Origin of the sequence: Catellatospora sp. NPDC049609, from assembly GCF_040675365.1 — a bacterium.
Lineage (GTDB): Bacteria > Actinomycetota > Actinomycetes > Mycobacteriales > Micromonosporaceae > Catellatospora.
This window is the reverse complement of the sequence record NZ_JBFAOU010000053.1, coordinates 1-46,106: the sequence shown is the minus strand read 5'-3', so window position 1 is coordinate 46,106 and position 46,106 is coordinate 1. Positions and strand designations below refer to the sequence as shown.

The window sequence follows — 46,106 nt, the reverse complement described above, 5'->3', positions numbered from 1 at the left end:
GCATCATCGTGCTGGGCTTCGCCCTCATCTACCTGCTGCAGTTCCTTGGCAAGATCAGCATCGTCATCGTGCCGCTGCTGATCGCGATGCTGCTGACCGCACTGCTGGCGCCGGCGGTGCGCTGGCTGGCCCACATCCACGTGCACCGCTCGCTGGCCACCGCGATCGTGGTGGTGACGGGTCTGGGCGCGGTCGCGGGCACGCTCACGATGGTGATCAACCAGTTCGTGAACGGCCTGCCCGACCTGACCAAGAACGCCGCCGAGGGCATCCAGCAGATCCAGACCTGGCTCAAGAACGGCCCGCTGCACCTGACCGACCGCCAGATGGACAGCGCGCTCAACTCGGTCACCCAGACCATCACCACGAACAAGGACACCCTGACGACCGGCGCGATCACCACCGCCACGACGGTGTTCGAGGTGCTCAGCGGGCTGTTCCTGGTGATCTTCGCGCTGTTCTTCTTCCTGCGGGACGGCCGCGTCATCTGGCGCTTCCTGCTGCGCCTGGTGCCGGGTCAGGCACGCGAGCCGCTGGACCGGGCGGGCGTCGCGGCGTGGGGCTCGCTGGGCGCGTACGTGCGGGCCACCGTGCTGGTCGCGTTCATCGACGCGGTCGGCATCGGCATCGCGCTGGTGGCGTTGAAGGTGCCGTTCGCGCTGCCGCTGGCCGCGCTGGTGTTCCTCGGCGCGTTCATCCCGATCGTCGGTGCCACCCTGTCCGGCGCGGTCGCGGTGCTGGTCGCGCTGGTCACCAACGGCCCGCTCACCGCGCTGGGCGTACTGGCCGCGGTCATCGCCGTGCAGCAGATCGAGGGTCACCTGCTCCAGCCGCTGATCATGGGCCGGGCGGTGGCGATCCACCCGCTGGCCGTGATCGTCGGCATCGCGGCGGGCGTGGTGCTCGCGGGCATCGTCGGCGCGCTGATCGCCGTGCCGCTGATCGCGGTGTTCAACACCGCGATCCGCACGCTGGCCGGCCGCCCGCAACCCGAGCCCGACTCCGTGATCGTGAAGGCCCCGCCGGTCCCCGCCTCCTGATCCCGACGACGAAGCTCCGGGCCCGCTGTCGCGACAGCGGGCCCGGAGCTTCGCTCATCAGTGCTGCGGGGGGTACGGGTACGGCTGGGCGGCCGGGTAGCCGGGGTAGGCCGGGTACGCGGGCGCCACGGGCGGCGGCAGCACGATCGGGACCGGCACCACCGGCTCGGCGGGCGCCGGCACCACCCGGGTCACCCCGTCCGGGAACGCCATCCGGTACGTCGCGCCGTCGAAGAACGCCCGCGGCGTCTGCGGGTCCCGGCCGGTGAACACCGCCCGCGCGGCGGTGATCGCGTCCAGCAGGCCCCGCTCCTCCCGGGCGCTGCGCGCCTGCTGGTCGGGGAGCTCGTCGAGGCCGCGGTTCATGCCGTCGCGCACCAGGGCCAGCCGGGTCGCGGCGTACTGGAAGTCGCGCATGGCCTTGCTCCCGGCGTCGCCCGCGACCCGCTTGGCCCAGACCCGGGCCGCGTGCCGCCGTGACAGCGTGCCCAGCGCGGCCACCTCGGGCGGGGTGAGCCAGCCGGCGGCGGCGTACGCCGGGAGCACCTTCAGCGACAGCCGGCCCTCGCGGGCGCGCACCCACAGCGCGATGCCGATGGTCGCCAGGAACACCGGCACCATGACCGCGATGTAGCCGTACAGGAAGAAGAAGGGGCTGATCTCCGCGGAGAGGGTGGCCATCAGGTTCCACGACCCGTGCAGGATCATCGCCAGGAACAGCCCGCCCAGCGGCGCGCACCAGCGCACCCACCCGTTGGCCGAGCGGGCGGCGATGCCGATGCCGACGCCGGTCATCGAGGTGAACAGCGGGTGGGCGAAGCCCGAGATCAGGATCCGGCCCAGGAACATGCCGAAGACCAGCTGCGCGCCCGAGTACGGGCCCCACTGCTCGTTGCCCGCGTAGTAGCCGTGCCCGCCCAGGTAGAGGATGTTCTCCACCATCGCGAAGCCGACGCCGGACAGGCCGCAGTAGACGATGCCGTCGGTGATGCCGGAGATCTCCCGGCGGCGGAACCACAGGATGAGCAGCGGCCCGAGCGCCTTGCCGATCTCCTCGATGAACGGCGCGACCACCGTCGCGACGACCGCGTCGGGCAGCTCGACCAGCCCGAACCGGCCCGAGGCGAACGAGTTCACCAGCAGCGCCAGGCCGGTGGCCGGGAAGGCGCCCCACAGGAAGCAGCCCACCAGCAGCTTCGGCGGCTCCGGCTCGTACCGGTCGAGCCAGAGGAAGACCGCGATCAGCACCGGCACCGGCAGGATCGCGGCGACCAGGCCGATCGCGAACGCCTGCGGCCCGAGGTTCCACCCCAGATAGCCGAGCATGCCCAGGGCCGAGCCGCCGACCACGAGGATCGCCACGGCCAGCGGCAGCCAGCGCCGGACGCCGCGCGGCCGCAGCACCGGCTCCAGCGCCGGCGGCGGTGCCAGGTAGGGATGCTGCTGGTACGCCGGCTGCGGGGTCCCAGGAGTCGGGAGGTCGGACATGGCCGCAGCCTACCTCCGCTATGCTCGGCGGAAGGTCACGAGTGTCAGCCGCTCTCACATTCGCCTGCGTCAGCAGGGAGACATGTCGTCTCATGGAGAGCAAAGCCCCGGCTTGCTGACCGGCAACCCTCGTAGTTCGCGGTGGGGTGCCCCGGGTGATGACCGGGCCCAGCCCGTTGTCGTGCTGGGCAAGCGCGGACCCGTGAGCGACGCCCAGGGGTCCCCTGACCCCGGAGGTGTGCTCCCATGACCGCAGTAGCCCAGCGTCCCTGCAGCGCCGTCGAGGCGGCCCCCGTCACCCCGGTGCACGTCGCCGGCGCGGATCTGACCGTCCTCGGCGTGCCCGGCCACGTCAACCTCGACTACGCCGCGACCGCGCCCTGCCTCAAGGCCGCCGCCGACGCCGTCACCGAGCTGCTGCCCTGGTACGGCTCGGTGCACCGGGGCGCGGGCGCGCTGTCGCAGCGCTGCACGCTGGAGTACGAGCGCGCCCGGCAGACCGTCGGCGACTTCGTCGGCGCCCGCCCGGCCGACCACGTGATCTTCACCCGGAACACCACCGACGCGCTCAACCTGCTGGCGCACGCGCTGCCCGCGGGCACCACCGTGCTCACCTTCGCCGGCGAGCACCACGCCAACCTGCTGCCCTGGGCGAACGCGGTCCGCCTGCCGGTGCCCGACTCCCCCGACGCCGCCGTGCGCTACCTGGCCGCCGCGCTGACCGAGCTGCGCCGCGACGACACCGAGCGGGAGATCCTGGTCGCGGTCACCGGCGCCTCCAACGTCACCGGCGAGCTGTGGCCGATCGCGCAGCTGGCGCTGATCGCGCACCGTTTCCGGGCCCGGATCGCGCTGGACGCCGCGCAGCTCGCCCCGCACGTGCCGGTCGACCTGTCCGCGCTGGACGTCGACTACGTGGCGCTGTCCGGGCACAAGCTCTACGCCCCGTTCGGCGCGGGCGTGCTGGTGGGCCGGGGCGACTGGCTCGACGCGGCCCAGCCGTACCTGGCCGGCGGCGGCGCCACCAGCGGCGTCGGCGACGCGACCCACGACGTGCGGTGGACCACCGGTCCGGCCCGGCACGAGGCCGGCACGCCCAACCTGCTCGGCGCGGTGGCGCTGGCGGCGGTGTGCGCGACGCTGGAGGCCGCCGACCGCTACGCGCTGCACGAGGAGGAGCAGCGGCTGCTGGCGAAGCTGCGCACCGGCCTGGCCGAGCTGCCCGACGTCGCCGAGCTGCGCACCTTCGGTCCCGACGCGGCCCGGATCGGCGTGGTGTCGTTCGCCGTGCGCGGCCGCGACTCGGCCGAGCTCGCCCAGCGCCTGGGCCGCGAGCACAACATCGGCCTGCGCGACGGCCTGTTCTGTGCCCACCCGCTGGCCCGCCGCCTGCTCAGCGAGGCCTCGGTGCGGGCCGGCTGGGACGGCGCCCCGGCCACCGCCCTGCGCGCGAGCATCGGCCTCGGCACCACCGACGCCGACATCACCGCCTTCCTCACCGCGCTGCGCACGATCGTCTGAGGAAACGGTTCGGCCGGTGACCCGTCAACGGGTCACCGGCCGAAACGGCTTCAGGTGCGGGGTCAGTGCGCGGTGTCGTCCGTGATCGTCACGCGGCGACGGCGCGCCAGGAGCAGCAGCACCGCACCGGCGAGCACGACCGCGCCGCCGACGCCGGCCACCAGGCCGACGTTGGCGCCCGTCACCGGCAGGCCCGCACCGGGGTCCGTGCTGGGGCTGGGGCTGGTGCTCGGGCTGGGCGCGGCGGTGCCGACCTTGATGACGACCTTGGCCGTGTCGTTCTCCGGGTTGCGGTCCTTGCCGACCGAGGTGATCACCTCGGCCAGGCCGTCGTTGCCGACGGCGGCGTCGTCGATGCGCACCAGCAGGTCCCGCTTGAGCGTCCGGCCGGGCTGCAGCTCCGACTCCCAGCCGCAGGCCAGCTCGGTCTCGCCGGTGTAGGTCCACGGCGGGCCCTCACCGGAGCGGTCGATGCAGCTGCCGACCTCGGGCGCCTGCTCGGGCGCGACGAACGAGGTGCCGGACGGCGCCTTGATGTAGAACATCGGGCCGGTGCTCGCCTCGCCGATGTTGGAGACCTTGACCGTGATCTGCACGACGCTGCCCACCGGGCCGGTCGCCGGGGTCACGGTGATGGCCTGGTCGACCGAGACCGGGGCGCCGATGTGCGCCGCGAAGGCCGCGTCGTTGTCGCCCTCGTCGATCTCGACGGCCTCTTCCGCGTCCGCCATGGACTTCTTGAGGACCTTCTCCAGCAGCAGCTCGCGCTCCTGGTCGGTGACCTTGCCGACGACGTCGAACCCGGTCGCGGGCCGCGCCTGCGCCCAGTCCGGCACGTCCTCCACCAGGGTGCGGGCCTTGGCGCTGACCAGGCCGCCGGGCAGCGCCGCCGGGCCGTCGAAGTAGAACTGGTTGACGGTGACCGTCTGCGGCAGCTCCGGGAAGTACATGCCGCCGGGCGGGATGATCGCGTCCGGGTCGGAGCAGGTGAGGACCTCGGTCGCCTGCTCCTCCACCTCGCAGATGCCGTACGGGTCGTCGAAGCTCACGTACGGCGGCAGCGTGATGGTGAAGTCGACGCCCTTGACGAAGCGGCCGCCCTCGTTGGTGACCCACCACATGAGCTCGGTGGAGTCGCCGGGGCTCAGCGGGACGAGGCGGTTGTCGTCGTCGTAGCCGGCGCTCAGGTCGAACGCGAACGACTGCAGGTCGGCGCCGCTGTCCACGACCTCGACGGCCACGGTCGCGGTGTTGTTCGCCGGGTTGACGTCGCCGCTGCTGGTGCTGAACGTCGCGGTGAACGAGCCGGCCGCGCCGACCTTGCCACCGGTGTTCTCCAGCAGGACGGGCAGCGACAGCGACTCGCCGGCCACGAACACGGGGCCGTCGACGCAGGTCACGACCTTGCCCGAGACCTCGCAGCCGATGAACAGCTCCGGCACGAAGTCGACGCGGGTGGTGTCGAGGCCGCTGAAGTCGAGCTTCAGGGCGACGTTCGCGGCGTCCGCGGTGCCGACGTTCGCGGCGTCGAGGCGGAACGCCTTCATCGGCGCGTCGACGGCGATCTTGCTCGATGCGATCTTCAGCGCGAGGTCGGGCCCGTCGGCCGCCTGGGCCGGGCCGGCCAGCACGGCCGAGAACCCGCCGCCGAGCAGCACCGAGGCACCCGCCGCAAGGGCGGTGCGCAGCTTCATTGTTCCCCCGAGGGTGGTGGTGAGAAGTGGATCAGCAGCGCACGATACGCACCGCGCCGATCACCGCTCAACCGGCCGATCGGCCCATGCCGGGTCGGTCGGTCCTGCCGACGGACCGTCTCACCTGCCGCTCGGCGTCCTCCCGGGACAGCCCGGCCGCTCGGAACAGATCAGTGGCAGTGGACCTGACCTGAGCGAAGACCACCTCGCCCGAGAAGCCGAGACCCGACTCGTGGGCGTCGCGGGCGCTGCGCAGCGCCCGCACGGAGGCGTCGCGGCTGCGTGCCGGATCGGCCGCCTCGGCCAGCTCGCGGTCCAGCGACGACACCGCGTCGGCCAGCGCGTGCACCGCGTCGACCAGCGACGCGGGCACCGGCTCGCCGTCGCGGATCATCGACACGATGCGGCGGACCAGCACCCGGCTGTTGCGCAGCGCCCGCGCCAGGTGGTCGGCCGCGTCGATGTACGCGGCCAGCAGGCCGTGCTTGCCCCAGTGCAGCGGCGCGACCGTGGCCAGCTCCTTGCCCGCCTTCAGCGACTCCCCGAAGGCCCGCAGGTGCGACTCGGCCTCGCGCATGCGGTCCAGCGCGTCCTGCGCCGCCGTCGCGTCGCCGTGCGCCAGCGCGTCGGCGGCGTCGTTCAGCCCGTCGGTGAGCGCGTCCATCAGCGGCCGGACCGCGCGCTGCACCTCGGTCAGCGGGTTCAGCGGCAGCAGCAGGGCCATCACCACCAGCGCGATGCCGCCGCCGACCACCGCGTCGACGAACCGGCTGAAGTAGTAGTCCTCGCTCAGCGGCAGGAGCGTGGCGACCAGGATGCCCGACGAGGCGGCCTGGCTCACCAGCGACGCCGACCCGCCGATGAAGATCGCCAGCGTGATCGCGAGCAGCACCACCAGCGACACCTGCCACGCGCCCCGGCCGATGACCAGGATCAGCAGCTCCCCGAGCAGGATGCCGACCGCGTTGCCGGCCACGATCTCGAACGCCCGGCGCATCCGCTGCCCGACCGAGATCGCCAGCGTCACCACCGCGGCGATCGGCGCGAAGAACGGCTGGATGTGGCCGAGCACGTCGTGCGACACGTACCAGGCGAGCCCGGCCGCGACCGCCGCCTGCACGGCCAGGATCGTGCTCGCGCGCACCCGCCGCACCCGGTCGCGCAGCGTCACGCCGGTACGTCGGCGCAGCTCGGCGGCGTCCATAGAGCCCACTGTGGCGTACCGCACGGTCCCGGCCGGGCGGATGCGCCAAGATTTGAAGATGCTGACCGCCGACCGGTTCGTCACCACCGCCCGCGCCGCCGGTGCGGCCGCGCCCGACCGGGTGCTGGCCGACGTCGGCACGGAGCTGCTCCACCGCTGGTCCGAGCCGCAGCGCCACTACCACACCGTCGACCATCTGGCGTTCTGCCTGGACCGCGTCGAGGCCGAGCCGGTGGTCGCGCTCGCCGCGTGGGGCCACGACGCGGTCTACGACCCGACGGCCGCCGACAACGAGGAGCGCAGCGCCGTGCTCATCGGCGAGCTGCTGGCCGAGTGCGAGATCCCGGCCGCGACCGTCGCGGAGGTCCAGCGCCTGGTGCGCCTCACCGCCGGGCACGCGGTGGCCGCGGGCGACCGCGCCGGTGCCCTGCTCGCCGACGCCGACCTGGCCATCCTCGCCGCCCCCTGGCCGGACTACGTCCACTACGTCGCCGCCGTACGCGCCGAGTACGCCCACGTCCCCGACGACCTGTGGCGCATCGGCCGCAGCACCGTCCTGCGCTCCCTGCTCGACCTGCCCACCCTCTACCACCACACCCCCCACCTGGAGTCCCCCGCCCGCGCCAACCTGACCCGCGAACTCTCCTCCCTCACCCCACCCGGTTGATCATGATCAACCGAGGAAGGTGGGGAGGGCGGGGCGGGGAGCGGTGAGGTGTTTGGGGCGGCGCAGGCCGGCGGCGCGGAGCAGGCGGGCTATGTGGCGGGAGGTGGTGGGCTGGGCGCCGAGCCAGATCGCCACGGGTACGCGCTCGCTGGGGATGTCGAAGTGGTCGCGGTCGAAGCCGCGGCGCGGGGCGCCGAGCAGCTCGGCGAAGACGTGCAGCTCCGCCAGTGACACGTCGCTGACCAGGTGTGCCCACAGCCGGCCGTGCGCGGGCCAGACCGGGCTGTCGACATAGATCACGTGTCCACGCTAGCGTGCGGAGGTGACCTTCCTCGACGAGCTGACGGCCGCGCTCGGCCCGGACCGGGTGATCACCGATCCCGACCTGCTGACCTCCTACCGGCGTGACGAGGCCGACCTGTGCGCCTCCGGCATGCCACTGGCCGTCGTACGCCCCGAGGAGACCGCGCAGGTCGTGGCCGCGGTCACCATCGCCGCCCGGCACGGGGTGCCGATCGTGCCGCAGGGCGCGCGGACCGGCCTGGCCGGCGGCGCCAACGCGGTCGACGGCTGCCTGGTGGTCTCGATGCTGGCGATGAACCGGATCGTGGACATCGACCCCGCCAACCGGATCGCGACCGTGCAGCCGGGCGTGGTCAACGCGGTGCTGGCCCGCGCGGCGCGGGCCGAGGGCCTGCGCTACCCGCCGGACCCGGGCTCGTGGGAGTCGAGCACCATCGGCGGCAACGTGGCGACCAACGCGGGCGGCATGTGCTGCGTGAAGTACGGCGTCACCACCGAGTACGTGCTCGGCCTGGAGGTCGTGCTGGCCGACGGGCGCGTGCTGCGCACCGGCCGCCGCACCCCCAAGGGCGTCGCCGGATACGACCTGACCAGGCTGTTCGTCGGCTCGGAAGGCACCCTCGGGATCATCACCGAGATCACCGTGGCGCTGCGCCCGGCCGCCGAGGAGGCGCTGACCATGGTCGCGGTCTTCCCGACCACGGCCGCGGCCGGCGACGCGGTGAACCGGATCTTCGCGGCGGGGCTGGCGCCGAGCCTGCTGGAGCTGCTCGACCGGGTGCACCTGGAGGCGCTGGAGGCGTACCGGCCGATGGGCCTGGACACCAGCGCGGCGGCGCTGCTGCTGGCCGCGGCCGACACCGGCACCCGCGCCGCGGCCGACCTGGAGGCGATCGCCGAGCTGGCGCGCCAGGCCGGCGCGGGCGAGGTGTGGCAGGCCACCGACGCGACCGAGGCGGCCGAGCTGCTGCAGGCCCGCCGCCTGGCACACCCGGCGATGGAGCACCTGGCCCTGTCGCTGTACGAGCACGGCGGCCTGATCATCGACGACATCGCGGTGCCCCGCACCCGGCTCGCGGAGCTGCTCGACGACATCGTCGAGATCGCGGCCAAGCACGACGTGCCGGTCGGCGTGGTCGGCCACGCTGGCGACGGCAACCTGCACCCGAACATCGTGGTGGACCGGGCGGATCCGGCCAGCGTCGCCGCGGGCCAGCGCGTCTTCGACGAGATCATGGAACGTGGCCTGGCCCTGGGCGGCACCTGCACCGGCGAGCACGGCGTCGGCCTGCTCAAGCGCGACTGGCTCGCCACCGAGCTCGGCGAGGTAGGCGTCGACGTCCAGCGCGCGATCAAGTCCGCCCTCGACCCCACCGGCCTCCTGAACCCCGGCAAGGTCCTCCACTGACCCATCCCACGCCCGCTCCCTCGTGTCGCAACTCGTAAAGAGTCGCGGCCTCAGCATCGTGCCGTGGCCCCGACTCTTCAAGAGTTGCGGCAGGAGGCGGGGCGGCCCGCAGGGCCGCGGGGCGGGTCAGACGGCGGTGAGGCGGGCGGCGTCGGCGGCGGCGTCGTCGGGCATGCGCTGGGACTCGCGCTCGGCGTCGACGCGGGCCAGGTACGCCGCAGTCTCGGCGTCGACGGTGGCGGCGTCCCAGCCGAGGGCGGGGGCCATCAGCTCGGCGGTGCGGCGGGCGGTCTGCACGCCGCGGTGCACGGTCTCGATGGAGATCCGGGTCCGCCGGGCCAGCACATCCACCACGTGCCGCGCGCCCTCGTGGCGGGCCGCGTACACCACCTCGGCGGACAGGTGCTCGGGGGCGCCGGGCAGCGGCTCGGCCAGGGTGCGGTCGGCGTCGATCAGCGCCAGCAGCTCGGTGGTCAGCGTGCCGTAGCGCTCCAGCAGGTGCTCCACCGCACCGGCGCTCAGCTCGTGCCGGCGGGCCAGGTCGGCGCGGTCGCGCCACATCGCGTCGAACCCGTCGGCGCCGAGCAGGGGCAGCTCGGCGGTGCCGCTGTGCCGCACGTCGCCGAGCCGCCGGACGGCCTTGTCCACCACGTCCTGGGCCATCACCCGGTACGTGGTGAACTTGCCGCCGGCCACCAGCAGCAGGCCGAGCAGCGGCTCGACCACGGCGTGCTCGCGGGACAGGGCCGAGGTGGAGTCGGACTCGCCGCGCAGCAGCGGGCGCAGCCCGGCGTACACACCCTCGATGTCCGCACGGGTCAGCGGCCGGTCGAGCACCTCGTTCACATGGGACAGCAGGTAGTCGATGTCCTTGGCGGACGCGGCCGGGTGGGCCCGGTCCAGCTCCCAGTCGGTGTCGGTGGTGCCGATGATCCAGTGCCCGCCCCACGGGATGACGAACAGGACGCTGGACGCGGTCCGCAGGATCAGCCCGACCTCGCCGGTGATCGCCGAGCGCGGCACCACGAGGTGCACGCCCTTGGAGGCGCGCACCCGGAAGCCGACCCGCGCGTCGGGCAGCCACGACGACACGTCGTCGCTCCACACGCCGGTCGCCGCGATCACGGTCTTCGCGCGCACGTCGAACTCGTCGGTGCCGTCGCTGACGCGTACCCCGGTCACCTGGCGCGCCTGCCGCAGCAGGCCGACGGCCTTCACCCCGGTCACCACGGCCGCGCCGAGGCTGGCCGCGGTGCGGGCCACCGTCACCACGAACCGGGCGTCGTCGACCTGCCCGTCGTAGTAGCGGATCGCGCCGGTCAGCCCCTCCTCGCGCAGCGACGGGAACAGCCGCCGGGCGCCCTGCTGGGTGAGGTGCCGGTGCAGCGGCATGCCGCGCCCCCCGCCGACCAGGCCCGCGAACGCGTCGTAGAGGGCGACGCCCGCGCCGTAGTAGACGCGGTGCCAGGCGCGCTTGGCGACCCCGGCGAGGCCGGGCGTCTCGGCGGGCAGCGGCACCAGGAACGGCACCGGGCGCACCAGGTGCGGCGCGAGCCGGGTGGCCAGCAGGCCGCGCTCCCGCAACGCCTCGTGCACCAGCGGGAACTCGAGCTGCTCCAGGTAGCGCAGGCCGCCGTGGATCAGCTTGGAGGAGCGCGAGGACGTGCCCGCGGCGAGGTCGCTCGCCTCGATCAGCGCCACGCGCAGGCCGCGGGAGGCGGCGTCCAGCGCGGCTCCCGCGCCGGTCACTCCACCCCCGACGACCAGCACATCGAACTCTTCTTCGCGGAGCCGGCGCAGGTCGGCGGCGCGGCGCTCGGGAGAGAGAGCGCCCGCGGCGAAGCGTGACACGCTGCGGTCTCGCATCCCATCAAGGTACCGTGCGGCTGTGCTCCCAGACGCTGACCGGCAGGGTGTTCCGTCCCATATTCCGCCCCTGGAAACCTCCGGTGCGGCGACGACGCCGGCCGATGCCGGGCCGCCGCGCGCATCGGCCGGGCTGATCGTCGCCGCCGTCCTCGTCGGCGTCTGGGCGGTCGCCGTCGCGGTCGTCTCCCAGTTCGGCGTGGTGCTGACCGGGCAGGTGCTGGGGCAGCTCGGCCTCGACCTGCCCGGCCTGGTCTGGCCGCTGATCGGCCTGCTCGCCCTCGCGCTGGTGGGCATCCCGGCCTGGCTGCTGGCCCGCATGCCGCGCCATCCGGGGGTACGCGCCGTAGGCACCGCCTTCGGCCTGGGCGCCCTCGTGCTCGGCGCGGGCAGCGCGCTGCGCCTGATCCCGGCCTCGGCCAACGAGCTCTACCTGCTGGCCTACGCCGTGCTCGCGGGCGCCGCCGCGTACGTGCTGTACCGGCGCACGGACGGCGCCGGGGCCTTCGGGCCGACCGTGCCCGGGGCGCTGGGCTGGGCGGTGCTCGGGGGCGTGCTGGTGCTGGCGCCGTTCCTGTGGTCGGGGGCGCTGGGCGGGCTGACCGAGTCGCTCGCGGCGCTGCTCGCCGCGGCGGCCGCGGGTGCGCTCGCGATGACGATCCTCGCCCCGCTGTGGCGTCACTTCACCGGACGCGGCAGGCCGACGCTGGTGCTGGCGGGCGGCCTGGTCGCCGGGGCGGCGCTGGCCCTGGTCGCGGGCGGCACCGGCGCGTCCGGCGTGCAGATCCTGCTGCTGCTGGTGCTGCCGCCGCTGGGCTTCGCGGTCGCCGCGCTGGCCCCGGCATCGCCGCGCGGCTGGACCACGCTGACGCTGGTGGCCCTGGCCGCCTTCGGGCCGGTCGGCTTCGTCGACCCCGACGAGATGAACCTCGCCCTCATCGGCCGCGACGTGCCGTTCTACGCGCTGCTAGCGGCACTGATCGCCTGGCTGGTGGCGCTGGTCGTGGGCGCCGCGTACGGCGTGGGCCTGCTGCGCACCGAGCACCCGTCGTCCGCGGCGCACCGGGCCGGGGCCCCGGTCGGCTGGACCGGACCCGGCGTCCCGGTGCAGCCGCAGCAGCCGCTGCACGTGGTGCCGCGTACCGGCGGGCGGACGCTCGCGGCCGGGCTGGCGACCGCGGTCGCACTCGGTGCGGGTGCCTACTACCTGTCCACCGGGCAGCCCGGGTTCTTCGGCGACCAGCTGTTCGTGGTGCTGAAGGAGCAGGCGCCGCTGACCGGGCTGCCCACCACCACCGGGCTCGGGCCGGGGCGCGACGAGCGGGTGAACGCGGTCTACCGGCGGCTGGTCGAGCACGCCGACCGCACCCAGGCCCCGCTGCGCACCGAGCTGGACCGCTGGGGACTGGACTACCAGCCGTACTACCTGGTCAACGCGATCCTGGTGAACGGCGGCCCGGAGACCCGGATATGGCTGGAGGCCCGCTCCGACGTCGACCGGGTGCTGACCGACCAGCGGCTGCGCCCGCTGCCCGCGGAGGTGCCGGTCGAGCACGGCGACGAGCAGCAGGCGCCCACCGTGCCGCAGTGGAACCTGCGCATGGTCGGCGCACCCGACCTGTGGCTGCGCGGCGTCACCGGCAAGGGCATCGTGGTCGGCTCGTCGGACTCGGGGGTGGACGGCACGCACCCGGCGCTGGCGGCGAACTTCCGCGGCGGCGACGACTCGTGGCTGGACCCCTGGTCGGACAGCCGCACGCCGAACGACCACAACGGACACGGCACGCACACCACCGCGACCGCGGTCGGCCGCGAGCGGGTCGGCGTCGCCCCGGACGCGCAGTGGATCGGCTGCGTCAACCTGGAACGCAACATGAGCAGCCCGTCGCTCTACCTGGACTGCATGCAGTTCATGCTGGCGCCGTACGCGCACGGCGGGAACCCGTTCACCGACGGCCGCCCGGCCCGCGCGCCGCACGTGCTGAACAACTCGTGGGGCTGCCCGCCGCTGGAGGGCTGCGACTCCACCGTGCTGCGGCCCGCCACCTCGGCGCTGGCCGCGGCCGGGATCGCGTTCGTCGCGGCGGCCGGCAACACCGGCCCGGCCTGCGGCTCGCTGGACACGCCACCGGCCACCGATCCGGCCTCGATCACCATCGCGGCGGTGGACGAGAACCGCACCGTCACCGGCTTCTCCAGCCGCGGCCCGGCCGGCGGCAAACCGGACCTGTCGGCTCCGGGCGCGGCGGTGCTGTCGGCGATGCCGGGCGGGACGTACGCCCGCCTGAGCGGCACGTCGATGGCGACTCCGCACGTCAGCGGCGTGATCGCGCTGCTGTGGTCGGCGCACCCGGAGCTGGTCGGCGACCTGGCCCGCACCCAGCAGCTGCTGCGCGAGTCGACGCAGCCCGCGCTGATCGCGAACGCCCCCGCGCCCTGCGACGACGAGGCGGCCCAGGCGGGGGCGGGCATCGTCAACGCGGCGGAGGCGGTCGTGGCCGCCGCCGGGTAGGCTCGGCCCTCATGATCACCCCGTACGAGTCGCACCACCGCGCCGCCGTGACGGACCTGCTCACCCGCTCCCTGCTGGAGGAGGACGCGGTGGAGTCGGCGGAGCTGGTCGCCCTGCTGAGCGGTTCGGCGGGTTTCGTCGCGACCGACGGCGACGCCCCCGACGCCGAGGTGGTCGGGGTGGCGCTGGCCAGCACCGGGCGCAAGGACCCGGCGGTGGGCCACCTGGACCTGCTCGCCGTGGACCCGGCCTTCCGGCGGCAGGGCATCGCCCGGCAGCTGCTCGGCGCCGTGGAGGACCTGCTGCGCTCGCGCGGGCTGAGCGCGGTGCGGGTCGCCGGCAACCCGCCCACGCACGCCTGGCCCGGCGTCGACGTCCGCTACACCCCGGCCCTGTGCGCGCTGGGCGCGCTCGGGTACGCCCACGACCGGACCGCCTGGAACATGACCGCGGAGCTGGTCGAGGGGTCCCCGGCGCTGCGCGAGACGCGTACCGCGCAGGAGCGGCTGGCCCGCTCGCACGTGGTGGTGCGCGCGGCGACCGCCGACGACCTGCCGGAGCTGCGCCCGATGATCCTCGCCGAGTGGGGTCCGGCCTGGGCCGCCGAGGTGGAGCGGGCGGTCGGCGGGGCGGGCGGCTGCCACGTGGCGCTGCGCGAGGGGCAGCCGGTCGCGTTCGCGGCCTGGGGCGGGTGCCGGCCGAGCTGGTTCGGGCCGATGGGCACGCTGCCCGCCGCGGCGGGCCTGGGCATCGGCGGGATCCTGCTGCGACGGTGCCTGCGCGACCAGGCCGAGCGGGGCATCACCCGGGCCCAGATCGGCTGGGTCGGCCCGGTGCCGTTCTACTCCGGAGCCGCCGGGGCGATCGTCGAGCGGGTCTTCTTCCTCTTCCACAAAGCACTATAAGATGCGCTTTTTTCTCATTTAAGACTAAGTTCGGGATTTTCTGGGCACGATGAGGGTGTGGCAACCCCAGCGAGCCCCATCGCGGAACCGCACGAGACCAAGGGCGCGGCGATCCTGGTCGCCGCCGCGGCCGCGGTGGGCGGCTTCCTCTTCGGGTACGACACCGCCGTCATCAACGGCACCGTGGACGCCCTGCGCGACACCTTCGGCCTGAACCCGGTGGCCCTCGGCCTCGTGGTGTCGTCGGCCCTGCTGGGCTGCGCCGTCGGCGCGTGGTTCGCCGGGCCGCTGGCCGACCGGCTGGGCCGGGTCCGGGTCATGCTGATCGCGGCCGCCCTCTTCCTCGTCAGCTCGATCGGGTCCGGTCTCGCGTTCGGCGCGGTAGACCTGACGTTCTGGCGGGTCATCGGCGGCTTCGGCGTCGGCGCGGCGAGCGTCATCGCGCCGGCGTACATCGCCGAGGTCTCACCCGCCCACATCCGCGGGCGGCTCGGCTCGCTGCAGCAGCTCGCCATCGTCAGCGGCATCTTCGTCGCCCTGCTGGTCGACTACCTGCTGGCCGACGCGGCGGGCGGCGCGATGGAGCCGATGCCGTGGGGCGGCGCGGCCTGGCGCTGGATGTTCGCGTCGGCCGCGATCCCCGCCGTGATCTACGCGGTGCTGGCCCTGCAGATCCCCGAGTCGCCGCGCTACCTGGTGCGCCGGGGCCGGCTCGCCGAGGCCCGCAACGTGATCAAGCGGCTCATCGGCGGCGACGTCGAGAAGCGCATCATCGACATCAAGCGCACCGTGGCCGGCACCACCGAGAAGGTCCACCTGAACGTGCTCAAGGGGCCCCGGTTCGGGCTCCAGTCGATCGTCTGGGTGGGCATCCTGCTCTCGGTGTTCCAGCAGTTCGTCGGCATCAACGTGATCTTCTACTACTCGTCCGCGCTGTGGGCGTCGGTAGGCTTCAGCGAGTCGGACTCGCTGCTCATCACGGTCATCACCAGTATCACCAACATCGTCACCACGCTCATCGCCATCGCGCTGGTCGACAAGGTCGGCCGCAAGCCGCTGCTGCTCGTCGGCGCCGCCGGCATGGTGCTCACGCTGGGCACGATGGCCTGGTGCTTCTCCACCGCCGCGACGACCGTCAACGCGGCCGGCGAGACGCTGACCACGCTCAGCCCCGACGTCGGCAAGGTCGCCCTGGTCGCCGCCAACCTGTACGTCGTCGCCTTCGGCATGAGCTGGGGCCCGGTGGTCTGGGTGCTGCTCGGCGAGATGTTCAACAACCGGATCCGCGCCACCGCGCTGGCCGTCGCGGCCGCCGCGCAGTGGATCGCGAACTGGCTGATCAGCACCACCTTCCCGGCGCTGTCCGACATCGGCCTGAGCTTCGCCTACGGCCTCTACGCCCTGTTCGCCCTGCTCGCCTTCTTCTTCGTCTGGCGCGAGGTCCGCGAAACCAAGGGCCGCGAACTCGAATCCATGTGACCCCGCCCCGCCCGCCCCACCCACGGCGCAACTCCTAAAGACTCGCGCCAAAACGGGGCCCGAAGGCCGCGAGTCTTTAAGAGTTGCGGCAGGAGAGCGGGGCGGGGCGCGGGACGGGAAAGGCCCCCGAGCGGAGCTCGGGGGCCTTTCCCGTCGATCACGCTGAGTGCATCAGCGGTACGGCTTCCGATCCTGAGGGGATCAGAAGTCCATCTCGCCGCCGCCGGGGCCGGCGGGCGCAGCGGCCGCCTTCTCCGGCTTGTCCGCCACCACAGCCTCGGTGGTGAGGAACAGGGCCGCGATCGAGGCCGCGTTCTGCAGCGCCGAGCGGGTCACCTTGGCGGGGTCGAGGATGCCGGCCTTGAGCAGGTCGACGTACTCGCCCGTGGCGGCGTTGAGGCCCCAGCCGGCCTCCAGGTTGCGCACCTTCTCCACCACGACGCCACCCTCGAGGCCCGCGTTGACGGCGATCTGCCGCAGCGGCGCGTCGAGCGCGACCTTCACGATGTTGGCACCGGTGGCCTCGTCGCCCGAGAGGTCCAGCTTCTCGAACGCGGTCTTGCCGGCCTGCACCAGAGCCACGCCACCACCGGCGACGATGCCCTCCTCGACGGCCGCCTTCGCGTTGCGAACGGCGTCCTCGATGCGGTGCTTGCGCTCCTTGAGCTCGACCTCGGTGGCCGCGCCGACCTTGATCACCGCGACACCGCCGGCCAGCTTGGCCAGGCGCTCCTGCAGCTTCTCGCGGTCGTAGTCGGAGTCCGACTTCTCGATCTCGGCGCGGATCTGGTTCACCCGGCCGTTGATCTGGTCGGCGTCACCGGCGCCGTCGACGATCGTGGTCTCGTCCTTGGTCACCACGACCTTGCGGGCGCGGCCCAGCATGTCGAGGCCGACGCTGTCGAGCTTGAGGCCGACCTCCTCGGACACGACCTGGCCACCGGTCAGGATCGCGATGTCCTGCAGCATGGCCTTGCGGCGGTCGCCGAAGCCCGGCGCCTTGACGGCGACGGACTTGAAGGTGCCACGGATCTTGTTGACGATCAGGGTGGCCAGCGCCTCGCCCTCGACGTCCTCGGCGATGATCAGCAGCGGCTTGCCGCTCTGCATGACCTTCTCGAGGATCGGCAGCATGTCCTTGACGTTGGCGATCTTGCCGTTCACGATCAGCAGGTAGGGGTCCTCCAGGACCGCCTCCATGCGCTCGGGGTCGGTGATGAAGTACGCCGAGTTGAAGCCCTTGTCGAAGCGCATACCCTCGGTGAGCTCGAGCTCCAGACCGAAGGTGTTGCTCTCCTCGACGGTGATGACGCCTTCCTTGCCGACCTTGTCCATCGCCTCGGCGATGATCTCGCCGACGGTCGGGTCAGCCGCGGAGATCGAGGCGGTGGAGGCGATCTGCTCCTTCGTCTCGACGTCCTTGGCGAGCTTCGACAGCTCCTCCGCCACGGACGCGACGGCGGCCTCGATGCCGCGCTTCAGGGCCATCGGGTTCGCACCGGCCGCGACGTTGCGCAGGCCCTCACGGACCAGGGCCTGGGCCAGGACGGTCGCCGTCGTCGTGCCGTCACCGGCGACGTCGTCGGTCTTCTTGGCGACCTCCTTGACCAGCTCAGCGCCGATCTTCTCGTACGGGTCCTCGAGCTCGATCTCCTTGGCGATGCTCACACCATCGTTGGTGATGGTGGGGGCGCCCCACTTCTTCTCGAGCACGACGTTGCGACCCTTGGGGCCGAGCGTCACCTTTACGGCGTCAGCGAGGACGTTCATGCCCCGCTCGAGGCCGCGGCGCGCCTCCTCGTCGAACGCAATAATCTTGGCCATAACGGCGTTGTCCTCCTGGACAATTCCGAGGTCGGACGGCTGGCCCGCGACGACCGGCTGCCACCATTCGGCAGCCCCGCCACTCCGACTTCTGGTCTCGTGTTGGCACTCACGCGAGGAGAGTGCCAATCACCTGTTTAGCACTCTCGCCACCCGAGTGCAAGCGAACACGGGATGATCACAACCTTTCGGCACCCCGTTCACCGAGAGGTGATCGCATCCGCCGCGGTCCCTGCGGCCGGGCGGCGGCGGGCACCCCGCGGCGCGGGACGGGACGGTCAACAGCGCATCGTCGTCCCACGAGGCGGCCCCGAGGCTCAGCACAGCCAGGCGACCAGGTCGTTCGTGTCCACGCCGCGTTCGGCGGCGAGGCGCTCGGCGTACGTGATGAGGATGCCGCTGAACAGCAGCATGGTGAGCGGCACCTCGACCAGCGCGGCGAGGGCGGCCGCGGTGAAGGCCAGCGGCGCGGCGGGCACCACGCCCAGGGAGCCCGACAGCCACTCGCCGATCCCGGAGATCATGGTTTCGACGAACGCCGAGGCGAGGATGGCCAGCCCGAGCAGGAACAGCCGCGCGGCGGTCGGCCAGAACGCGGCGTGCAACAGCCGGAACGACGACCCGACCGGGTTGCCGCGACCGAACAGATACGCCGGGCCGACCAGCGCCGTCGCCATCGCCAGGTACGCGTAGACCAGGCCGGTGGGCACGAGCCCGAGGTACTCGGCGCCGCCGACGCAGCACATCGCCACGGCCAGCACCGCCACGCCGACGAGCACGTAGGCGACCACCTGGTAGGCGGCGAGGCCGAGGAAGCGGCGCAGCCCGAAGCGCAGCGACTGCCCGATGGAGACGGTCAGGCCCGCGGCCTGCCGGGTCGCGTGGTGGGTCGCGGCGGCGTACCCCAGCATCTGCGCCGGCAGCACCACCACCAGGTAGGCGAGCACGGTCGCGATCAGCACCCCGATCACCCGGCGCTGGTCGCCGTAGGTGACGAGCCGCCGCAGGTCCAGCGCGTCGAGGCCGATCGAGCCGCCCAGGGTCAGCGCGCCGAAGGCGATCGCGGGCAGCGCGTGGGTGAGCAGGAAGATCGTCGCGAGTGGCCGCCAGCTGCGGCGCAGCACCATGCCGATCCGGTGCGCCCAGCCGCTGATCCGCTGCTCGGCGGGGTTGACCAGCGGGTCGTCCGCCGCGGTGAACGCCGGCGCGGCCTGCCGGTACGCCTCGTCGGGCGGCAGGAAGCCCTGGTCCGGAGCCGGCGGGCGGACGGTGCCCGAGGGATCGGGCGTGGGGTCGGCGGGGCCGGGTGCGGGTTCGGACATCGAGGCTCCAACGCGGATCAGGGGCCGCTCAGTCTGGCACGCCGCCGGGTCCCGCCGCCGCCCCGGCAGCTCGCGGGGCCCGGCAGCTCGAAGGGCCCCGATCCGGTGGGATCAGGGCCCTTTTCGCATTGCTCAAGCTTTGATGGCCAAGCGGTCAGGCGATGACCCGGACCTTCTCAGCCTGGGGGCCCTTCTGGCCCTGGGCGATCTCGAACTCAACGCGCTGACCGTCGTCGAGCGCCTTGTAGCCGTCCATCTCGATCGCGGAGAAGTGGACGAACACGTCCTGCCCTCCGTCGACCGCGATGAAGCCGTAGCCCTTCTCGCTGTTGAACCACTTGACGGTGCCCTGTGCCACGGTGCACTTCCTCACTTCTGTAAAGCTGGGTGGCCTTGCCGGCCCACCCCCGGCTGGTGTTGTCAGCCGTCCTCGCACGCTACACGAGCACCGGTGCCCTCGCACAGCCCCAAAACGGACCTGTAGCGCTTCCATTACAGTTCGACAGTCGGCAATCTGACCATGCGTACCCTCTTGCGCGTGACCGGTTGGGGCATACCGGGGTTACGTGAAACGTGGACAACCGCCGCCGCCCCCTCACCCACCGTCTGCCGGGCACCGTCATCCCCCTGATGGCGACCACTCTGTGCGCCGTCTGCCTGCTGATCACCGGAGCGGCGATGCAGTGGGTGCTGCACTCGGGCACCGGTGCCGCGCCGGCCACCGCACCCGGGCCGGGCGGCCGGAGCACCCGCGAGGATCCGGCCGCGGCGGTGTCGGCCACCCCGGTGCAGCTGCGGCTGCCGCCGGTGACGCTGGACGTCGACGGCTTCGCCAGCTGGGCGCTGCTGGACCGGCGCACCGGGGAGATCGCCGGCTCGGCCAACCTGGACGCCCCGAGCGACACCATGTCACTGATCAAGGTATGGCTGGCCGCGGACTTCCTGCGCCGCACCGACTACCCGGACCAGCGCAGCCTGAACCGGCTGATCATCATGATCCGCGACTCGGACAACAAGGCGGCGTACGAGTTCTACGAGCGCAACGGCGGCCGCGCGGGCATCGAGCGCATGGTGGACATCTGCGGGCTCACCGAGTCCGCGCCGTACAAGATCGACGGTTACTGGTCGAACACCGTGGTCTCCGCCCGGGACGTGGCGCGCCTGGGCGCCTGCCTGGCCGACGGCCGGGCGGCCGGACCGCACTGGACCGACTGGCTGCTGGAGCAGATGCGCCTGGTGCGCGGGGTGGGTGACTTCGGGCCGCGGGCCGTGTTCCCGTCCGAGGTGAAGGCGACGATCGCCATCAAGAACGGGTGGCTGCTGCGCAGCGAGGACAAGCTCTGGCACCTGGCGTGCCTGGCGGTGAGCGACCGGTGGTCGATGAGCGTGCTGCTGCGCTACCCGGCGCGCTACGGCTTCGACCACGGCCGCGAGCAGTGCGCGGCGGTCGCCGAGCAGCTCAAGTCGGCCCTGCCCTGAGCCGGCCCGCCTCGGGACGACGCCGGCCGCCCGGCATGACCGTCGCGGCAGCGATCCCGCCTTGGCTGAGACCCAGGCGTTGAGAGCTGAGCCCAGGCGTTGAGAAGGGCACCTTCCTATACGCACAGCGTTAAGAAGGTGCCCTTCCTTTCGGGTCAGGCGGGGCGGCGGGACTGGACGATGCGGAAGCGGTTCGCCACGAACGCGCCGTCGGTCAGGGCCGCGTTGGCCGCCGGGTTGGCGCCGGAGGCGTGGAAGTCGGAGAAGGCCGCCGACTGGTTGACGAAGATGCCGCCGGTGAGGTTGGCCGACAGGTGCACGCCCACCTCCATCGCCGCCTGCTCCACCGCGTCGAGCACGGCCTCGTCGGTGCTGTAGACCGCGGCGGTGATGGCGCCCTTAGCGCCCACCGTCTCCCGGAAGATCTCGATGCTGCGCGCGGTCGAGTCGGTGGGGACGGCGAAGGTCACCGGGCCGAAGCACTCGCTGCCGTAGCCGTCGGTCACCTTGACGATCATCGGGGTACGCACCACCGCGTCGGCGTACGCCGGGTGGGCCAGCTCGGTCGAGTCGAGCACCACGTCGCCCAGCTTGCGGGCGGCGTCGATCCGGTCGAGCACGTCGTCGTTGACGATCGCGCCGGTGAACTCGACCGCCTTGGCCGGGTCGGCGGTGATCGCCCGGACCGCGTCGGCGACCCCGGCCACGACCTCGTCGAAGCTCTTGTGCCCGGCCTCGGTCTCGATGCCGCCGGCGGGGATGAGCAGGTTCTGCGGGGTGGTGCACATCTGGCCGCTGTAGAGGGTGAGCGAGAAGCCCAGGTTGCGGCACATGCCGGCGAAGTCGTCGGTCGAGTCGACGACGACCGTGTTCACCCCGGCCTTCTCGGTGTAGACCTGCGCCTGCCGGGCGTTGGCCTCCAGCCAGTCGCCGAAGCCGGTGGAGCCGGTGAAGTCGATGATGCGGATCTCGGGCCGCAGCGCCAGGTCGGCGGCGACCGGCGCCTCGCGGGTGTCGACGGCGAGCTGCACCGTGTTCGGGTCGAGCCCGGCCTCGGCGAGCACCTCGCGGGCGACCTGCACGGTGATGGCGAGCGGCAGCACCGCGCGCGGGTGCGGCTTGACCAGCACCGGGTTGCCGGTGATCAGCGAGGCGAACAGGCCCGGCCACGAGTTCCAGGTCGGGAAGGTGTTGCAGCCGATGACCAGGCCGATGCCGCGCGGCACGACGTGGTACGTCTTGGCCAGCGTGTCCGCCTTCTTGGTCCACACCACGGAGCCGACCTGCCGGGTCTGCTCGGCGTAGCCGTACGCCACCGCCTCCAGCGCGCGGTCGAGCGCGTGCGGGCCGCCGGCCTGGAAGGCCATCACGAACGCCTGGCCGGTGGTCGCGTGCACCGCGTTGGCCAGCTCGAACACCCGCTTGTGCAGCCGGGCGAGGATCTCCAGGCACACCCCGGCGCGCACCCGCGGCCCGGCGTCGCGCCACGAGGGCAGCGCGGCCTTCGCCGCGGCGATCAGGGCGTCCGGGCCGGTGCGGGGGTATCGCACGTCGAGCGGCGTGCCGAACGGCGAGCGCTCCGGGGCGACCCACTCGTCGGCGGGCTGGTCGAGCGGGAAGTCCCTGCCGAGCAGGGCGGTGAAGGCGGCCTTGCCGTCGGCGGCGGCGGTCTCGCCGTACACCTTCGGGCTGGGCGACTCCGGGTACGCCGACCAGTAGCCGCGCTCGGTGATCGCCCGCAGCGCGCTGTTCAGCAGCTCCTCATGGGTGGTGAAGAGGTCCGTGGCGGTAGCAGTCATGCCTCTCATCATGCCCGACGGGGTGAGCGGAGCCACAGTTGAACGTGTTCAAGTCTTGTGTCAGCATGAGACGACAGCAAGTTGAACACGTTCAAGTGGAGTGGACATGGACCCGAAGCTGGCCGTGTACCTGGCCTACGCGGCCGTCACCCTCGGGCTGACCCTGTGGGTCGGCCACACCCTGCACCGCCACGGGCAGGCGTTCCTGCGCGACGTGCTGCCCACCGGGGAGCTCGCCGCCGCCGTCACGAGGTTCCTCGTGGTCGGCTTCTACCTGCTCAACCTCGGCTACATGGCGATCGCCATGAAGACCTACGGCGAGGTGACCGGCCCCGTCGACGCGGTCGAGACGCTCGCCACCAAGATCGGCATCATCATGCTGGCCCTGGTCGTCGTGCATCTGTGCACGGTGCTGCTGCTCGGCCGGCTGCGCCGGCAGATGCAGGGCGCCGCCACCGGCCCGGCGCGGGCGTACCCGGTCGCCGCCCTGCCCCAGCAGCCCGTCACCCAGCAGGCCGAGGCGACCCCGCGCCGCCTGACGCCCGCCGCGTGAGCCGCCGCTAGCGTGGGCAGCGTGAGTCACACCGACAACGGCCCGCCCCCCGCCGTCACCACGACGGCCCGGGGACGGGCCGCGGACACGTCCCGGGGCGAGCAGACCCGCCAGGCCATCGTGGCCAGCGCCGTCCGCCTGTTCGGCGAGGTCGGGTACGAGAAGACCACGATGCGCGCCATCGCCGCCGACGCCGGGGTCTCCGTGGGCAACGCCTACTACTACTTCCCCGCCAAGGAGGCGCTGGTCTCCGAGTTCTACCTGGACCTGCAGCGCGAGCACCTGGCGCGGGTCGAGCCGGTGCTGGCCTCCGGGGCGTCGTTCGGCGACCGGCTGGCCGCGATCCTGCGCGAGGGCATCGCGGTGTGGTCGCCGCACCACGCCTTCGCCGGGAGGTTCATCGGCATCGCGGCGGTGCCCGGCTCGCCGGTGAGCCCGTTCAGCGACGAGTCGGCCGAGGCCCGCGCGCTGGCGACCAGCATCTTCCAGCGCCTGGTCGACACCACCGAGGTGAAGATGGATCCGCAGCTGCGCGCCCGGCTGCCGCAGCTGCTCTGGCTGGCCCAGCTCGGGCTGGTCGTGTACTGGGTGCACGACGGCACGCCGGGCCAGCGCCGCACCCGCAAGGTGGTCGAGCTGGCCGTGCCGTACCTGGAGTACCTGGTCGGCGCGTCCCGCCTGAAGATCTTCAAACCCCTGACGACCCGCGGCCTGACCCTGCTCGACACGCTCTGGCCGGCCGGCTGATCAGCACTTGCGGGGCTTGGCGCCGTCGATCAGGCGGACGTACGCGTGGGACACGTAGATGCCATCGCCGACCCGGTTCCACAGGTCGGTCGTGCGTACCGTCCCCTTGACCTTGTCGCCCTTGACCTGGCACCGGATCGGCAGCTGGGCGTGCTCGCCCGCGCCGCCGCGCAGCGAGGACTTGACCCGGGGCGCGGAGCGCACCCGCAGCCACTCGCCGTCGGTGTCGACGACCCCGCGGTCGCCCTTGCCGGTCCACAGGTAGGTGACCTCGACCCAGTCGTTGTCGTCGAGGTCGAGCCCGTCCCAGAAGGCGCCGTCGGCGATGTCGATGCCGGCCGGGTTGCGCACCTGGCGGCCGAACTCGTCCTCGCCGTCGTTGTGGTCGTCCTGGTACGCCGCCTGCGCCTGGGGCTTGCCGCGGGGCAGCTCCTCCCACATGTGCCGGTCGTCGGCCCAGTAGTCGTCCTTGGTGTTCCACGGGCCGACGTCCCACACCGGCAGGAACACGCAGCGGTCGTTGCCCTCGTGGCAGACCCGGACGCTCTTGTCGCCCTCGCCGCGCTCGGACAGCCCGCGCCACGACGGCAGCGCCGCGAACCAGTCCCGCTTGGCGACGGTGTGGCCGTTCGCGGTCTTCCAGCCGACCAGCCCCTCGCGGGTGGCGAAGACCTTCGAGACGAGGGTGCCGCCTGCGGGCGGGGCCGCGTCGGAGGGAGTGGTCACGAAGAGCGCCACCGGGACCATGCTGAGGGCTGCGATCAGGGACACGAGCAAACGAGGCCTCATGTCCCTGATCAACGATCATGTACCCGGCCGGGTGCCGGGCGAACGACCAGTCCGTTTTAGGCTAATAGACCCTTTTAGGCTGCCGGTTCGGCCGAGGGCTCCAGGTCGCGCTGCCAGTTCTGGAACGCGGCCACGGGCCGGAAGCCCATCTGCTCGTTGATGGAGATCATGTAGCTGTTCTCCGCCGCGTTGAACGTGTCGATGTGCGCGACCTGCGGCTCGGCCTCGCAGAAGAAGCGCAGGTTCTCGACCTTGACCAGGGCGCCCAGGCGGTGGCCGCGATGCTTCGGGTCCACGATGGTGATCTGCTGGAAGGCGTGCCAGGGCGCCTCGTCGCCGGCCGAGATGAAGGTCCAGGCCACCAGCTCGCCCGAATCCTCGTGCACCGCCCCGGTGTGGAAGGTCCGCCGCTCGCGGGCCGCCAGCACCTGCTCGATCCGGCGGTGGCGGGCCACGTCCGGCTTCTCCGGCTCCAGGGACAGGTCACCCATCGGCGCGTCGGCCATCAGCCGCGAGTCGAGGTAGGCCACCCGCTCGACGTGCTCGGCCGGGGCCGCGTCCCGCCACCGCACCACCCGATAGCCGGCCGCCTTGGCGCGCGCCGCCGACAGCATCCCGGCCAGCACGTTCTCGTCCACCCCGGCGACGTCCAGCCGGCGCTGCACCTCGGGCAGCGTGTTGCTGAAACCGAGTGCGGTCGCGAACGCCGGGCCGGCCTCGTCGGGCGCGGGCAGGTCCGGCAGGGACAGGCTGGTGCCGGTGATCAGCTTCGTGTGCCCGTGCTCGCGGGCATACTCCAGCATGCGCTCGAACAGCGCGCGCCCGATGCCCCGCCGGCGGAAGGCAGGCACGACCTCGATCGTGAAGGCGAGGCTGCGCTGGTTCTGCTCGGTCATCGCGGACGTCTCCAGCCGCGCCACCGGCTCGCCGTCCAGCCAGGCGAGGTGGTCCCGCACGATGCGGGCCGGGAGCCGATGCCTCTGCATCAGCTGCCCGGCCCGCTCGGTCCTCCGTGGGAAGTGCGGCGTCTCGTGGTCGTTCACCTGGTTCATGACCCGGACCCAGGCGGTGACCGAGGCGGCGTCGTCGGCGGTGACGGGCGCGATGTGAAGGCTCATGCAGGCCAGGGTCCCCGCCCCGCCCCGCCGGCGCACCCGGTTTTCGCTGGGCGAAGGTGAGGACAGGCGCCTTCCACCACGCAGAAGTGCCCTTCCGCTGCCTCAGCCGAGCAGGCCGGCCTCGCGGGCGGCCTTGAGGGACGGCTTGACGCGGTAGGTCGGGCCGACCAGCTCGGCGACCGCGTCCAGGGTCTTCAGGCCCTCGCCGGTGTTGTAGACGACGGTCTCCAGGGTCGGGTCGAGCTTGCCCGAGGCGACCAGCTTCGCGGTCACGGCCGTGGTCACGCCGCCCGCCGTCTCGGCGAAGACGCCGGTGGTGCGCGCCAGCAGCCGGATCGCGTCGCGGATCTCGTCGTCGGACGCGTAGTCCATCCAGCCGCCGGTGCGCCGCACCGCCTCCAGCGCGTACAGGCCCGCGGCCGGGTCGCCGATGTTCAGCGACTTCGCGATGCCGGTCGGCTTCACCGGGGTGATCACGTCGGTGCCGGCGTGCAGCGCGGTGGCGATCGGGTTGCAGCCCAGCGACTGCGCGCCGAACACCTTCCAGCCGCCCTCGGGCGCGACCGCCAGACCGGAGGAGACCAGCTCTTCGAACGCCTTGTCGACCTTGGTGAGCAGCTCGCCGGAGGCCATCGGGATGACGACCTGGGCCGGGATGCGCCAGCCGAGCTGCTCGGCGACCTCGTAGCCGAGCGTCTTGGAGCCCTCGGCGTAGAACGGGCGCACGTTCACGTTCACGAACGCGGTGTCCTCGAACTCGTCGGTCTCGACCAGCTCCGAGCAGAGGCGGTTCACGTCGTCATAGGAGCCCTCGATGGCGACCAGGTCCCCGCCGTACACCGCGGTGGTGATGACCTTGCCCTGCTCCAGGTCCCACGGGATGAAGACGATCGACGGCACCCCGGCGCGGGCGGCGTGCGCGGCCACCGAGTTGGCCAGGTTGCCGGTCGAGGCGCAGGCGTAGCGGGTGAACCCGAGCGCCTTCGCGGCGGTCAGCGCCACCGACACCACGCGGTCCTTGAACGAGTGCGTCGGGTTGGCCGAGTCGTCCTTCACCCACAGCGGGGCGCGCAGGCCGATCTCGGCGGCGAGCGCGTCGGCGCGCACCAGCGGCGTCAGGCCGGGGTCGAGGGTCACCCGGTCGGCGGCCCGCTGGCCCGCGGGCAGCAGGCCCGCGTACCGCCAGATGTTCTTGGGCCCCGCCTCGATCTGCGCGCGGGTCACCGTCGCCAGCGCGTCCGCGTCGTACCAGACCTCGAGCGGGCCGAAACACTCGTAACACGCGTGCTGCGCGACGAGGGGGAAGCGGGCGCCGCAGCCGCGACATTCGAGCCCACGAGCGGGCGAGTCGACACCGAGCGGAGAGATGACGGCAGACGTCATGAGATGTTTCCTCTCATCTTCCCGGCGTCACCGATCTGGCCCGCCGGACGGAGTTGGCACCTGCCTTCGATGGTGGTTGCCGGAGCGTCGTCGGGCCGTGTCCCTCAGCTCCTCTGGATGAGGTATTCAGTTGTGCTTTGCAGTTAATCAGAACCCCGACCCGCCGGACCAGGCTTCTCACGCGATGAGACGCACACCTCACCCCACCACGCCGATCTTGCGGGAACTGCGGGTACGACACGCACCGATCGGGCACATCGGCCACAGTTCGCGCAAGATCGTCGCGATCATGGGCGGTCCGTCAGGAGACGACGTCCTTGCGGGTGAAGCGGGCGAAGGCCAGGGCGACGAAGACGGTGAAGTAGGAGATGGCGGCGATGGTGCCCTTGATGATGTCGTCGAACTGCATCGGGGTGGTGAGCAGGCCGAGATAGGCCTGGGCGTAGTGGGTGGGCAGCAGGTTGCGCAGCTCGCCGAGGGCGGTGATCTGGTCCAGTATGGACGACACGATGTAGAGCAGGACCGCGCCGCCGACCGCGCCCAGGGGGGCGTCGGTGAGGACCGAGAGCAGGAAGGCCAGGCCCGCCACGACCAGCATGTTGACGCCGAGGAAGCCGGCGGTGGCGAGCAGGCGCGCGACGCCCTCGCCCGGCGGGATCTCGGCGGCCAGGCCGGACTGCAGCGGGTGCCAGCCGTAGCGCAGGCTGCCCAGCAGCAGCGCGGTGCTCAGCAGGGTGAGCATGGCCAGCGCCGAGTAGCTCAGCGCCACCGCCAGCTTGACGCCCAGCAGCCGCGCCCGGGGCACCGGCACCGCGAGCAGGTAGCGCAGGCTGCCCCAGCTCGCCTCCGAGGCGACGGTGTCGCCGTGGAACAGCGCCACCACCACGACCAGCAGGAAGCTCGCGGAGACGAACAGCGCGAACATGGCGAAGTTCAGGCCGCCGGAGATCGCCGCGTCGGACAGCTGGGAGAACTGGCCCCGGCCGGAGCGGCCGTCGTCGTCCTCGCCGCCCAGCTCGAACGCGACCAGCAGGATGATCGGCAGCACCACCATGAAGCCCAGCGCGAGCTGGGTCCGCTTGCGCCGCCACTGCCGCACGAACTCCGTGGCGTAGGTCAGCGTCCGGCCGGCGCGGTAGCCCGCCGGCGCGCCGTCCGCCCGGACCGCGACGTCCTCGGTCTGCGTGCTCATGCCTTCTCCTCGCTTCGCTCGTCGGCGGCACGACAACCGGACGACATGATTCGCTCGCTGCGCTCGCTCATGCCCTCTCCTCGCTGCACTCGTCGGCCGCCCGGCGCACGTTCCCGCTCATCGGTCACCACTGCCCGCGGTCGAGTCGCCCACCAGGGCCAGGAACGCGTCCTCCAGGCGCCGCCGCGGCGTCACCCGGTCGATGCCGACCCCGGCCCGCACCAGCGCGGACACCGCCTCGGTCCGGCTGACCCCGCCGAGGTCGACCACGAGCGTGCGCTCGCCGTCGACCGCGTACCCGGTGACGCCGTCCATCCGGTCCAGGGTCTTGCTGGCCAGGTCGATGTCGGTCACGTCGAGCAGGGTGGTCGGGCTGTCCCCGACGATCTCGTCGACCCGGCCGGACGCCACCACGCGCCCCTTGTGCACCACGACCGCGTGCGTACACGTCTGCTCGACCTCGGCCAGCAGGTGGCTCGACACCAGCACCGCGCGCCCGTCGGAGGCGTAGCGCTGCAGCACCCGGCGCATCTCGGCGATCTGCGGCGGGTCGAGCCCGTCGGTCGGCTCGTCGAGCACCAGCAGCTCGGGCAGGCCGAGCATGGCCTGGGCCACGGCCAGGCGCTGCTTCATGCCGTGGCTGTAGTTCTTGACCTTGCGCTTGACCGCGTCGCCGAGGCCCGCGATGGCCAGCGCCTCGGTGAACCGGGCCTCCTCCCACGGGCGGCCGGTGGCGCGCCAGTACGCGGTGAGGTTCTGCTCGCCGGTCAGGTGCGGCAGGAAGCCCGGACCCTCGACCAGCGCGCCGATGCGCGACAGCACCGGGGCGCCCGGCGCGAGCCGGTGGCCGAAGATGAGCACCTCGCCCGCCGTGGCCTGGGTGAGGCCCATGAGCACGCGCAGGCTGGTGGTCTTGCCGGCGCCGTTCGGGCCGAGCAGGCCGACCACCTGACCGCGCTCCACCGTGAAGCTGATCTCGTCCACCGCGACGAAGTCGCCGTACGTCTTGCGCAGGCCGCGCACCCACAGCGGGGTGTCGGCGTGCGCGGCGGAGACCGAGTGGTCCACCCGCCGGTGCCGCCGCCGGGCGACCACGATGACCACGGCCAGCCCCAGCGCGATCAGCGCGAGCAGGCCGAGCAGCACGTAGAGCCAGAGCGTGTCGGCGGTCGCGATCGGGGTCGCGGTGACGGTGGGCAGGGTGACCGCGCCGCTCGCGCCGTCGCCGACCGCCACGGTGTACTCGACCGGCGCCGCCGGGCCGAGGTAGGACTGGTCCGCGGTGGCGATGACGACCCGCAGCCGGTGCCCCGCCTCGATCTCCCGCACGATGCCGGGCAGGGTCACCCGCACCGGCTGCGCCTGGGCGATGTCGGCGGGCAGGCCGGTCAGCCGGACCGGGGCGACCAGGCCGTTGCTGAGCGTGCCGCGGCCGTCGGGGTCGACGTCGTACAGCTTGACGAACAGCACCGCCTCGCCGTTCGGGGACGCCGCCTTGATGGTGACCTGGGGCGCGCCGACCACGGACACGGTCTGCTCCAGCGGCGCGGAGTCGAAGCGCGCGTGCTGGCCGGGCAGGTCGGTGGAGCCGACCCCGCTCACCAGGCTGGCCAGCGAACCCGCGCCGGGCAGCGAGGACAGGGCGGCCGGGGTGCCGTTCGGCGGGTTGGCGATGTTGCGCGGGCGGCCGGTCACCGGCACCTGCACGGTCTGCGCGCCGCCCACCCCGGGGTAGTCGGTGACCTGGTAGCCGGTCGCCATCTGGCCGCGGTCCACCGCGTCCAGGCCGGTGATCCGGGAGTACGTGAAGGTGGTCGCGGGCGCCTCGCCGTTGCCCTTGAGGTAGTGGTCGAACCACTGCGCGATGAGGTACTTCAGCCGGTCCTGGTCGGACTGCGGGCCGTCGCCGCCATCGTGGCCGCCGGTGAACCAGGCCACCCGCACCGGGGTGCCGTTCGCGGCGATGCCGCGCGCGTTGGCGTCGGCCTCGGTCAGCGGGAACAGCGAGTCGGACTCGCCCTGGATCAGCAGCGTGGGCGCCTTGATCTTGTTGAGCACCGTGGCCGGGCTGCGCTGCGACAGCAGCTCGCGCGCCTGGTCGTCGAGGCGGCCGGTGGCCGCCACGCGCAGGTACGCCGCGCAGACGTCCTCTGCCCAGCGCCCGCACTGCGGGTCGGCGGCCGTGCCGGACCCGCCGCCCGGCGCCCCGCCGGAGCCGCTGCCACCGGCGCCGTCACCCTCCAGCCCGTCGCCGGAGCCCTCGCCGCCGACGCCGAGGGCGTCCAGGTTCAGCCCGCCGCCGCGGCCGCCGCCCATGCCGGAGCCGAAGAAGATGCCGGCCCAGGCCTGCTTCAGCACGCCGTCACCGGGCTTGTCGGTCAGCGACTGCTGGAACAGGGCCTGGTTCAGGTCGTGCCAGGTGATCAGCGGGACGATCGCGTCCAGGCGCGGGTCCTGCGCGGCCAGCATCAGCGCCAGGTTGCCGCCGTACGAGCCGCCCATCGCGCCCGCCCGCGGGTCGCCGGGGCCGTCGAGCAGGATCTCCGGGCGTGCGGCGAGGTGGTCGAGCAGCCGCTGGGCGTCCTTGACCTCCCACTCGGGCGAGTTCAGGTGGATCTGCCCGGTGCTCGCGCCGAGGCCCTGCGCGGTCCAGGTGAGCACCGCGTAGCCGAGCCCGGCCAGGTCCCTGGCATCGTCGGTGACGCTCTCCTTGGTGCCGCCGAATCCGTGCCCGAGCAGCAGCGCGGGCACCTTGTGCTCCGCCGACGCGGTCTCGGGCAGGTAGAGGCGGGTGTCGAGGGAGATGTCCTGGTCGCCGAGGGGGCCGCTGCGGACGGTCACCCTCTCGTCGATGGTGCGGTAGCCGGGGTCGGTGGGTGACAGCACCCAGGCCACGACACCGGCCAGCACCGCGACGGCGAGACCGCCACCGAGCCACCGTCTGTTCAGCTTCGCCCGCAACCGGGACCCGAACGCGCGCATCCCGCCACAGTACGGCCCGGCACCCCCGCACCCATCGGGGAGAACCCCCACCCGAGCTGAGAGTTCTTTCAGCGGGCGTGCGGGTTGCTTTCAGACTTCAGCGGGTGCTGCGGGTGCGCGCCCGGCTGCCGCGCAGCCGGCGCAGCCGGGCCACCAGCACCGGCTCCCGCTCCAGCGCGGCCGGATTGTCGAGCAGCGCGTTCAGCAGCTGGTAGTAGCGCGTCGCGGAGACTCCGAAGCTGTCGCGGATCGCCTGCTCCTTGGCGCCCGCGTGGCGCCACCACTGCTTCTCGAAGGCGAGGATGTGCAGCTCGCGCTCGTCGAGCCCGCCGTCGACGACGGCGACCGGCGCGGGCAGGTCGGAGTCGACCTCGTCATCGCGCTCGGCGGGGGCCAGGTGCTCGACGGGAGCGTGCGCCGGGTCCAGCGGGGTCGGCTCCCGCCTTGGTGCGGGGATCAGGGGCAGCTCGGCCGGGTCGGCTTCGTCGGCACGCGTACGCTGCCTGATCTGCTCCATTTTGTCCCCTCCCCGCGAACCACGTTCACCGAGTCTAGGTGCCCTGTCGAGATCAACGAAAGGCCGCCGAACCGGGTTGCTGTGCCACAAAAAGGAAGGCGGCCAGGGGTTGACATACCCCGGCCGCCGCCCTTCGAACGTGACGCTCAGCTCACGTCGCGCCGCCGCATCTGCCAGAAGGCGAGCACCAGCAGCACGACGACCACGCCGAGCGTGATCGAGCCGGTGTCCTGCCAGGTGATGGTCTTCAGCTGCTCGACACACTGGCCGGGCATGCAGTCGGCCGGGTTCGCGAACGGGTTGCTGACCTCGACCAGCTTGCCCATCCACGCCTGCAGGTGGGTCGGGATGAGATACATCTCCGGGTACGGCACCTGCAGCATCAGCAGCACGATGGTCAGGCCGATCTGGCCCACGACCACCACGGCCAGCGCGACGCCGAGCGCCACGCCGGTGTGCCGGCCCAGCGAGGCCAGCGCGAAGCCGAGCACGCCGACCGCGACGATCAGGCCGAGGCCGCGCAGCCCGGTCAGGCCCAGCGACTGCCAGGTGCCCTGGGTCATGCCCGCGGTGCTGCCGCGGTACACCGCGATCGCCCACATCGCCGCGGTCCACAGGCCCGCCGTGACCACGCCGATCGTGGTCAGCCAGCCGACCAGCACGCTGAGCTTGGTGCCCAGCACGGACATCCGCTTCGGCCGCCAGGTGAGCAGGCTGGACATGGAGCCGGTGCTCCACTCCGCGCCCACGAACGACGCGCCGATGACGAACGCGATCACCGCCATGATCGCGGCCCAGACCATGATCATCTCTTCGAACGCGCCCTTGAACACGAATGTCGAGGGCATGTAGTACTCGGCCCGGAACCACTCCTGCTGCGGCCCCGGGTCGTTCTCGACGTACTGGCAGAACTCCGGCTTCGTGCTGCCGGCGGGCGTGTCCTGGCAGGTCTTCAGCTGCTGCTCGTGCATCTGCACGGCGGACCGGAACTCCGCCTGCGCCTGCGCCTGCGCCGAGGCGACCGTCTCCGGCGACACCTTCTGGTTGTCGAAGAACACCGCGGTCGCGATCACGCCGAGGACCACCACGCCGACCACGGTCAGCCACTTGATGAGCCGGCGCTTGAAGAACCTGCGCCGCTCCGCCCTGACGAGACTCATGCCGCCACCTCGCTACGCTCGCCGGCGGCCTGAGCCTCCACAAGCCTGAGCCTCATGAATCGCTCGCTCCGCTCGCTCATGCCGTCACCACTCCGTCCGCCGCACCCGGCTTCGCGCTCTGGTCCACCTGGCGGTTCTGGCCGGGCACCGGGGCGGTGCCGGTCAGCTCCAGGAACACGCTTTCGAGGTCGGCGTGCACCGGGGCCAGCTCGGAGACGTAGAGCTGGCGCTCGGCCAGCAGCCGGGCGATCAGCGCAGGCTTGTCCACCCCGCTCAGCATCAGGTGGTCGGCGTGCGCCTGCAGCTGGATGCCGGCCGCGACCAGCACCTGCGCCGCGGCGCTCAGGTCCGCCGGGGTCTCCAAAGCCACCCGGACCGCACCCGACGAGTGCGCCTGCAGCACCTCGGCGACCGGACCCGCGGCGACCCGCCGGCCCAGCGAGATGATGGTGACGCTGTCGCAGATCAGCTGCACCTCGCCGAGGATGTGGCTGGACAGCATCACGGTCATGCCGCCCGCGGACAGCGTCGCCATCATGTCGCGCATCTCGCGGATGCCGCCCGGGTCCAGGCCGTTGGCGGGCTCGTCCAGGATCAGCAGCTTCGGCTGCTTGAGCAGCGCCGACGCGACCGCCAGCCGCTGCTTCATACCGAGGGAGTACGTCTTCACGCGCTCTTTCGCGCGGTCGCGCAGACCCACCAGCTCCAGCGCCCAGTCGACGCGCGACTGCGCCACGTTGCCCGCGTCGGCCAGCAGCGACAGGGTGTCCTTGGCGGAGAAGTGGGGGAAGAACTGCGGGCTCTCCACGATCGCCCCGACGTTCGCGATGACCTGCGGCAGGTCCTCCGGCACCGGCCGGCCCATGATCCGCATGTCCCCGCTGTCCGGCTTGATCAGGCCGAGCAGCGTACGCAGGGTGGTGGTCTTGCCGGAGCCGTTCGGCCCGAGGAAGCCGTGCACCTGGCCGGCTTCCACGTACATCTCGAAGCCGTCCAGCGCACGGCGGGGTCCGCCCCGGGCGCGGTACGTCTTTGTCAGGCCTTGGATCTCCAAGACAGCGGTCACAGGGACCTCCTAGCTAACGATGACCCACGCACCCTACGGCGTATGCACCCCCGACGCAGCCCTGATCTCCCCCGATTCTTCACAACCCACCACCCCCGTCACCAGGCGTGATCGCCCTCCCCCGCCCCCGCGAGCAAGGTCATCCGATTTGCCAGGCACATGGGGGTATGCGCGCCCATGATTCGCCCATCTGCCAGGCAAGTCGGACGATCAACGGGCCGGGCCGGGCCGGGTCAGGCTACGACGACGTTGAGGCCGGCGTCGCGGAAGGCGGCGACGGCGACGGGGTCGGCATTGGAGTCCGTGATCAGGGTCTCGATGCGCTCGACGGCGCAGATGCGGGCGAACGCGTGGCTGCCCAGCTTCGACGAGTCCGCGATGATCGCCACCCGCTTGGCCCGCGCCACCATCAGCGAGTTCATCGCCGCCTCGCCCTCGTGGTGGGCGGCCGCGCCGAGCACCACGTCGATCGCGTCCACGCCGAGCAGCACCAGGTCGAGGGTCACCTCGCGCAGGATGCCGCCGCCGAGCGGGCCGACCAGCTCGAACGACTGCGGGCGCACCACGCCACCGGTGACCACGATCTTCATCCGGGAGCGGACCAGCAGCTCGTTGGCGATGTTGAGGGCGTTGGTGACGACGGTGAGCTGCGCGCCCTCCGAGGTCGAGTTCAGCTCGGGGCGCACCGCGAGCGCCCGCGCCACCTCGGTGGTGGTGGTGCCGCCGTTGAGGCCGACCACCATGCCGGGCTGCACCAGCGCGGCCGCGGCGGTGCCGATGCGCTGCTTCTCCGCGGAGTGCTTGGCCGTCTTGTAGCGCAGCGGCAGGTCGTACGAGACGCCGCTGGCGACCGCCCCGCCCCGGGTACGCGTGATCATCTGCTGCTGGGCGAGCTGGTCGAAGTCGCGGCGGATGGTGGCCTGGGAGACGTCGAGCCGCTCCGCGGCCTCCTCGACGCTCACCCGCCCGGAATCGGTGAGCAGTTCCAGCAGCGCGTTCCAGCGGGCGTACCGGTCCACCGATCCTCCGTTTGCGCGATTTCTGAGCGGATGCGTGCACACTAGTGCGCGAAACCGGCCCATGCAACGCGATGTGCTGCGCGTATGTGACTCTGGAGTTGCCATCGCGGTAGGCGTCACGCAGAATAGCGCGCGAAAAGCCGTACTTTCGAGCTGTTACGCGCACGCCTGCTGGAGGGGTAGCCGCCATGACGTACGTCGCCGAAGAGATCAACAGCCAGCCTGAGCTCTGGCGACGCGCTGCGGCAGAGGCCGCCGCGAACGCCGGCGCCCTGCCCCGGCCGGGCGAGCGCGTCGCCGTGGTGGGCTGCGGCACCTCCTGGTTCATGGCGATGGCGTACGCCGGCCTGCGCGAGGCCGCCGGTCAGGGTGAGACCGACGCCTTCGCGGGCTCCGAGTTCCCCATCGACCGGCCCTACGACCGGATCATCGCGATCACGCGGTCCGGCACCACCACCGAGGTGCTCGACATCCTGCGCAAGGCCGGCGACCGCAGCACCGTCCTGGTCGGCGACGTGGACACGCCCGCCGTCACGCTGGCCCGCGACGTGATCGCGCTGCCCTGGGCCGACGAGCGCTCGGTGGTGCAGACCCGCTTCGCGACCAGCGCGCTCACCCTGCTGCGCGCGTCCCTCGGCGAGGACCTGGCCAAGGCTGCCGCCGACGCGCGGCGCGCGCTCGACCTGCCGCTGCCGCTCGACCCGGCGACGATCGAGCAGGTCACCTTCGTGGGCCGGGGCTGGACCAACGGCCTGGCCCAGGAGGCGGCGCTGAAGTGCCGCGAGGCGGCCACCTTCTGGACCGAGGCCTACCCGGCGATGGACTTCCGGCACGGCCCGATCTCGATCAGCGCGCCCGGCCGCGCCGTGTGGGCGTTCGGCGAGGTCCCGGCGGGCCTGCCCGAGGACGTCGCGGCGACCGGCGCCACCTTCGTGCACGACGCCGACCTCGACCCGGTGGCGCACCTGGTCGTGGCCCAGCGCTTCGCGGTCGCGCTCGCCGAGCAGAAGGGCCTGAACCCCGACACCCCGCGCCACCTGACCCGCTCGGTCGTCCTGTCATGACCACGCGCATCCTGGCATCCGGCGCGGCCCGGACCGCGGGCCGCGCGCACGGCGCGCCAGCTGCCGGGTCCGGCCGTGCCGCCGACGAGCGCAGGCAGGAGCAGGCATGACCATTCACCAGCCCGATGACGTCGTGGTCTCCATCGACGTCGGCGGCACCGGCATGAAGTGCGCCCTGGTCGACGTCGCCCACCGGGTACGCCACACCGAGCGCCACGCCACCGGCCGCGAGCGCGGGCCGCAGGCGGTGCTCGGCACCATCCTCGACGTCGCCGCGGGACTGGCCGCCACCGCCGCCGAGCGCGGCTGGCGCACCGTCGGCGCGGGCGTGGTGGTGCCCGGCATCGTGAACGAGGCCGAGGGCATCGCCACGTACTCGTCCAACATCGGCTTCCGGGACGTGCCGCTGCGCCGCGAGGTGAACGCGCGGCTCGGCGTGCCCGTCGCGGTCGGCCACGACGTGCGCGCCAGCGGCCTGGCCGAGGCGCGCCTCGGCGCGGGCCGGGGACGCGGGCACGTGCTGGTCGTGCCGATCGGCACCGGCATCGCCGCCGCGCACGTGGTCAACGGCGCCGTCATGGCGGGCGCGCACGGCGCGGCCGGGGAGATAGGCCACATCGTGGTACGCCCCGACGGCCCGCTCTGCGGCTGCGGCCTGCGCGGCTGCCTGGAGGCGGTCGCCTCGGCCAGCGCGGTCGAGCGCCGCTACGCCGAGCTCGCGGGCAGCCCCGCCACCGCGGCGCAGGTCGCCGGGCGGCTGGGCGGCGACAGGCACGCCGACCAGGTCTGGGCCGAGACCGTCGACGCGCTCGCCGACGGCCTGCTCACCGGGCAGGCGCTGTACGACCCCGAGCTGGTCGTCATCGGGGGCGGCCTGGCCGAGTCCGGCGAGACGCTGCTGGCCCCGCTGCGCGACGCCCTCGGCAAGAAGGTCACCTTCCACCGCGTACCGGAGATCGTGCGCGCCGAGCTGGGCGACGAGTCGGGCAGCCTCGGCGCGGCCCTGATCGCCCTGGACCTGGTCGGAGCCGGGGCATGACCGCGCAGCGTTCGCGGTCGGCCGCCCCTGCCTGCGCGTCGCCGGGCACGGTGGCGGCGGGCCGGACCGGACGGCACCGGGCAGCGCGGATCACCGCCGAGCGAAATGAGGACCAGGCATGACCGTCAGCGGACGGATCGTCACCCCCGACGGCGTGGTCGAGGGCGTGCTGCGCCTCGACGGCGACCGGATCGGCGCCGTCGAGCCGGACGCGTCGGCCGCGGACCGGTGGATCCTGCCCGGGTTCGTGGACATCCACACCCACGGCGGCGGCGGGCACACCTTCACCACCGGCGACGCGGCCGCGGCCCGCGAGGGGGCCGCGTTCCACCTGCGCCACGGCACCACGACGCTGCTGGCCAGCCTGGTGTCCTCGCCGTTCGAGCTGATGCGCGACGCGGTGCTCGCGTACGCGCCGCTGGTCGCCGAGGGCGTGCTGGCGGGCGTGCACTTCGAGGGGCCGTACCTGTCGCACGCGCGCTGCGGCGCGCAGAACCCGCAGTTCCTGCGCGACCCGTCGCTCGACGAGCTCACCGAGCTGATCAAGCTGGCCGGCGGCTCCGTCGCCGACGGCGGGGTGCTGCGCATGGTCACCATCGCGCCGGAGCGGGCGGGCGCGCTGGACGCGATCCGGCTGCTGGCCGAGCACGGCGTGGTCGCCGCGATCGGGCACACCGACGGGTCGTACGCCGAGGTCAGGGCCGGGATCGAGGCCGGTGCGACGGTCGCCACGCACCTGTTCAACGGCATGCGCCCGGTGCACCACCGCGAGCCGGGCCCGATCGTCGCGCTGCTGGACTCCCCGGCCGTGGTGTGCGAGCTGGTCGCCGACGGCGTACACCTGCACGACGGCACGCTGCTGTTCGCCGCGCACACCGCGGGCGCCGCGCGGGCCGCGCTGATCACCGACGCGATGGCCGCGGCGGGCATGGCCGACGGCGAGTACGACCTGGGCGGCCAGGCCGTCGTCGTGGCAGACCGGGTGGCCCGGCTGGCCCGCGACGGCAGCATCGCGGGCAGCACGCTGACCATGGACGCCGCGGTGCGCCAGGCGCTCGGCGCGGGGCTGTCCATCACGGACGTCGCCACCATGGCCGCCACCACCCCCGCCCGCGCGGTCGGCCTGGACGCCGAGCTGGGCGCGCTGCGCCCCGGCCTGCGCGCCGACCTGGTGGAGCTGGACGGCGAGCTGCGGGTCGTCCGCGTCATGAAGTCGGGAGAGTGGATCCGATGACCCCGGTCCGCACCCGCAAGCTGGTCGCCGGGGTCGTCGAGTCGGGAGAGTGGATCTGATGGCCCTGGTCCCCACCGGGAAGCTGGTCGCCGAGGCGGCCGCGGCGGGCGTCGGCGTCGCCGCGTTCAACGTCATCACCCTGGAGCACGCCGAGGCGATCACCGCCGGGGCCGCCGCCGCGGGCCGCCCGGTGATCCTGCAGATCAGCGAGAACGCGGTGAAGTTCCACGGCGGGCGGGTCGGCCCGCTGGCCGCCGCCGCCCGCGCGGTGGCCGAGCTGGCCGCGGTCGACGTCGCGCTGCACCTGGACCACGTCGAGTCGGTCGCGCTGCTGCATCAGGCGCCCGAGCACGGCTTCTCGTCGGTCATGTTCGACGCCTCGACCCTGCCGTACGCCGACAACGTCGCCGCGACGAAGGCCGCGGCGGACTTCTGCCACGAGCACGGCCTGTGGCTGGAGAGCGAGCTGGGCACGGTCGGCGGCAAGGACGGCGCCCCGCCGCTGGGCGCGCATGCCAAGGGCGCCCGCACCGACCCGGCCGAGGCCGCCGCCTACGTGGCGGAGACCGGCGTGGACGCGCTCGCCGTGGCGGTCGGCTCGTCGCACGCGATGACCACCCGCGACGCCGCCCTCGACCACGACCTGATCGCCGCGCTCAAGGCGGCCGTCGGCGTCCCCCTGGTCCTGCACGGCTCCTCCGGCGTCGGCGACGCCGAGCTGCGCCGCGCCGTCACCGGCGGCCTCGTCAAAATCAACATCGGCACCGCGCTGAACATCGCCTTCACCGGCGCCGTCCGCGAGACCCTCACCGCCGACCCGAAGCTCGTCGACCCCCGCAAGTACCTCAACCCGGCGCGACACTCGATGTCCGACACCGTCCGCCACTTCCTCACCCTGCTCTGACCCCAAGATCGTCCGACCTGCCAGGCACATGGGCGTATGCCCGTCCATGATTCGCCCACTTGCCGGGCAAGTCGGACGATCATCAAGGGGCGCGGGCGGGACGGAACGTGGTCGGGAAGGGGGCGGACGTGTACGAGCGGCGCCGGGTGGCGGTGCAGGCGCTTCGGGACGAGCGGATCGCGCGGGCCGGGGTGTCGGTGCTGCTGGTGCGCGACGACCTCGTCGACCCGGAGCTGCCCGGCAACAAGTGGCGGAAGCTGAAGTACAACCTGGTGGCGGCGCGGGAGCAGGGGTTCGGCACGCTGCTGACGTTCGGCGGGGCGTACTCGAACCATCTGCGGGCCGTCGCGGCGGCCGGGCGGCGGCACGGGTTCGCGACCGTCGGGGTGGTGCGCGGCGAGGAGCACCTGCCGCTCAACCCGTCCCTGGCGTACGCCGCCGCGCAGGGCATGCGCCTGACCTATCTGGACCGGACGACCTACCGCGCCAAGCACACGCCAGAGGTGTCGGCGCGGCTGGAACGCGAGTGGGGCGGGTGCTACGTCATCCCCGAGGGCGGCAGCAACGCGCTCGCGGTGCGGGGCTGCGCCGAGCTGCCCGGTGAGATCGACGCCGCCTTCGACGTGATCTGCTGCCCCGTCGGCACCGGCGGCACGCTCGCGGGCCTGGCCGCCGGGCTCGCCCCAGGGCAGACCGCGCTCGGCTTCGCCGTGCTCAAGGGCGCGGGGTTCCTCGCCGACGAGGTCCGCGAGCTGCAACGACAGGCGCTCGGCGCACCGACCGACAACTGGCGTGTCGACCTGGACCACCACTTCGGCGGGTACGCCAAGCGCACCCCCGGACTCGACGCCTTCGTCGCCGACTTCCGGGCGCGGCACGGGGTGGCCCTCGACCCGGTCTACACCGGCAAGCTGCTGGCCGGCCTGTTCGACCTGGTCGAGCGGGGCGCCTTCGGACCCGGAACGCGCATCGCCGCCGTCGTCACCGGCACTGCACCACTTGACGCACCACATGGTGGTGCATAGCCTGATGCAGTGAAGAGGATGAGTGTCACCGTCACCGACGGCATCGCCGACACGGTGCAGGAGCTCGGCGCGGAGTCGGCACTGCGGCAGGCCCTCGAGCTCTGGTATGCGCAGCGTGGCGAGGTTCCGGACCTGAGCAGCGAGGGCGCGCGCGTCCGGGCGATGCTCGACGTCGCCGACGCGACACTGCGCGGCATCTCCCTGGAGATCGGCTACGAACACATGGCGACGTGGCACAACGGCCAGGCCGACGCCGAGCGGACGGCGCACCGGGCCCGCCGCGCGCGCTCGGTCGCCGAGTGGACGGCCGAGGAGGCCGGGGCCACGGGCGAGCGCCGATGAGAGCTCCGGTCCGCGGCGAGGTCTACCTCATCGATCTCGGCGGTGAGCTCGGCCGCAAGCCGTTCGCGGTGATCAGCAACAACCACCGCAACCGCGCGCTGTCCACGGTGCTCGCGGTCCGCCTCACCACCACGAACCGCAACACCCACCTGGAGACCGTGGTGCCGCTCGGCCGCGACTGCGGCGACCTCGCGGGATGGGTGCTCTGCGACGACGTGGAGAAGCTGTGGCGTGACGAGCTGCCCGCCCCGGCCGGGGCGCTCGGGCCGTACACGATGGCGGCCGTCAACGCCGGACTGCGCGCGGCGCTGGCCCTGTGAGCGCTCAGCCCTTGCGGCGGTGGACGGCGTAGGCGAGCACGCCGAGGGCGAGCATCCCGCCGCCCGCCAGCACCGTCGGCTCCGGCAGGGTGGTCGCCAGCACGACGCAGCCGATCAACCCGAGCGCGGCGACCGCGCGCAGGTGGCGCGGCCCGCCCAGGGTCCACGCCGCCGCGTTCGTGATCGCGTAGTAGGTCAGCACCGCGACACTGGAGAAGCCGATCGCGCCGCGTACGTCCGCCGCCAGCACCACCGCGATGATCACCGCGGCGACGGCCAGCTCGGCGAGCCAGGGGGTGGCGAACCTCGGGTGCACCGCGTCGAGCCGTTTCGGCAGGTCGGAGCGGCGGGCCATGGCCAGCACGGTGCGCCCGACCCCGGCCAGCAGGCTGAGCAGCACCCCGCACACCGCGATCCCGGCCCCGACCCGCACCACCGGCGCGAGCTGCGGCAGCCCGGCGGCGGTGACCACGTCGGCCAGCGGCGCGGCGGAGCGGGCCAGCGCCGGCATGCCGAGCACGGACAGGCAGGTCACCGCGACGGCGGCGTACACGAGCAGCACGATCCCGAGCGCCACCGGCACCGCCCGCGGGATGGTGCGGGCCGGGTCGCGCACCTCCTCGCCCAGCGTGGCGATGCGGGCGTACCCGGCGAACGCGAAGAACAGCAGCCCCGCCGCGCCGAACGGGCCCGCCGGACCGACCGCGCCGGCCTCCGGCGTGCCGCCGCCGAGCAGTCCCGCGGCCACCGCCGTCACCAGCACGGTCAGCGTGACCGCGACGAGGATCCGGGTCGCCGCGGCGGTCTTGGTGACGCCGCGGATGTTGACCGCGGTCAGCACCGCCACGGCCGCGACCGCGACCACCCGGGCGTGCTGTGGCCACAGGTAGTAGCCGATCGTCAGCGCCATCGCGGCGCAGCTCGCGGTCTTGCCGATGACGAACGCCCAGCCCGCGAGGAACCCGGTGAACGCGCCGAGCCGCTCCCGGCCGTAGACGTACGTGCCCCCCGACTCGGGGTAGCGCGCCGCCAGCCGCGCCGACCCGGTCGCGTTGCAGGCCGCCACCAGGGCCGCGATCAGCAGCGCGAGCAGCAGCGCGCCGCTCGTGCCGGCGGCCTCCGCGGCGGGTCCCCACACGACGAACACGCCCGCGCCCAGCATCGCGCCCAGACCGATGACGACGGCGTCCCCGAACCCGAGCCGCCGAGCCAACGTCGAGATCACGTCCGCAGGCTAGCCCGCCCCCCACGACGAAAGGAAGGGCACCTTCTTAACGCTCTGTGTATAGGAGGGGCACCTTCTTCACCCCCACCCACCCCACGCAGGCCCGATCCCCACCACCCCCAGCGCCCTCCGCTCGCGCCGCAGTTTCGGGAGAACCCGCGCGAAGGAGCCCGGCGTCCCATGCAGTTTCGGGGAAACCGCGCCAACGAGCCCGACGTCCGTGCAGTTTCGGGGAAACTGCGGGCACGAGCCGCGCGGGGCCCTCAGCGGCGGGGTGGGAGGAGCGCGTCCCAGTCGACGCGGTGGATGAGGCGGTCCAGGAGCAGGCCGAGGGCGACCGCGGCGACGCCGTCGGTGATCCAGTGGTGCGACAGGTACGTCGTCGTCCACACCACGATCACCGGTGGGGCGACCCGCATCCAGCGCACCAGCGCGGGCGGCAGCCGCCACAGCCGCGACGCCAGGATGACGATCACGCCCCACCACACGATCGCGTTCACCACGTGGCCCGACGGGTACGAGTTCGAGTACGCCACCGCGAGCGGGTTGAAGAACTCCACCGCGTTGGGCAGCGCGCTGCTCGGCGCGTCCCGGTGCGTCCACAGCTTCAGCGGCCCGATGGTGAGGTACGTCAGCAGGAACCCCATCACGCCCGGCAGCACGACGCGCGGGTCGCGGTGGCGGATCAGCAGCGCTACGGTCAGGCCGCCCGTGAGCATCCACATCACCAGCCAGCCCTGGCCGAGGTAGTTCAGCACGAAGGCGACCCAGTACGCCCACTGCGGCCGGTGCCCCGCCACCCAGTCGCGTACGCCCAGGTCGAGGTCTGCCGTGACGCCGCGGATCGCGAGCACGGTGACCAGCGCGAGCACCGCGAGCAGGGCGGCGTCCCACCACCAGCTGTCGAGGCGGCTCAGCCGCCGGGTCGGAATCCGCACCGGCCCACTATGCCTGACCGGCCCGCCCGCACCCGGCGCCGTTCACGTGATCTCCACACCGGCCGGCCGGGCGGGTGACCGAACTCACCGCAGGTCGGCGATCTTCTTGCTGATCAGCTCCATGCGTACGCCCGAGTTGGGGCAGCCGCCGAAGTGGTGCAGCGCGATGACCTTGTTCGTGCGCCGCGACAGCACCGGCGAGCCGGACGAGCCGCCCTCGGTGTCGCAGTAGTAGGAGATGTCGGTGTCGTCGGCGTACCCGTCGTAGGAGTTGCTCTCCACCGCGCAGTTGCCCGCCCGGTCGCGGTCGCTGCTGACGGCGACCATCGCGGGCGCGCCCGCCGGGTGCTGCGGGATGTAGAGCTCCTCGCCCTTCTCCGGCCGGCGCAGGTCCAGCTCCAGGTACCCGAACTTCTCCACCAGCGCGAAGTCGGTCACCGAGAACAGGCTGAAGTCGAGCGTCCGGTCGGTGGCGAGCAGCTCGCTCAGCCACACCTTGGTCGGGCGGAACACGTCGTAGCCGCCGCACTCGGCGCACTGGTAGTTGAACCACACCTCGGCGTCGCCGGTCTCGCTCTTGTCGGCGACGCAGTGGTTGTTGGTGAGCAGCAGGTTCTTCGGCCCGACGCGCCAGGCGGTGCACAGCTCGACGCCGCCGATGAGCATCCGGGCCACCGCCTTGGACCGCCGGTAGACCACCGGCTCGGTGGTGCGGTAGCAGACCGCGTCGGCCTTCTCGTCCGAGCCGCAGATGCTCTCCTCGCGCCCGGTCCGCGCGGCCTGCCGCTTCTCCCGCTGGTACGCGTCGGACGCGGCGCCGCGCTCGGACTCGGTGAACCCGCGGGTGACCTTGTCGATCACCACGCCGAGCTTGGCGACCGTGCCGCTCAGCCCGAGCAGGTCGAGCCGGGAGCTGTGCAGCTCGACGACGGCGGTGTCGCCGGTGACCGACATCGCCCAGCGGCCGGCGGTGCCGAGCACCGAGCCGACCGGGTCGCCGTCGATGCGGTGCACCTCGGTCCGCTTCGGGTCGCTGACCGTCAGGTAGTCGCCGGGCAGCAGCAGGAGCTGGGAGAAGTGCACCTTGACGTACTCGGCGCCGGGGTAGCGCAGGGTCGCGGTCCGGTCGGCGTCCAGATAGCCGAGCACGGCGTGTGCCGCCTCGACCCGGCCCGCTTCGGCCCGTCCGGCCTTGCGCACCGTCGTGTCCGGCCGCTGCGCGGTCGCCTCGGGCTGCGCCACGGTCGCCGCCTCGCCGGCCGGCGCGGCCTGCGGCGCGCCCTGCCCGGCGGTCGCCGGCTCGCGTGAGCCGGCCGACACTGCGGGTGCGGGGTCCCGATCGCCGAGCACCGCGGCGCCCGCCGTGGTGGCGAGGGCGAGTGCGGCAGAGATTCCCATCACCAGCGCGACCGTACGGCGCATGCGACCAGCCTCCTGAACGTTCCGGTACAAGCTCCCTACGTGCAACGAAGCAGCGCTGTGGCCGGTGCCTCGGCCGAACAGGGGATGCCGGGCAGGCTGGCGCGAATCCGTAGGCTGTTCGCGTGCGGATCACCTCTGCCCTAGTCGACCCTGCCCTGCTCGACCTGCCCTGGTCCACGCCGCTCGAGGAGTGGCCGGCCGACCATCTCGTCGCGCTGCCCCAGGGCATCTCCCGGCACGTCGTCCGCTTCGTCAAGTTGCAGGGCACCGTGTACGCCGTCAAGGAGACCCGCGAGAAGATCGCCGAGCGGGAGTACGACCTGCTCCGCGCGCTCGAACGGATCAGCGCCCCGGCCGTCGAGGCGGTCGCCATCGTCGCCGACCGGGTCGCCCTCGACGGCGAGCACCTGGAGCCGGTGCTGGTCACCCGGCACCTGCAGTTCTCCCTGCCGTACCGGGCGCTGTTCTCCCACACGCTGCGCCCCGAGACGATGAACCGGCTGCTGGACGCGCTTGCCGCGCTGCTGGTGCGCATGCACCTGCTCGGCTTCTTCTGGGGCGACTGCTCGCTGTCCAACACGCTGTTCCGCCGCGACGCGGGCGCCTTCGCGGCGTACCTGGTCGACGCCGAGACCGGCCAACTGCACCTGCGCCTGTCCCCCGGCCAGCGCGGCGAGGACCTGGAGATCGCGCGGACCAACATCTTCGGCGAGGCGCTGGACCTGCAGGCCGCCGGCCTGCTGCACGACGGCATCGACCCGGAGCACGTCTCCGACGAGGTGGTGCGCCGCTACGAGGTGCTGTGGCACGAGCTGACCCACGAGCAGGCGGTCGAGGCCGACACCCGCCGCCAGATGGACAAGCGCATCCGCCGCCTCAACGAGCTCGGCTTCGACGTCGAGGAGGTGTCGATGTCGGTCGTCGAGGAGGGCGGGCACCGCAGCATCATGCTGCGCCCGAAGGTCGTCGACGCCGGCCACCACACCCGCCGCCTGCTGCGCCTGACCGGCCTCGACGCCGAGGAGAACCAGGCCCGCGCGCTGCTCAACGACCTGGACGCGTACCGGGCCGAGTCCGAGGACCTGCCCGACGAGGCCCAGGCGGCGCACCGCTGGCTGGTCGAGGTGTTCGAGCCGGTGATCCGGGCGGTGCCGCCGCACCTGCGCGGCAAGCTGGAGCCGCCGGAGCTGTTCGTGCAGATCATCGAGCACCGGTGGGCGCTGAGCGAGACCGCCGGGCGCGACGTCGGCCTGGCCCCCGCCGTGCAGTCGTTCCTGAGCACCGTGCTGGTGCACCGCCCCGACGAGCAGGCGGTGCTCGGCTTCGACCCCGACGACGACCCCGACCCCGACCTGATCCCCGACGAGGACGCCGACCTCGACCCCGTCTGACCGGTCCCCGCCCCACCCGCCCGAACCCCGCCGAGACCCGTTTTTCATAGACGTTGGCCTATCTGGATGAAGTTGTTGTGGGATTCGGGATCCAGTTAGGCGCACGTCTAAGTAAGCCGAGCGCCGATCGGGATAGGGGGGTGGTTGGGAAGAGTGTTAAAGGTG

Annotated in this window: 39 protein-coding genes and 2 riboswitches; of the genes, 18 read left to right on the top strand and 21 right to left on the bottom strand. The window is 72.7% G+C overall.

What is annotated here, in order from left to right:
* The coding region (locus tag AB0J67_RS17230; protein ID WP_363483040.1) for an AI-2E family transporter at positions 1-1,040 on the top strand (1,040 nt) is incomplete at its 5' end.
* 57 nt (positions 1,041-1,097) lie between these two features.
* On the opposite strand, the gene AB0J67_RS17225 is transcribed toward AB0J67_RS17230, so the two are convergent.
* On the bottom strand, positions 1,098-2,528 hold the full coding sequence (locus AB0J67_RS17225; protein ID WP_363483037.1) for a PrsW family intramembrane metalloprotease: 1,431 nt from the start codon (positions 2,526-2,528) through the stop codon (positions 1,098-1,100).
* An 86-nt stretch (positions 2,529-2,614) separates the two neighbouring features.
* A riboswitch (SAM riboswitch) is annotated at positions 2,615-2,729 on the top strand.
* Between the two features lie 45 nt (positions 2,730-2,774).
* On the opposite strand from AB0J67_RS17225, the gene AB0J67_RS17220 reads away from it, so the two are divergent.
* A complete protein-coding gene (locus tag AB0J67_RS17220) occupies positions 2,775-4,049 on the top strand; it encodes an aminotransferase class V-fold PLP-dependent enzyme (protein WP_363483034.1) in 1,275 nt (424 codons plus the stop codon).
* Positions 4,050-4,111: 62 nt separating this feature from the next.
* Here the strand turns inward: AB0J67_RS17220 and AB0J67_RS17215 are convergent, their stop codons facing one another.
* Together AB0J67_RS17215 and AB0J67_RS17210 are read right to left on the bottom strand one after the other, a co-directional pair.
* Positions 4,112-5,743, bottom strand: a complete 1,632-nt coding sequence (locus AB0J67_RS17215) for a hypothetical protein (RefSeq protein WP_363483031.1) — start codon at positions 5,741-5,743, stop codon at positions 4,112-4,114.
* Between the two features lie 67 nt (positions 5,744-5,810).
* Complete coding sequence (locus tag AB0J67_RS17210) at positions 5,811-6,947, bottom strand: FUSC family protein (RefSeq protein WP_363483028.1); 1,137 nt, start codon at positions 6,945-6,947, stop codon at positions 5,811-5,813.
* Positions 6,948-6,957: 10 nt separating this feature from the next.
* Here AB0J67_RS17210 and AB0J67_RS17205 point away from each other — a divergent pair, with 10 nt between their 5' ends.
* Complete coding sequence (locus tag AB0J67_RS17205; protein WP_363483025.1) at positions 6,958-7,614, top strand: metal-dependent phosphohydrolase; 657 nt, start codon at positions 6,958-6,960, stop codon at positions 7,612-7,614.
* 6 nt (positions 7,615-7,620) lie between these two features.
* On the opposite strand, the gene AB0J67_RS17200 is transcribed toward AB0J67_RS17205, so the two are convergent.
* Positions 7,621-7,914 (bottom strand): DUF4031 domain-containing protein, encoded by a 294-nt coding sequence (locus AB0J67_RS17200; RefSeq protein ID WP_363483022.1) that lies wholly within the window; start codon positions 7,912-7,914, stop codon positions 7,621-7,623.
* Positions 7,915-7,936: 22 nt separating this feature from the next.
* Between AB0J67_RS17200 and AB0J67_RS17195 the strand changes: the two genes are divergently transcribed.
* Complete coding sequence (locus tag AB0J67_RS17195; protein ID WP_363483019.1) at positions 7,937-9,325, top strand: FAD-linked oxidase C-terminal domain-containing protein; 1,389 nt, start codon at positions 7,937-7,939, stop codon at positions 9,323-9,325.
* Between the two features lie 126 nt (positions 9,326-9,451).
* On the opposite strand, the gene AB0J67_RS17190 is transcribed toward AB0J67_RS17195, so the two are convergent.
* Positions 9,452-11,191: a glycerol-3-phosphate dehydrogenase/oxidase gene (locus tag AB0J67_RS17190; protein WP_363483016.1), complete on the bottom strand. Its 1,740-nt coding sequence runs from the start codon at positions 11,189-11,191 to the stop codon at positions 9,452-9,454.
* A 136-nt stretch (positions 11,192-11,327) separates the two neighbouring features.
* Between AB0J67_RS17190 and AB0J67_RS17185 the strand changes: the two genes are divergently transcribed.
* The 3 genes from AB0J67_RS17185 to AB0J67_RS17175 are packed head-to-tail and all read left to right on the top strand — an operon-like array spanning position 11,328 to position 16,087.
* Positions 11,328-13,703: a S8 family serine peptidase gene (locus AB0J67_RS17185; RefSeq protein ID WP_363483049.1), complete on the top strand. Its 2,376-nt coding sequence runs from the start codon at positions 11,328-11,330 to the stop codon at positions 13,701-13,703.
* Between the two features lie 11 nt (positions 13,704-13,714).
* Positions 13,715-14,608 carry a GNAT family N-acetyltransferase gene (locus tag AB0J67_RS17180; protein WP_363483013.1) on the top strand — a complete coding sequence of 298 codons (894 nt, stop codon included), beginning with the start codon at positions 13,715-13,717 and terminating at the stop codon, positions 14,606-14,608.
* Positions 14,609-14,665: 57 nt separating this feature from the next.
* Positions 14,666-16,087, top strand: a complete 1,422-nt coding sequence (locus tag AB0J67_RS17175) for a sugar porter family MFS transporter (RefSeq protein ID WP_363483010.1) — start codon at positions 14,666-14,668, stop codon at positions 16,085-16,087.
* Between the two features lie 201 nt (positions 16,088-16,288).
* Here the strand turns inward: AB0J67_RS17175 and groL are convergent, their stop codons facing one another.
* The 3 genes from groL to AB0J67_RS17160 all read right to left on the bottom strand — a co-directional run bounded on the left by groL (position 16,289) and on the right by AB0J67_RS17160 (position 19,591).
* The gene (gene groL, locus AB0J67_RS17170; protein ID WP_363483046.1) at positions 16,289-17,911 is read right to left on the bottom strand and encodes a chaperonin GroEL; all 1,623 of its coding nucleotides are present in this window, start codon (positions 17,909-17,911) and stop codon (positions 16,289-16,291) included.
* 317 nt (positions 17,912-18,228) lie between these two features.
* The gene (locus AB0J67_RS17165) at positions 18,229-19,233 is read right to left on the bottom strand and encodes a hypothetical protein (RefSeq protein WP_363483007.1); all 1,005 of its coding nucleotides are present in this window, start codon (positions 19,231-19,233) and stop codon (positions 18,229-18,231) included.
* A gap of 154 nt (positions 19,234-19,387) precedes the next feature.
* A complete protein-coding gene (locus AB0J67_RS17160; RefSeq protein WP_033342363.1) occupies positions 19,388-19,591 on the bottom strand; it encodes a cold-shock protein in 204 nt (67 codons plus the stop codon).
* 272 nt (positions 19,592-19,863) lie between these two features.
* Here AB0J67_RS17160 and AB0J67_RS17155 point away from each other — a divergent pair, with 272 nt between their 5' ends.
* Positions 19,864-20,712 carry a hypothetical protein gene (locus AB0J67_RS17155; protein ID WP_363483004.1) on the top strand — a complete coding sequence of 283 codons (849 nt, stop codon included), beginning with the start codon at positions 19,864-19,866 and terminating at the stop codon, positions 20,710-20,712.
* 155 nt (positions 20,713-20,867) lie between these two features.
* On the opposite strand, the gene paaN is transcribed toward AB0J67_RS17155, so the two are convergent.
* Complete coding sequence (gene paaN, locus AB0J67_RS17150; RefSeq protein ID WP_363483001.1) at positions 20,868-22,523, bottom strand: phenylacetic acid degradation protein PaaN; 1,656 nt, start codon at positions 22,521-22,523, stop codon at positions 20,868-20,870.
* A 94-nt stretch (positions 22,524-22,617) separates the two neighbouring features.
* Between paaN and AB0J67_RS17145 the strand changes: the two genes are divergently transcribed.
* On the top strand, positions 22,618-23,064 hold the full coding sequence (locus AB0J67_RS17145; RefSeq protein ID WP_363482999.1) for a hypothetical protein: 447 nt from the start codon (positions 22,618-22,620) through the stop codon (positions 23,062-23,064).
* Positions 23,065-23,085: 21 nt separating this feature from the next.
* Positions 23,086-23,811, top strand: coding sequence for a TetR family transcriptional regulator (locus AB0J67_RS17140; protein WP_363482996.1), 726 nt, complete (start codon positions 23,086-23,088; stop codon positions 23,809-23,811).
* On the opposite strand, the gene AB0J67_RS17135 is transcribed toward AB0J67_RS17140, so the two are convergent.
* The 9 genes from AB0J67_RS17135 to AB0J67_RS17095 form a co-directional block, all read right to left on the bottom strand.
* Positions 23,812-24,549, bottom strand: coding sequence for a hypothetical protein (locus tag AB0J67_RS17135; protein ID WP_363482993.1), 738 nt, complete (start codon positions 24,547-24,549; stop codon positions 23,812-23,814).
* 125 nt (positions 24,550-24,674) lie between these two features.
* Positions 24,675-25,718 carry a GNAT family N-acetyltransferase gene (locus AB0J67_RS17130; protein ID WP_363482990.1) on the bottom strand — a complete coding sequence of 348 codons (1,044 nt, stop codon included), beginning with the start codon at positions 25,716-25,718 and terminating at the stop codon, positions 24,675-24,677.
* 102 nt (positions 25,719-25,820) lie between these two features.
* Complete coding sequence (gene thrC / locus AB0J67_RS17125; protein WP_363482987.1) at positions 25,821-27,101, bottom strand: threonine synthase; 1,281 nt, start codon at positions 27,099-27,101, stop codon at positions 25,821-25,823.
* Positions 27,102-27,111: 10 nt separating this feature from the next.
* A riboswitch (SAM riboswitch) is annotated at positions 27,112-27,225 on the bottom strand.
* A 177-nt stretch (positions 27,226-27,402) separates the two neighbouring features.
* A complete protein-coding gene (locus AB0J67_RS17120; RefSeq protein WP_363482984.1) occupies positions 27,403-28,293 on the bottom strand; it encodes an ABC transporter permease subunit in 891 nt (296 codons plus the stop codon).
* Between the two features lie 117 nt (positions 28,294-28,410).
* Entirely contained in the window at positions 28,411-31,275 is a 2,865-nt protein-coding gene (locus AB0J67_RS17115) for an ATP-binding cassette domain-containing protein (protein ID WP_363482981.1), read from the bottom strand.
* A 97-nt stretch (positions 31,276-31,372) separates the two neighbouring features.
* Positions 31,373-31,792, bottom strand: a complete 420-nt coding sequence (locus AB0J67_RS17110) for a DUF3263 domain-containing protein (RefSeq protein ID WP_363482978.1) — start codon at positions 31,790-31,792, stop codon at positions 31,373-31,375.
* A 146-nt stretch (positions 31,793-31,938) separates the two neighbouring features.
* The gene (locus AB0J67_RS17105; RefSeq protein WP_363482975.1) at positions 31,939-32,952 is read right to left on the bottom strand and encodes an ABC transporter permease subunit; all 1,014 of its coding nucleotides are present in this window, start codon (positions 32,950-32,952) and stop codon (positions 31,939-31,941) included.
* Between the two features lie 76 nt (positions 32,953-33,028).
* Positions 33,029-34,018, bottom strand: coding sequence for an ABC transporter ATP-binding protein (locus tag AB0J67_RS17100; RefSeq protein ID WP_363482973.1), 990 nt, complete (start codon positions 34,016-34,018; stop codon positions 33,029-33,031).
* A 233-nt stretch (positions 34,019-34,251) separates the two neighbouring features.
* Positions 34,252-35,037, bottom strand: a complete 786-nt coding sequence (locus AB0J67_RS17095) for a DeoR/GlpR family DNA-binding transcription regulator (protein WP_363482970.1) — start codon at positions 35,035-35,037, stop codon at positions 34,252-34,254.
* A gap of 188 nt (positions 35,038-35,225) precedes the next feature.
* Between AB0J67_RS17095 and AB0J67_RS17090 the strand changes: the two genes are divergently transcribed.
* The 7 genes from AB0J67_RS17090 (at position 35,226) to AB0J67_RS17060 (ending at position 40,965) form a co-directional block, all read left to right on the top strand.
* Positions 35,226-36,101, top strand: a complete 876-nt coding sequence (locus AB0J67_RS17090) for a sugar isomerase (protein ID WP_363482967.1) — start codon at positions 35,226-35,228, stop codon at positions 36,099-36,101.
* Between the two features lie 106 nt (positions 36,102-36,207).
* Positions 36,208-37,140, top strand: a complete 933-nt coding sequence (locus AB0J67_RS17085; RefSeq protein WP_363482964.1) for an ROK family protein — start codon at positions 36,208-36,210, stop codon at positions 37,138-37,140.
* Positions 37,141-37,258: 118 nt separating this feature from the next.
* Positions 37,259-38,374, top strand: coding sequence for an N-acetylglucosamine-6-phosphate deacetylase (nagA, locus tag AB0J67_RS17080; protein WP_363482961.1), 1,116 nt, complete (start codon positions 37,259-37,261; stop codon positions 38,372-38,374).
* Between the two features lie 58 nt (positions 38,375-38,432).
* Complete coding sequence (locus AB0J67_RS17075; RefSeq protein ID WP_363482958.1) at positions 38,433-39,278, top strand: class II fructose-bisphosphate aldolase; 846 nt, start codon at positions 38,433-38,435, stop codon at positions 39,276-39,278.
* A 128-nt stretch (positions 39,279-39,406) separates the two neighbouring features.
* Positions 39,407-40,303 (top strand): pyridoxal-phosphate dependent enzyme, encoded by an 897-nt coding sequence (locus AB0J67_RS17070; RefSeq protein WP_363482955.1) that lies wholly within the window; start codon positions 39,407-39,409, stop codon positions 40,301-40,303.
* 9 nt (positions 40,304-40,312) lie between these two features.
* Positions 40,313-40,645, top strand: coding sequence for a hypothetical protein (locus tag AB0J67_RS17065; RefSeq protein WP_363482952.1), 333 nt, complete (start codon positions 40,313-40,315; stop codon positions 40,643-40,645).
* Positions 40,642-40,965, top strand: a complete 324-nt coding sequence (locus tag AB0J67_RS17060) for a type II toxin-antitoxin system PemK/MazF family toxin (RefSeq protein ID WP_363482949.1) — start codon at positions 40,642-40,644, stop codon at positions 40,963-40,965. Before AB0J67_RS17065 ends, AB0J67_RS17060 begins: the two co-directional genes overlap by 4 nt.
* Positions 40,966-40,969: 4 nt before the next feature.
* Here the strand turns inward: AB0J67_RS17060 and AB0J67_RS17055 are convergent, their stop codons facing one another.
* The 3 genes from AB0J67_RS17055 to AB0J67_RS17045 all read right to left on the bottom strand — a co-directional run bounded on the left by AB0J67_RS17055 (position 40,970) and on the right by AB0J67_RS17045 (position 44,550).
* Positions 40,970-42,187, bottom strand: a complete 1,218-nt coding sequence (locus AB0J67_RS17055) for an APC family permease (RefSeq protein WP_363483043.1) — start codon at positions 42,185-42,187, stop codon at positions 40,970-40,972.
* Positions 42,188-42,453: 266 nt separating this feature from the next.
* Entirely contained in the window at positions 42,454-43,128 is a 675-nt protein-coding gene (locus tag AB0J67_RS17050) for a phosphatase PAP2 family protein (protein WP_363482946.1), read from the bottom strand.
* Between the two features lie 84 nt (positions 43,129-43,212).
* Positions 43,213-44,550 (bottom strand): serine protease, encoded by a 1,338-nt coding sequence (locus AB0J67_RS17045; RefSeq protein ID WP_363482943.1) that lies wholly within the window; start codon positions 44,548-44,550, stop codon positions 43,213-43,215.
* Positions 44,551-44,672: 122 nt separating this feature from the next.
* On the opposite strand from AB0J67_RS17045, the gene AB0J67_RS17040 reads away from it, so the two are divergent.
* Complete coding sequence (locus AB0J67_RS17040) at positions 44,673-45,941, top strand: DUF4032 domain-containing protein (RefSeq protein WP_363482940.1); 1,269 nt, start codon at positions 44,673-44,675, stop codon at positions 45,939-45,941.
* Positions 45,942-46,106: the final 165 nt, after the last annotated feature.

Coding starts and splice junctions, on each gene's coding strand:
- AB0J67_RS17225 (WP_363483037.1), bottom strand. CDS start 2,528: ATGTCCGACCTCCCGACTCCTGGGACCCCGCAGCCGGCGTACCAGCAG.
- AB0J67_RS17220 (WP_363483034.1), top strand. CDS start 2,775: ATGACCGCAGTAGCCCAGCGTCCCTGCAGCGCCGTCGAGGCGGCCCCC.
- AB0J67_RS17215 (WP_363483031.1), bottom strand. CDS start 5,743: ATGAAGCTGCGCACCGCCCTTGCGGCGGGTGCCTCGGTGCTGCTCGGC.
- AB0J67_RS17210 (WP_363483028.1), bottom strand. CDS start 6,947: ATGGACGCCGCCGAGCTGCGCCGACGTACCGGCGTGACGCTGCGCGAC.
- AB0J67_RS17190 (WP_363483016.1), bottom strand. CDS start 11,191: ATGCGAGACCGCAGCGTGTCACGCTTCGCCGCGGGCGCTCTCTCTCCC.
- AB0J67_RS17180 (WP_363483013.1), top strand. CDS start 13,715: ATGATCACCCCGTACGAGTCGCACCACCGCGCCGCCGTGACGGACCTG.
- groL (WP_363483046.1), bottom strand. CDS start 17,911: ATGGCCAAGATTATTGCGTTCGACGAGGAGGCGCGCCGCGGCCTCGAG.
- AB0J67_RS17165 (WP_363483007.1), bottom strand. CDS start 19,233: ATGTCCGAACCCGCACCCGGCCCCGCCGACCCCACGCCCGATCCCTCG.
- AB0J67_RS17155 (WP_363483004.1), top strand. CDS start 19,864: ATGGCGACCACTCTGTGCGCCGTCTGCCTGCTGATCACCGGAGCGGCG.
- paaN (WP_363483001.1), bottom strand. CDS start 22,523: ATGATGAGAGGCATGACTGCTACCGCCACGGACCTCTTCACCACCCAT.
- AB0J67_RS17145 (WP_363482999.1), top strand. CDS start 22,618: ATGGACCCGAAGCTGGCCGTGTACCTGGCCTACGCGGCCGTCACCCTC.
- AB0J67_RS17130 (WP_363482990.1), bottom strand. CDS start 25,718: ATGAGCCTTCACATCGCGCCCGTCACCGCCGACGACGCCGCCTCGGTC.
- thrC (WP_363482987.1), bottom strand. CDS start 27,101: ATGACGTCTGCCGTCATCTCTCCGCTCGGTGTCGACTCGCCCGCTCGT.
- AB0J67_RS17120 (WP_363482984.1), bottom strand. CDS start 28,293: ATGAGCACGCAGACCGAGGACGTCGCGGTCCGGGCGGACGGCGCGCCG.
- AB0J67_RS17115 (WP_363482981.1), bottom strand. CDS start 31,275: ATGCGCGCGTTCGGGTCCCGGTTGCGGGCGAAGCTGAACAGACGGTGG.
- AB0J67_RS17110 (WP_363482978.1), bottom strand. CDS start 31,792: ATGGAGCAGATCAGGCAGCGTACGCGTGCCGACGAAGCCGACCCGGCC.
- AB0J67_RS17105 (WP_363482975.1), bottom strand. CDS start 32,952: ATGAGTCTCGTCAGGGCGGAGCGGCGCAGGTTCTTCAAGCGCCGGCTC.
- AB0J67_RS17090 (WP_363482967.1), top strand. CDS start 35,226: ATGACGTACGTCGCCGAAGAGATCAACAGCCAGCCTGAGCTCTGGCGA.
- AB0J67_RS17085 (WP_363482964.1), top strand. CDS start 36,208: ATGACCATTCACCAGCCCGATGACGTCGTGGTCTCCATCGACGTCGGC.
- nagA (WP_363482961.1), top strand. CDS start 37,259: ATGACCGTCAGCGGACGGATCGTCACCCCCGACGGCGTGGTCGAGGGC.
- AB0J67_RS17075 (WP_363482958.1), top strand. CDS start 38,433: ATGGCCCTGGTCCCCACCGGGAAGCTGGTCGCCGAGGCGGCCGCGGCG.
- AB0J67_RS17060 (WP_363482949.1), top strand. CDS start 40,642: ATGAGAGCTCCGGTCCGCGGCGAGGTCTACCTCATCGATCTCGGCGGT.
- AB0J67_RS17045 (WP_363482943.1), bottom strand. CDS start 44,550: ATGCGCCGTACGGTCGCGCTGGTGATGGGAATCTCTGCCGCACTCGCC.